Genomic DNA, 57,671 nt, shown 5'->3' with positions numbered 1-57,671 from the left:
AAATGCGGCGCTGCCGAACTCCCGCGCACCCACGATGGCAATCAATGCCGTACTGCACCAAATCACATCACCGAGCAAGTGCCCGCACAAAAAACCGGCGCCCGCGCGACGCCCACGCGCCGCACCAATCCCAAAAACGGCCAACACCCCGGGCCCCGGTGTGATGCCATAAATAAAGCCTGAGGCCAGTACCGCCAACAACAACGAAAGTGTCATGCAAAAACGCTCCAGAAATCGTACTCACGCTCTCCAATTGGCCGTCGAGCGCCTCGATTCTGCACGTTCTTGAACACTCTGTAACCGCCTGTTGAATTAAAACCGCTTATCGCCGCCTCAAACAATCCGGGCACGCGTTAGCGACGCCCCACTATGTTGACCACCAAGCGGTCAACCCAGCCCCAGATGCGCTGTTTGACCCGCCGCCAAAGAGGACGCGATTGCCAGGCGTCCAAGCTGACCGGCTGGCTCTGTTTGAAGTCACTGACAAAGCTTGTAGCCACCGCTTGAGTCAAGGCCGGGTCCAGCGCTTCGAGATTGGCCTCAAGGTTGAAGTGCAAGTTCCAGTGATCGAAGTTGCACGAACCAATACTCACCCAGTCATCGATCAGCACCATTTTGAGGTGCAAAAAACACGGCTGATACTCAAAAATTTGCACCCCTGCCTTAAGCAAGCGCGGGTAGTAGCGATGACCGGCGTATCGCACAGAGGGATGATCGGTACGAGGACCGGTGAGCAGCAAGCGCACATCTACCCCACGGCTCGCCGCGCGACGCAACGAGCGGCGCACTTGCCAGGTCGGCAGAAAATAAGGCGTGGCCAACCAGATTCGCTGTTTGGCGCTGTTAATTGCCCTGACCAGCGACTGCAAAATATCGCGGTGTTGATGCGCATCGGCATACGCCACCCGCCCCATCCCCGGCCCTTGCTCGGGCACCCTGGGCAAATGGGACAACCCGAAGTGCGTGGCGGGTTTCCAGGCTTTGCGGCTGATATTGGCGCGCCATTGCCGGTCAAACAGCATCTGCCAGTCCTGCACCAACGGCCCTTGAATCTCGACCATCACTTCATGCCAGTCGCAGGTATTGGTACCCGGCTGCCAAAATTCATCGGTCACGCCCGTGCCACCGACCACAGCCAATTGCTGATCCACCAACAACAACTTGCGGTGATCGCGGTACAGATTATTCAACCCCTTGCGCCAACTGATGCGGTTGTAAAAGCGCAGCTCCACGCCAGCGTCGATCAAGCGGCGACGCAAACTCAAGGAAAACGCCAAACTGCCGTAACCGTCAAACAGGCAGCGCACCCGCACCTCGCGCTCGGCGGCATGCTCCAGGGCCTGCACGATCGCGTCTGCACAGGCCCCGCTTTCGACCAAATACAGCTCCAGATCGATATGGCCCTGTGCCTGGGCAATGGCGGCGAGCATACGCGGGAAAAACTGCGGACCGTCGATCAACAATTCGAAGCGATTGACACTGCGCCACGGGAACACGGCCCCTGCCATCTCAGCGCGCCGTGAAAATCAGCACCGCACCCACCGGCACTGAAAAGCTGATCGCCGACAAACCGGCCAATTTACGCAAGGTTTGCAGCTCGGGTTGCAACCCGAAATCCTCGGCCTGTACCACCAGCGGTTCCAGGGTCACCACTTGAAAGCGATGCTCATCCAGGCGCGTGGCCAGTAACTCGGCATCATAGGTGTGTTGCTTACCGCGCAGGCTGACCGTGACCGGTAAACGCAACTCAAATTGGGCGCCAGGCGCCAGATCATTGAGGGGCTGAAGGTCGATTTGCGCCGTGATTTGCGCTTCGGGGTAGTGCTTGAAATCGAACAACACGTCACGCATGCGTTCGTCGCGCAACGGCACCGCGCTGTTGACCGAATCCATCTCGATACGCACTTGCGCTTGCCCCTTGCGATCCACTTTGCCGTGCAACACCAAAAATCGATGCACAGCTGCAACGTTGGCGTTTTGTGTGGTGATAAACGACAAACGCGACGATTCACCATCCAGATACCAATTGGCCTGCGCGGGCAGGCTCACGCCGAGCGTCAGTAACACCGCGCCAACAGAAGATAAACACGCTTTAAACATAAGGACTCTTTAGCCAGTAGACGTGGGCGAACATTACCCCTAGTCCGGGTACATGCAAGCCGTGCGTTAGGTTTTTTTCGCGCATCGTGTAGGACGTTAACTTACCCCGACAGTTCATCTGGCCTCAAACGCCCGCAGCGTCTGTCATGCAAGCATCATCCAACTGTCATGGCGATGACATTGCGCCTGCCTAGCCTGAGGTTGCACTCCTCAGTCGATTGGCAGCAACCCTAAGCGGGCAAAGGCCTGCATGGAGATTGGCAATGTCTCAGATCGCCCGCATTCGCGACACTGTTCACGCACGACGCCTGCTGGCAGAGCGTCTGGTCGACCCCCAAGGGTTGCGCGAGGCGCAAGCGCTGCGCTTTCGTGTGTTCAGCGATGAACTCAAAGCAACGCTCAAAGGCGGCGAAAGTGGGCTGGACCAAGACGCATTCGACACGCACTGCGCGCACATCGGTGTACGCGACTTAAACAGCGGCCAACTGGTCGCTACCACCCGTCTGCTGGATCACGCCGCCGCACGCAGCATTGGCCACTTTTACAGCGAAGAAGAATTCAACTTGCACGGGCTGGCGCATCTGCAAGGACCGATCCTGGAGATTGGCCGCACCTGTGTAGACCCGGCCTACCGCAATGGCGGCACGATTGCGGTGTTGTGGGCGGAATTGGCCGAGGTGCTCAACCAGGGCAACTATCGCTACCTGATGGGCTGCGCCAGCATCCCGATGCAGGATGGTGGCGTGCAAGCACAGGCGATCATGCAGCGCCTGCGTGAACGATATTTATGTACCGAGCACTTACGCGCCGAACCGAAAAAACCGTTACCGCCGCACGACGTGCCCCTCAACCTCATCGCGCAAATGCCCCCCCTGCTCAAAGCCTACATGCGCCTGGGTGCCAAGGTGTGCGGCGAGCCGTGCTGGGACGAAGACTTTCAGGTCGCCGATGTGTTTATCCTGCTCAAGCGTGACGAACTCTGCCCGCGCTATGCACGCCACTTCAAGGCGGCCATGTAATGCGCCGGTTGCGTCGTTATGGCCGAGTGACCCGCGTGCTGCTGGTGGTCGCGCTGGGGCTGGGCATGGCCAGTGTGTTTGGGCTGATGGAGCGTCTAAAACTCAACAGCACCATGAACCGGCGCCAGCGTTGGTCACAATTTTTCATGAGCCGTTTGAGCAATGCCCTACCCTATCGCATCAAAGTGTTCGGGCAACTGCCTCAAACCCCCATGCTATGGGTCAGCAATCATGTGTCATGGACTGATATTGCACTGCTGGGGCAATTGACCCCTTTATCGTTTTTGTCCAAAGCCGAGGTTCGCGGCTGGCCCGTGGCGGGTTGGCTGGCCGCCAAGGCTGGCAGTCTGTTCATTCGCCGTGGCGCGGGCGACAGTCAGCGGGTTCGCGAGCACATGACCCGGCACTTGCAGCAGCCGCTGCCGCTCTTGATGTTTCCCGAGGGCACGACCACTGATGGGCGCTCGGTGCGTACCTTTCACGGGCGCCTGTTGTCGGCGGCCATCGACAGTCATGTGCCTGTGCAACCGGTTGCCATCCGCTATGTCCGTGATGGCGAGCCAGACACCATCGCGCCGTTTATCGGGAATGACGATTTGGTGTCGCACTTGATGCGCTTGTTCAGCCACGCCCAGGCCGACGTCGAAATTCACGTGTTGGAACCGATTGCCAGCGATCAGCAAGAGCGCGCAGTGCTGGCATTCAGAGCGCAGGAGGCTATCAGTCGTGTGTTGATGGGTACACCCGTTGCGACGCCCGAGACTGACTGTGAGACCGCTGTGCTATCACACTGACGGGGGCTGGTCGTGCGCGCGACGCAATTGCAGTGCCGCGTAAGCCTGTAACTGCGGGTAAAAGTTGTAAAAGTCTTCACTCAGTGGCTTGTACAGAGCGTTGAGGTCTTGCATGGCGCCCGCCAGCTCTTGCGGGCGAGACAAACGCCGGGAGATACCGAAAAACACCTGCTCAAGCGATTCGAAATGCCGATAGGAACCCAGCCAATCGTGGGCCGCCATGTGGGGGGCAATGCGCGCAAGGCGACTCGGTAAATGCGCCTGGGCCTTCAGCACCCGATAAAAGTCAGCTGTAAAGCGCTCCAGCGGCTGCTCGGCGTAGTGGGTCCAGTCCCGGGCAAGGCAATGATCGAAAAACACATCGAGCACAATCCCCGCATAGCGACGACGGGTATGGCTAAAACGCGCCAGCGCCTGATCAACCAGCGGATGATGGTCGGTGAACACATCAATGCTGCGGTGCAGTTGTATACCCGACTCGATATCCGGCCGAAATTGCCCTTGCAGGCGTCCTTTCACGAAGTCGCCGTACAGGCTGCCGAGTAATTCTTCAGGGCGCTGGCCGCCCAGGTGCAGATGTGCGAGATAATTCATGCCGCGCAGTTTAGCACTGCTCTCCCAATATCGTTATAACCCGATATACCAATTCGAACTGATCTCAGATCGAAATCATATTTGTATATCGCGATATAACGATTTAAAGTTCGCCTCATCGCGATATAACGTTGTACCTCATTGAGCACTGCCACCATGACGATCGACCTCGACGAAATAATAAAAGCGCTGGCACACCCAGTACGCCGAGAAATCCTCAATCTGCTGAAAGATCCGCAGACCTCGTTCCCCGACCAGCTGCACTCCACCGAGCACGGCGTTTGCGCCGGGCAGTTTGACCAGCACTGCGGCCTGTCGCAGTCCACGGTGTCGGCCCATCTGGCGACGCTGCAACGCGCTGGGCTGATTACCAGCCAAAAGCACGGTCAATGGCACTTTTTCAAACGCAACGAAGACACCATTCAAGCCTTCCTCGCCAAACTTAACCAAGCGCTTTAACAAGGATTTACATGCCCCTCTCGCTCCTCATTCTGGCGCTCAGCGCCTTCGCCATCGGCACCACCGAGTTCGTGATCATGGGCTTGCTGCCAGATGTCGCGACCGACCTTGGCGTGTCCATACCCGGCGCTGGCTGGCTGGTGACGGGCTATGCACTGGGCGTGGCCATTGGTGCACCGTTCATGGCACTGGCCACGGCAAAATTACCGCGCAAGGCTGCGCTGGTAGCGTTGATGGGCATTTTTATCGTTGGCAATTTGCTGTGTGCATTGGCCAGCGATTACAACGTATTGATGTTTGCCCGCGTGGTGACAGCCCTGTGCCACGGCGCCTTCTTCGGGATTGGCTCGGTGGTCGCCGCAGGCCTGGTGCCCGCCAACAAGCGTGCTTCTGCCGTAGCATTGATGTTTACCGGGCTGACCTTGGCTAACGTGTTGGGCGTGCCGCTGGGCACCGCACTGGGGCAGGCCGCTGGCTGGCGCTCGACATTTTTTGCCGTCACCGTTATTGGCGTAGTGGCATTGATTGGCCTGATTCGCTTCTTGCCAGCCAAGCGCGACGAAGAAAAACTCGACATGCGCGCTGAACTGGCTGCCCTCAAAGGTGCAGGCATCTGGCTTTCACTGATCATGACGGCACTGTTTGCAGCGTCCATGTTCACCCTGTTCACCTATGTGGCGCCCCTGTTGGGCGATGTCACAGGCGTTTCGCCGCGTGGCGTGACCTGGACCCTGCTACTGATCGGCCTGGGCCTGACCGTGGGTAACATCATCGGCGGCAAACTGGCAGACAAGCGCCTGGCCGCAACCCTGATCGGCGTGTTCATTGCCATGGCGGTGATTTCCACCGTACTGACCTGGACCAGCGTGGCGATCATCCCGACCGAGATCACCCTGTTCCTCTGGGCAACCGCGTCGTTCGCCGCCGTACCGGCACTGCAAGTCAACGTCGTCACATTCGGCAAAGCGGCCCCCAATCTGGTGTCGACCCTGAACATTGGCGCTTTCAACCTGGGCAACGCACTTGGGGCCTGGGTGGGTGGCAGCGTAATTGCCCACGGTTTCGGCCTTACCAGCGTGCCACTGGCGGCAGCCGCCCTGGCGGTACTGGCTTTGCTGGTGACCCTGATTACATTTCGCCAGGGCGGTAACACCGAACTGGCCACTGCCACACACTGATCTTTGAGAGGGCTACAGACATGACCACGATTTTCGATCCAATCACACTGGGCGACCTCCAACTGCCCAACCGCATCATCATGGCGCCGCTGACCCGCTGTCGCGCCGATGAGGGACGAGTTCCTAACGCGTTAATGGCTGAATACTACGTACAGCGGGCATCGGCCGGCCTGATCCTTAGCGAAGCAACCTCGGTCACCCCGCTTGGCGTGGGCTACCCCGACACTCCGGGGATCTGGTCCGACGATCAAGTTCGCGGCTGGACCAATGTCACCAAAGCGCTGCACGCAGCCGGAGGTCGGATCTTCTTGCAACTGTGGCACGTGGGTCGCATTTCCCATCCGATTTACCTCAATGGCGAAGCGCCTGTCGCTCCAAGCGCCATTGCGGCTCAAGGCCATGTGAGCCTGGTGCGTCCAAAGGTTGATTTCCCCACCCCGCGTGCACTGGAAACGGCCGAAATCGCCGACATCGTTGAGGCCTATCGCACCGGCGCAGAGAACGCCAAAGCTGCAGGTTTTGACGGTGTAGAGATTCACGGCGCCAATGGCTATCTGCTTGACCAGTTCCTGCAAAGCAGCACCAATCAGCGTACCGATCAATACGGTGGCAGCATCGAAAACCGCGCTCGCTTGCTGCTGGAAGTCACTGACGCTGCAATCGACGTCTGGGGCGCAGGCCGCGTAGGCGTGCACCTGTCGCCACGGGCTGACCTGCACGACATGGGCGATAAAAACCTGGCTGAAACCTTTGGCTACGTGGCCCGTGAACTGGGTAAGCGCGGCATCGCATTTATTTGCTCACGCGAAGCAGAAGGCCCGGACAGCATCGGCCCGCAGTTGAAAGAAGCCTTCGGCGGCCCTTACATCGTTAATGAGGGTTTCACCAAGGACAGCGCCAACGCATGGCTGGCGGCGGGTAAAGCGGATGCGGTGGCCTTTGGTGTGCCCTTTATCGCCAACCCAGACCTGCCTGCACGCCAGAAAGTTGATGCACCACTCAATGAAGCGCATCCAGAAACGTTTTACTCGAAGGGCGCTGTCGGCTACATCGACTACCCTGCCCTGTAAACGCCACACGCTCTGAATGCCTGTGACACAAAACAAAACGCCCAAGGTCATCGACCTTGGGCGTTTTGCTGTTAAGAGGGGGGTCACGCGCTGCCGAAAAAAACATCATGCAGACTTCGGACAGTCCCTGGCAGTTATCTGAAAAAAAGGGGCGGTTTGACCCGCCCACATTTATTCCTTAATCCCTTTTTTCCCTTTCATCATCCTGATGAATCGCATCCTGCGATGTCCTTCAACGTCCATCCTTGAACGCTGTATCGATCCGTCGATACAGTTGTGATATTAAAGATTTCCAAAGCAGCTGCAACCACACCAGTTATAGATTTTTATTACACCACAGAACCTCAACTAATATTAAAAGCCATATTAATCAATAGGTTATGAAATAAGCAATGTAAGAAAAAGCCATAAATAAAACACTTCACCACCATTGGCTTACAACAAGAGTAAGTAATGACTTACAAAACGATGAAGCAAAAGTTCAATTGTGTTCGTGACATTCCATTTCAACAGCGGCTTTGAAGGGGGTCGAGGTCGAAATATCGCGTTTAGCTGATGTAAAAAACCCGGCACATGGCCGGGTTTTTTAAAGGGTCAAATTGCTTACTGGAACAACGACTCACTCGAAAGGCCGTTCTTTTCCAAGATCTCACGCAAGCGCTTCAGACCCTCAACCTGGATCTGGCGGACACGCTCACGCGTCAGACCAATTTCCAGCCCTACATCTTCCAGCGTGCTGCTTTCATGACCGCGTAACCCAAAGCGGCGAATCACCACCTCACGTTGCTTGTCCGTCAGCTCCGATAACCACTGATCAATACTCTGCGACAAATCATCGTCTTGCAGCAGCTCACAAGGATCTGTTGGACGATCATCCGTCAGGGTATCGAGCAGGGTCTTATCGGAATCAGGGCCTAAAGAAACATCGACCGAGGACACCCGCTCGTTGAGACCCAGCATGCGCTTGACCTCAGCCACTGGTTTTTCGAGCAGATTGGCGATTTCTTCAGGGGAGGGTTCGTGATCGAGCTTTTGGGTCAGTTCACGTGCAGCGCGCAAGTAAACGTTAAGCTCTTTTACAACGTGGATCGGTAAACGAATGGTACGGGTCTGATTCATGATCGCCCGTTCAATCGTTTGGCGGATCCACCAGGTGGCATATGTCGAGAAGCGGAACCCGCGTTCAGGGTCAAATTTCTCAACCGCCCGGATGAGGCCCAAGTTGCCCTCTTCAATCAGGTCCAACAGCGAAAGCCCGCGATTGACGTAGCGTCGGGCGATTTTAACCACCAATCGCAAGTTGCTTTCAATCATGCGCTTACGCCCGGCCGGATCTCCTTTTTGCGACAAGCGCGCAAAATGGACTTCCTCTTCGGGAGAGAGTAACGGGGAAAAGCCAATTTCGTTGAGGTACAACTGAGTCGCATCAAGCGCTCGGGTGTAGTCAATGTACTTGTGCTGTTTTAAAGCAGATGAGTTTTTAGATTTGGTACGAACTGCAGGGGATGAAGCATCATCTTCTGACATCGAGTCCGCGACGGTGTAAGCGTCCATAAGGAGCACCTCATCGTCGATGTCAAACCCCGGCGCTTCTTTGTTGAGAGCCATTTTATAGTCCTTTGTTGAGTTCGACCTCAAGCTCTAGCGTCACCGATCCTTGGCAATGCTGGAGCCCATTCCTTTGCTACATCAGGAACAGGCTGGTAACTGATCAACGGCGTGGAAGGAATTGCAGTGGATCTACAGGCTTACCTTGACGGCGAATTTCAAAGTGAAGTTTCACCCGGTCTGTACCAGTTGACCCCATTTCGGCAATTGTCTGACCAACCTTGACCTGCTGCCCCTCCCGAACCAATAACCTACGGTTATGACCGTAGGCACTGACATAGGTATCGCTGTGCTTAATGATGACTAACTCGCCGTAGCCCCTCAATCCACTCCCGGCATAAACAACTGAGCCATCAGACGCAGCTAAAACAGGCTGTCCCAAATCCCCGGCGATATCAATACCTTTATTCAAACTACCGTTTGAAGAGAATTTACCGATCAAAATACCATTTGCAGGCCAGCCCCAGCCCTTGGGCGCGGGGCCTGCGGGTAGAGGCGCAGTGACCACAGGCGTCTTGGTCGTGGTCGCCGGGCGCTTGATCACAGTGGTCTTGCTCCCCGAAGAAGGCGAGGTAACGGTGGTGGCAACTGCCGCCGGTCGAGTGCCCGCACGGCCATCAAAACGGATGGTCTGACCCGGAACAATGGTGAACGGCGCACCAATATTGTTGCGTGCGGCCAATGCCTTCCAATCCCAACCGTAGCGAAACGCAATCGAGAATAGCGTATCGCCACGTCGCACAACGTACTGCCCGGTGGTCACCGCGGGACGTTGTGCCACACCGTTGCGATCAACGACCCGCACACCGTTTTTAGGCGTGCTGGAGCAGGCCGCCAACAAGGCGAGTGTGGCACTCAGGAATAGACCGACCACCAGTCTTTGATAGCTTTTGGTATTCATACGCTGCGCAATGACTGTGAGACTCACCCGCCGCTCCCTTTGATGGTGGCTAAATATTAGAAGGCCAGTGGCGGCCAAAAGTGGCGCAGTATAACTGGCAACATCGCTTTTACAGACAGTAAAGCTGAACTGTAAACGCGCCGTTTAAAACATAAACATCGCTGAGCAGAGCCTTGCCTCTGGGCTGTATGACCCTTACCCGGTCCTATAATTCAGCGCCTGCGAGCAAAGCCTCAGGCCAACGGCCCGTTGAGCAGCGGCACAAAACGCACATTGCCGATGACCCGACGCGCAAAGCCGTGTTCCTCACGCACGATCAGCATCAACTGCTGAACCTCGCCCGCACCCACAGGGATGACCAAACGCCCACCGGGAGCCAATTGATCGAGCAACGCCTGGGGCACATCAGTGGCGACCGCCGTTACGATAATACCGTTGTAAGGCGCCAAGGCCGGCCACCCTTCCCAGCCATCGCCCCAACGAAACACGACGTTGCGCAAGTTCAGTGCCAGTAAACGCTCTTTGGCCCGATCCTGAAGCACCTTGATGCGCTCAACCGAAAAAATCCGTTCAACCAACTGCGAAAGGACCGCTGTTTGATAACCAGAACCGGTGCCGATTTCCATGACCTTGTCCAGCGGGCCGTCTTCAAGCAACAACTCGCTCATGCGCGCAACCATGTAAGGCTGGGAGATGGTCTGGTTATTGCCAATCGGCAGCGCGGTGTCCTCGTAAGCACGGTGTGCCAGGGCTTCATCTACAAACAGATGGCGCGGTGTACGCCGGATGACCTCAAGCACATTGTGATTAACGATGCCCTCTTCACGCAGACGCTGAATCAACCGCTCCCGTGTCCGCTCCGAGGTCATGCCAATACCGCGATGCATCAGGCCATCCTGCTCACGCCCCATCAGTCCAGGCCCTCAAGCCAACCACTAAGGCCCTTGAAGCCGTCCGCGAATGTGCGGTCCAGTTGCAGTGGCGTGATCGACACATAACCTTGCATGAGCGCATGAAAATCAGTGCCCGGCCCTCCGTCCTCAACATCACCCGCGGCGGCAATCCAGTAACCGGCTTTGCCGCGCGGGTCGACCACATGGACCGGAGCCGCCGCCCGCGCCCGATGACCGAGGCGCGTGAGCTGAATGCCGCGGATTTTGTCCAAAGGCAAATTGGGAATATTCACGTTAAGTACGGTGCGCGGCGGCAGGTCCAGTTGCTCATGGGCCTGCACCAGCTTGCGTGCAAAATAGGCGGCCGTGGGCAGGTTGTCGACTTGGCGCGAGGCCAACGAAAACGCAAAGGAAGGTCGCTGCAAAAAACGCCCCTCCAAAGCCGCCGCCACCGTGCCGGAATACAGCACATCATCCCCCAGGTTGGCACCCAGATTAATCCCCGAAACCACCATGTCGGGTTGCGGGTCGAGCAAGCCGTGGATACCCAGATGCACACAATCGGTCGGCGTGCCGTTGATACTGACAAAGCCATTGGCGAGCGTGTGCGGATGCAACGGTCGATCCAGCGTCAGCGAACTGCTGGCGCCACTTTTATCCTGCTCGGGCGCAATCACCACGCACTCGGCATAATCGGCCAGCGCAGCGTGAAGCGCTGCAAGGCCCGGAGCGCTTACCCCATCATCGTTTGAAATCAGAATACGCATAGGCTGTCCGTTTGACCCAGCGGCACCAGATCAACAAGCTCGCGCACCAGAACAGTGGCAAAGCATCCGGCCGGCAGTACAAATTCCAGTTGCAGAATGTCAGACTCCGGATAATGCCACGTCAACCGGCCAATGGGCAGCCGCAGAATGCGTCGTTCATGGCTCATGCCTGCCCGAACCAGCCAATCACGCAGGGCGGCTTCGCGCTCGGCAATGGATTGTTCCAGGAGATGGGTTGCGCCTTGCGTGGGCGAGTCACCCTCCCCCCATAGCGGCCCCGTCGGGTGCAGGTCCAGAATCGCCAGGCGCGGATCACTGCATTCAGCCTCCCCGGCCGGGAAAAAACTGCGGCTGTCGGTGAACGCCAGCAGGTCGCCTACTTGGGCCTGCTGCCATGTACCATCGGCGACGCGTGCCGCCAGCACTTGGTTGAACAGGTAGCTGCGAGCTGTCGACAATAACCGCGAGCGCACATTGCGTTGTTCCGGCAATGCCTTGCGCGCGGCATAGTCGCGCGCTTCGCCCAGATTGCCGCCCTGCCAGCCAAACCGCTGCGTGCCAAAGTAATTGGGGATCCCCTGCTTGGCGATCCGTTCTAGACGCTGTTGCAGCGCGTCCTTGTCACCGGCCAATTGCGTCAAACGCAAGGTAAAACCGTTTGCCGCGTGCGCACCGCGCTGCAACTTACGTTTATGGCGCGAAGTCTTGAGAATTTTCAGCGTGTCATTTTCAGCACTCGACAGGTCCGGATCAGCTTTGCCCGGCAACTGCACGCTGAACCACTGACGGGTCAGCGCCTGACGATCCTTCAAGCCGGCGTAACTCACCGTACGCAGGGGCACCCCCGCCGCCTTGGCGATGCGGCGGGCAGCTTCTTCGGTATTCAGGCCACGTTTCTCAACCCACAACCATAAGTGCTCGCCATCACCGGACAACGGGATGTCCAGCACTTCGTCGACCTGAAAGTCTTCAGCCACGGCTTTGAGTACAGCGCGCCCCAAAGCGTCGCCATAAGCCCGTGGGCCGAGCAGATCAAAATCGTTCATGCGCGAACCAACAACGCAATGGCATGCACCGCGATACCTTCTTCACGACCGACAAACCCGAGCTTTTCGGTGGTAGTGGCTTTAACGTTCACTTGGTCCAAATCAACCTCAAGATCCGCAGCAATCAGCGCGCGCATCGTTTCAATATGCGGCGCCATTTTTGGCGCCTGAGCAATGATGGTGTTGTCGACATTGCCGACCTTCCAGCCTTTGGCGTGGATCAGGCCCACCACATGACGCAACAGCACGCGACTGTCCGCACCTTTGAAGGTCGGGTCGGTGTCCGGGAAATGCTTGCCGATATCGCCCAGCGCCGCGGCGCCGAGCAGCGCATCACTGAGCGCATGCAGCAGCACGTCGCCATCAGAATGGGCCAGCAAACCAAATTTATGTGGGATTCGCACACCGCCCAAGGTAATAAAATCGCCCTCAGCAAAACAGTGCACATCATAGCCGTGGCCAATACGCATAAAAAACGCCCCGATTAAGTCAGGGCGTGATTCTACCTACTTTGTCCCGCATTGGGCGCTATTAGGCGCATAGCACGTCGGCGTGATGACGCAAATGGTCGTCGATGAAACTGGCGATGAAGAAATAGCTATGGTCGTAACCCGGTTGCAGACGCAAGGTGAGCGGGTAATCGGCCAACTGCGCTGCTTTTTGCAACACCTCCGGCTTGAGTTGCACCGTCAAAAAGTCATCCCGATCACCTTGATCGATCAACAGCGGCAATCGTTCGCGCGCCTCACCCAGCAGCACGCTGGCGTCCCACTCACGCCAGCGCGAACGTTCCTCGCCCAAATAGTGAGTGAACGCTTTTTGTCCCCACGGGCAGTCCATCGGGTTGCTGATGGGGGCAAACGCCGAAACCGACTGATAGCGCCCCGGATTGCGCAATGCGCATACCAGCGCTCCGTGCCCACCCATTGAATGGCCACTGATGCCACGCTTTTGAGAGGCCGGAAAATGCGCTTCAACCAATGCAGGTAATTCCTGCACCACATAATCGTGCATCTGATAATGCTGCGCCCAGGGCTGCTGCGTGGCGTTCAGGTAAAAGCCGGCACCCAGCCCGAAGTCCCAAGCCCCGTTCGGGTCATCCGGCACGCCCTCGCCACGCGGGCTGGTATCGGGCGCCACAATGATCAGCCCCAACTCGGCGGCCATTTTCATTGCGCCCGCTTTGTGCATGAAGTTTTCATCAGTGCAGGTCAAACCCGACAGCCAATACAGCACAGGCAATTTGGCGCCGTGTTCAGCCTGAGGCGGCAAATACACGGCAAATACCATGTCGCAACCGAGCACATCAGAACGGTGCTTGTAACGTTTGTGCCAACCGCCAAAGCTTTTCTGGCAGGAAATATTTTCCAGTGTCATGGGAAAACTCCCGGTGGCCAGCCCCAAATACTTGAGGCTGACCCCTGTCGATTAGAAATGGATGACGGTGCGGATGCTTTTGCCTTCATGCATCAGGTCGAAAGCCTTATTGATATCTTCCAGGCCCATCGTGTGGGTGATGAACGTATCCAGCGGGATTTCGCCAGACTGCGCCATGTCGACATAGCTCGGCAGTTCGGTGCGACCGCGTACACCACCGAATGCCGAACCGCGCCAGACGCGACCAGTCACCAACTGGAATGGACGTGTCGAGATCTCTTGACCGGCACCGGCCACGCCGATGATCACAGACTCGCCCCAACCCTTGTGGCAGCTTTCCAACGCCGACCGCATCAATTGCACATTACCGATGCACTCGAAGGAGAAATCCACGCCGCCGTCCGTCATGTCGACAATCACGTCCTGAATCGGGCGATCGAAGTCTTTGGGGTTGACGCAATCAGTCGCACCCAATTGCTTGGCGATTTCAAACTTGGCCGGGTTAATGTCGATGGCAATGATGCGTGCAGCCTTGGCTTTCACCGCACCGATGACGGCTGACAAGCCAATGCCGCCCAGACCGAAGATGGCCACGGTGTCGCCGGGTTTGACCTTGGCCGTATTAAGCACCGCGCCGATCCCGGTGGTCACGCCACAGCCCAGCAGGCAGACTTTTTCCAGTGGCGCGTCTTTAGCAATCTTGGCCACCGAGATTTCTGGCAACACGGTGTACTCGGAGAACGTCGATGTCCCCATGTAGTGGAAAATTGGCTGCCCTTTGTAGGAGAAACGCGTAGTGCCATCAGGCATCAGACCTTTGCCCTGGGTCGAGCGAATCGCCTGACACAGATTGGTTTTCCCCGACAGGCAGAATTTGCACTGACGGCACTCCGGGGTGTACAGCGGGATGACGTGATCGCCGACAGCAACCGATGTCACGCCTTCGCCGATAGCTTCGACAATAGCGCCACCTTCGTGGCCCAAAATCGACGGAAAAATGCCTTCCGGGTCGGCGCCGGACAAGGTGTAGGCATCGGTATGACAAACGCCAGAAGCCACAACGCGCAGCAACACTTCGCCTGCTTTGGGCATGGCAACGTCCACTTCAACGATTTCCAGCGGTTTTTTGGCCTCAAAGGCTACGGCAGCACGTGACTTGATCATCAATCGTCTCCAGCAAAGTAAAAACAAGACATGCAGTGTAAATCAGCGCTGGCTGATTAATAATCCAGCCAAAAGCAAAACATTATTGCCAGACAGGGACAATCACTCATGACCGAGAACCGCTGGGAAGGTATAGACGAATTTGTCGCGGTCGCTGAGTGCGGTCAATTCACCGCTGCCGCTGAGCGACTCGGTGTGTCGTCGTCACACATCAGCCGTCAGGTCGCCCGGCTGGAAGAGCGCCTGCAAACACGTTTGTTTTATCGCAGTACGCGGCGCGTGACCCTGACAGAGGCCGGACAAACCTTTCTGCAACATTGCCAGCGCCTGCAAGACGGACGCGAAGAAGCGCTGCGCGCGATCGGCGATCTGGCCAGCGAACCCAAAGGGTTACTGCGCATGACCTGCGCCGTGGCCTACGGGGAGCGTTTTATCGTGCCGCTGGTGACGCGATACATGGCGCTTTATCCCCAACTGCGGGTGGACATCGAACTGAGCAACCGAGCTTTGGACCTGGTGCACGAAAGTCTCGATCTGGCCATTCGCCTGGGTCGCCTCCAGGATTCACGACTGGTTGCCACGCGACTGGCCCCACGACGCATGTATCTGTGTGGCTCGCCGTCCTATCTGGAACGTTATGGTCGCCCCCACAGCGTGTCTGAATTGAGTCGCCACAACTGCTTGATTGGCAGTTCAGATATGTGGCAATTGCAGCAAGACGGACGTGAATTTTCGCAACGCGTGCAAGGCAACTGGCGCTGCAACAGTGGACAGGCGGTATTGGATGCAGCGCTATTTGGCACGGGATTATGCCAACTGCCGGACTACTACGTGCTGGAACACCTGAAAACGGGGGCGCTGGTGTCACTGCTTGAAGCGCATCAACCGCCCAATACCGCCGTCTGGGCGCTGTATCCGCAACAACGGCACTTATCGCCCAAAGTCAGAAAATTGGTGGACTACTTGAAGGAAGGGTTGGCGCAGCGCGAGGAGTATTTGAGCTAGGCACTGCGCAAGGTTTCTGTAGTCGCTGTCGAGGTACGAAGACTGCGATAGATTGCGCAGCGATCGTACCTCGCCAGCCACTACGGGTGCGTGCGACCCCAACGCAAACGCAGCCATTCAAGGTCTTCAGGGCGAGTGACTTTGATGTTGTCCGAGCGCCCTTCGATCAAGCGCGGCGCAAGTCCGGCCCACTCCATCGCTGACGACTCATCGGTCACTGTGGCATCCGCCACCAGGCTATCGGCCAAGGCACGGTGCAACATGCCCAGGCGAAACATCTGCGGCGTGTACGCCTGCCAAATCAGGCTTCGATCAACCGTTTCCACCACGCGGCCGTTCTTATTGACACGCTTGAGCGTGTCCCGAGCGGGCACCGCCAGCAAACCGCCGACGGGATCATCAGCCAGTTCACTCAGCAATTTATCCAGGTCTTCGCGGGACAGGTTGGGCCGCGCAGCGTCGTGCACCAGCACCCAGTCATCGTCAGACGCGCCTTGTGCATGCAAGTGCAGCAGCGCATTGAGCACCGAGTCGGCACGTTCACGTCCGCCGTCAACCCGAACAATACGCGGGTCAGCCACGCACTGTAGGGACGGCCAGAAAGGATCATCACACGCCACACTGACCACCAGCCCCTTAAGGCCCGGATGGTCAAGGAAACAGCCAAGGCTGTGTTCGAGAATACTGCGCCCGCCCAACTGCAAATACTGTTTGGGACGGTCCGCGGCCATACGGGCTCCGACGCCCGCGGCAGGAATCACGGCCCAGAAGGCCGTAGTTGAAACACTCATTGAGCCAACTGGTAGAGGGTTTCGCCCTCTTTAACCATGCCCAATTCATGGCGAGCACGTTCTTCAACGGTCTCCATGCCTTTTTTCAGCTCAAGCACTTCCGCATCCAGTACGCGATTACGCTCCAGCAATATTTCGTTTTCAGCACGCTGATCGGCGATTTGCTGAGTCAGGTCGGTAACCTGCGCCAAACTGCCATTCCCCACCCACAGGCGATACTGTAGGCCAGCCAGCAGCAAGAGCAAGAGCAAGATAAGGAACAACCAATTGGGACTGCGCATCGAATATCAGGTATCCAGTGAAAAGACAGCCATGCCGACAAACATAAACAACGAATAGTACAAAGCCTGGACGAACCAGGCTTGTATACAGAAGCATCAGATTAGTGTCAAAAAACTCACAGTGGCGAATTTTCCGACACAACCTGCTGTTTTTTTACGCCAGACGCTTAACCGCGGAACTCGCCGCGACCGTTGTATTTGGCTTTTGCCCCCAACTGCTCTTCGATACGCAGCAATTGGTTGTACTTGGACACGCGATCCGAACGGCACAGAGAGCCGGTCTTGATCTGACCCGCCGATGTGCCCACGGCCAGGTCGGCAATGGTGGAGTCTTCGGTTTCGCCGGAACGGTGCGAGATCACAGCGGTGTAACCCGCCGCCTTGGCCATCTGGATGGCTTCCAGTGTTTCGGTCAGGGTGCCGATCTGGTTGAACTTGATCAGGATCGAGTTGGCGATCTTTTTATCGATGCCTTCTTTCAAGATTTTGGTATTGGTCACGAACAAATCGTCACCGACCAGCTGCACTTTCTCGCCGATCTTGTCGGTCAGAATTTTCCAGCCATCCCAGTCAGACTCGTCCAGGCCGTCTTCAATGGAGATGATCGGGTAGCGCTGAGTCAGGCCCTTCAGGTATTCAGCGAAGCCTTCGGAGTTGAAGACTTGACCTTCGCCCGACAGGTTGTATTTACCGTCTTCGTAGAATTCGCTGGCTGCGCAATCCAGTGCCAGGGTCACGTCGGTGCCCAAGGTATAACCGGCATTGGCGACTGCCTCGGAGATCACTTTCAGTGCATCTTCGTTAGAGGCCAGGTTGGGCGCGAAACCACCCTCGTCGCCCACTGCGGTGTTAAGGCCACGGGCCTTGAGCACAGCTTTGAGGTGATGGAAGATTTCGGTGCCCATGCGCAACGCGTCAGAGAAGGTCTTGGCGCCGACTGGCTGAACCATGAACTCTTGAATGTCGACGTTGTTATCGGCGTGCTCACCACCGTTGATGATGTTCATCATCGGAACCGGCATCGAGTAAACACCCGGTGTGCCGTTGAGGTTGGCGATGTGAGCGTACAGCGGCAGGTCCTGGTCCTGAGCAGCCGCCTTGGCAGCTGCCAACGAGACGGCCAGGATCGCGTTAGCACCTAGCGAGCCTTTGTTTTCAGTACCGTCCAGCGCGATCATCGCGTGGTCCAGTGCTTTTTGATCAACCGGGTCTTTACCCAGCAGCAAATCACGAATAGGGCCGTTAATGTTGGCAACGGCTTTCAGCACGCCTTTGCCCAAGTAACGGCTCTTGTCGCCATCACGCAACTCCAGTGCTTCACGGGAGCCGGTAGAAGCACCGGACGGCGCGCACGCGCTGCCGATGATGCCGTTGTCGAGAAGCACGTCCGCTTCCACAGTGGGATTGCCACGGGAGTCGAGAACTTCACGACCTTTGATGTCGACGATTTTTGCCATTGTTGTAAATACTCCAAAGTTGACGAAAACGACGCAGCTGAGGGAAATTTGGTCATCGCCGGCAAGGGTCGAGTAACAGGCAGCCTTGCGGACGATAAGGCTCGGACCCTGAGGCCCGAGAAATCGTGCGGTACTTTACCGGAGAATCGAGGGTTACGCGGTTTCTATTGCAGGAAAACTCTTAACCAACTCATCCAGCGACTTCAACTGGGCCAGGAACGGCTCCAGTTTGTCCAGACGCAAGGCGCAAGGGCCATCACATTTGGCGTTGTCCGGGTCCGGGTGCGCCTCAAGGAATAGGCCCGCCAGGCCCTGGCTGATACCGGCCTTGGCCAGGTCAGTGACCTGGGCACGGCGACCACCGGCTGAATCGGCACGACCACCAGGCATTTGCAGCGCGTGGGTCACGTCGAAAAAGACCGGGTATTCGAACTGTTTCATGATGCCGAAGCCCAGCATGTCGACCACAAGGTTGTTGTAGCCAAAGCTGGACCCACGTTCACAGAGAATCAACTGATCATTACCCGCTTCTTCGCACTTGCTCAGGATGTGTTTCATTTCCTGTGGAGCGAGGAACTGGGCTTTTTTGATGTTGATCACGGCGCCGGTTTTGGCCATGGCCACCACCAGATCGGTCTGGCGCGACAAGAACGCCGGCAATTGGATGATGTCGCAAACCTCGGCGACCACGGCTGCTTGCGCAGGCTCGTGGACGTCGGTAATCAGCGGCACACCAAAGGCTGCCTTGATGTCCTGGAAAATCCGCATGCCCTCTTCCAGGCCGGGGCCACGGTAAGAGCTGACAGAGGAGCGATTGGCCTTGTCGAAACTGGCCTTGAACACGTAAGGAATACCGAGTTTTTCGGTAACCCGCACGTACTCTTCGCACACCTGCATGGCCATATCACGGCTTTCCAGCACGTTCATGCCACCGAACAAGACCATTGGCTTGTCGTTTGCAATTTCGATATTGCCTACACGAATAATCTTTTGCGCCATGCTCAATTACGCCTTTTTCTCGTGTTGCATCAGTGCCGCTTTGACGAAACCGGTGAACAGTGGGTGGCCATCACGTGGCGTCGAGGTGAACTCCGGGTGGAACTGGCACGCGACGAACCAAGGATGATCCGGGGCTTCAACCACTTCTACCAGCGCGCCGTCGCCAGAACGACCGGTGACTTTCAAGCCCGCTTCCATCAACTGAGGCAGCAGGTTGTTGTTCACTTCGTAACGGTGACGGTGACGCTCAACGATTACGTCTTTGGCGTAGCAGTCGTGCACCTTGGAGCCGGCTGCAAGCTGGCAATCCTGCGCACCCAGACGCATGGTGCCGCCCAGATCCGAGGTTTCAGTACGGGTTTCAACAGCGCCCGTGGCGTCTTCCCACTCAGTGATCAAGCCGACAACCGGGTGGCCGCTGCTGCGATCGAACTCAGTGGAGTTGGCGTCTTTCCAGCCCAGCACATTACGTGCGAACTCGATAACCGCTACTTGCATGCCCAGGCAGATACCCAGGTAAGGCACCTTGTTTTCGCGTGCATATTGAACCGCCGTGATCTTGCCTTCGACGCCACGCAGACCGAAGCCGCCCGGAACCAGAATGGCATCACAGCCTTCAAGCAGTTCAGTGCCTTTGTTTTCGATGTCTTCGGAATCGATATAACGCAGGTTGACCTTGGTACGGTTGGAAATACCGGCGTGGCTCATCGCTTCAATCAGCGATTTGTACGCATCCAGCAGTTCCATGTACTTGCCGACCATTGCGATGGTCACTTCGTGCTCCGGATTAAGCTTGGCGTCGACCACTTTGTCCCATTCGGACAAGTCAGCGCTGTTGCATTCGAGGCCGAAACGCTCAATGACAAAATCATCCAGACCCTGAGCGTGCAGCATGCCCGGGATCTTGTAGATGGTGTCGGCGTCTTCCAGCGAAATCACCGCGCGTTCTTCAACGTTGGTGAACAGCGCGATCTTGCGACGCGAGGACACATCAACGTGGTGATCGGAGCGGCAGATCAGTACATCTGGCTGCAAGCCGATAGAACGCAGTTCTTTAACCGAGTGTTGCGTAGGTTTGGTTTTCGTTTCGCCAGCGGTGGCGATGTACGGAACCAGTGTCAGGTGCATCAGCATGGCGCGCTTGGCGCCTACTTCGATGCGCAGTTGACGGATAGCTTCGAGGAACGGTTGCGACTCAATGTCACCCACAGTGCCGCCAATCTCAACCATCGCTACGTCGGCATCGCCGGCGCCCTTGATGATTCGACGCTTGATTTCGTCAGTGATGTGCGGAATTACCTGGATAGTTGCCCCCAGGTAATCACCACGGCGCTCCTTGCGCAGAACGTGTTCGTAAACACGGCCCGTGGTGAAGTTGTTGTTCTGGGTCATGGTCGTGCGGATAAACCGCTCGTAGTGACCCAAGTCCAGGTCGGTCTCGGCGCCGTCGTGTGTGACGAACACTTCACCGTGCTGGAACGGGCTCATGGTGCCCGGATCAACGTTGATGTAGGGGTCCAGCTTCAGCATGGTGACCTTAAGTCCCCGCGCCTCCAGGATGGCTGCCAATGAAGCCGAGGCAATGCCTTTCCCCAATGAAGAAACAACACCGCCCGTGACGAAGATGTAGCGCGTCATGAAAAACCCTAGAAGTCTGCGTTAAAGCGGTCAGAGCCGCCGGGGAAAGCGAAGGAAGGCCGAAGCCCCCAATCACCAGCATTAGTCACAGTGCACCTTTCGAAAAACTGCTGCGTTGAAACAGACCGATGGCAACCATCGGTTCGATACAAGCCACACATTTTTTTAAAATCGCCCAGCAAAGACTGCTTGGTAATCGGCAGCTTCTGTAATTCCGGTGAATCTACAGAAGCTGTATCAAGAAGGGAGCGTAGTCTACCGGAAAGCCCCTTTCAGCTCAAACCTTGATCGCTTGAAGTTGGCAACCACTGCAATTGCCAGCGCCCACAGGGGCTGGAGTCCAGTCCACTGACGTTTGCCACGGCCAATAACTGCTCATTACAGTACACAAGCGGCAATCTGCCACGGGCGAAGAGCGGCACTCCCCGCTCGTTGAGCAAGCGTTTGAGATCACGACGGCCGCGTTGCGCCAACGTCATCACTTCGCCTCCCAAACGATAGTTCACCTGCAAGGGACCCTGCGGGGCATCTCCAATCAAACGTAACTGACCATTTCCAGGCAACGATAAAGGCGCTTCTGGATGCAGCCATTGGAGTGGCGCGCACGGGGATTGCAACCACTCGCCGGACAACCACCAGATTCGACCGCCCGCCCGATGCAGCTCGCCATCGGCCAGACGCCAGATCGGCTGGGCATCGTCACGCGCATCGCGCAAGACCTCCCAACCCGCCCAATGCTCGGTATCAGGCATACGACTCAAATGAGCCAGCCAATGACGCAAAGCATTGCGTTGGCGGGCAGGCGACAAACGGGCAATGGGCGCAAGCTCCAACGAAGGCAGGCCAAGCCATGCAAATGCGGTGGCGGTACGGGCGACACCCAAGTCCTGCCCGGCCAGTTCATCCAGCAAACCTTGCGCCTCGGCACAGTGTGCTGCGCTGCGCGCCAATGTCGCGGCAGCTTGCGGCCAGCGTCGGGTCAGGATCGGCAGCACTTCATGGCGCAAGTAATTGCGGGAAAAGTCGCTGTGCGCATTGGAAGGATCTTCAACCCAGTTCAAGCCATGGGCGTGCGCATAATTCTCAAGCGCTGTACGACTTACATCCAGCAGCGGTCGGCACATATCCCCGTCACCCAGACGGCGTTGACGCGGCATGCCCGTCAACCCACTCACACCTGCCCCGCGCAGCAAGCGAAACAGCACGGTTTCGGCCTGATCGTCACGGTGCTGGCCCGTCAGTAGCACTTCGTCAGCCTGGGTGAGCGCCGTAAACACCTGATAACGCGCCTCCCGCGCCGCGCGCTCGATACTGGGCCCTGCGCGCACCTGTACGCGAACAACCTGCAACGGCACGCCCAGCCCGTCACACAGCGCCTGGCAATGTGCTGGCCACGCGTCAGCGATTGCCTGTAAGCCATGATGAACATGGATCGCAGTCAGCGCAGGAAGTGCATGGGTTTTACGCAGTTGTACGAGAAGGTGCAGCAGAACAGTGGAGTCAAGGCCACCGGAGAGCGCGACATGCCAGGCCTTGGCCTTACGCCAGGGGTTGAGGGCATGCACAAGCAAAGCCGGGATGTCAGACATTAAAGCCCCCTCACCTTGGCCCTCTCCCCGAGGGAGAGGCCAGGGTGGGGCCGACCTTAATCAGAGATCAGAGACCGTAGCTCATCAAACGGTCATAGCGACGCTTGAGCAGCGTTTCGTGATCCAGCTTTTTCAGCATATTCAGCTGAGAAATCAGATCTGCACGAATGCTGGCAGACGCGGCCACAGGATCACGGTGAGCGCCACCCAAAGGCTCGCCAATCACCTTGTCGACAATGCCCAGGCCTTTCAAGCGCTCAGCGGTAATGCCCATTGCTTCGGCTGCATCCGGCGCTTTTTCGGCGGTTTTCCACAGAATCGACGCGCAGCCTTCTGGCGAAATCACGGCGTAAGTGGAGTACTGCAACATGTTCAACTGATCGCACACACCAATCGCCAAGGCACCGCCTGAACCGCCTTCACCGATAACAGTGGCGATGATCGGGGTTTTCAAGCGCGCCATGACACGCAGGTTCCAGGCAATGGCTTCGCTCTGGTTGCGCTCTTCAGCATCGATACCCGGATACGCACCCGGCGTGTCGATAAAGGTCAGGATCGGCATCTTGAAGCGCTCGGCCATTTCCATCAAACGGCAAGCTTTACGGTAGCCTTCAGGGCGCGGCATGCCGAAGTTACGGCGCACCTTTTCACGTACTTCGCGACCCTTCTGGTGACCGATCACCATTACCGGCTGATCGTCCAGACGCGCAATGCCGCCCACAATGGCCGCATCGTCCGAAAAGTGACGGTCGCCGTGCAGTTCATCGAACTCAGTGAAGATGTGGTCGATGTAGTCCAGTGTGTAAGGGCGGCGCGGGTGACGGGCCAGGCGGGCAATCTGCCAACTGGTCAGCTTGCCGAAAATATCTTCAGTCAGCGTTTTGCTTTTGTCTTGCAGGCGAGAGATTTCATCGCTGATGTTCAGCGAATTGTCATTACCGACCAGGCGCAACTCTTCGATTTTGGCTTGCAGGTCAGCAATCGGCTGTTCGAAATCAAGAAAATTCGGGTTCATAAGCATCCGTCTTGGGTCGGCGGCAAAGCATGCCAGAAGGTCTGAGGCCCAGCATTTGCTGGTGCATCCAAACAGACTGGGGCAGCCGGTTGATCTGTATCGCGCCTACCTTAAGGGACAGGCGCTCTCAGGTCGAGATTAAAAATTAGGGTCGAGGTCAGGGCGCGTGTCACGCCCCTGACCGTCAACGGTATTGGAGGAAGACGTTGTCTCGCCCAAACTGGTCACGCAAGGCTTGAATCAAGCTGTCTGCCGGATCGATTCTCCAGCTCTCTCCGAACTGCAACATCGTCTTGGCATCGCCCCCTGTGTATTCCATGGTAATCGGGCAAGCGCCGCGGTGCTTCTTCAGCAAATCGCCCAACTGACGTAACTGATCACCTTTGAGAGCGGCGTGATTGACTTTCAGGCGCAAGCTTTCAGCCAAACTGGTACGCGCATCTTCCATGCTCATCACCCGCTTGACCCGCAGACGCAAGCCGCCGGAGAAGTCGTCATTACTGACCTCCCCTTCGACGACCACCATCGCATCGGTCTGCAACAGCGATTGCGCAGAATGGAACGCTTCGGCAAACAAGGAGGCTTCTATGCGGCCCGAACGGTCATCAAGCGTGATGAAGCCCATCTTGTCGCCTTTTTTGTTCTTCATGACGCGCAGGGCGATGATCATGCCGGCAACCGTCTGCGTATCGCGAGCAGGCTTGAGGTCGATAATGCGCTGGCGGGCAAAACGACGGATTTCGCCTTCGTATTCATCGATCGGATGGCCGGTCAGGTAAAGGCCCAGCGTGTCTTTCTCACCCTTGAGTCGCTCTTTGAGCGTCAGCTCCTTGGCTTTGCGATGGTTGACATACACGTCGGCATCTTCTGCGACAAACACGCCACCAAACAGATCATCGTGGCCACTGTCATGGGTACGCGCGGTTTGCTCTGCCGCCTTGATCGCGCCTTCCAGAGCGGCCAGCAGAATTGCACGGTTCTGATCGATGCTGGCCTGATAAGCCTTGGGTTCGTCATGGAAGCAAGGCCCCAGACGGTCCAGCGCCCCACTGCGGATCAAGCCATCAAGGGTGCGCTTATTGATGCGCTTGAGGTCAACTCGGGCACAGAAATCGAACAGATCCTTGAAGGGTCCATCCTGTCGCGCCTCGGTAATGGCCTCGACCGGGCCTTCACCCACGCCCTTGATAGCGCCCAAACCGTAAATAATCCGACCTTCGTCGTTCACCGTGAACTTGTATTCGGAGGCATTCACGTCCGGTGCGTCGAGACGCAGCTTCATCGTGCGCACTTCTTCGATCAAGGTCACAACCTTGTCGGTGTTGTGCATGTCCGCCGAAAGTACCGCCGCCATGAACGGCGCCGGATAGTGCGTCTTCAGCCATGCGGTCTGATACGACACCAGGCCATATGCCGCCGAGTGAGACTTGTTAAAGCCATAACCGGCGAACTTCTCCACCAGGTCAAAAATGTTACCGGCAAGGTCAGCGTCGATGTTGTTGTTGGCACAACCTTCAATGAAACCACCGCGCTGCTTGGCCATTTCTTCGGGTTTTTTCTTGCCCATGGCGCGACGCAACATATCAGCCCCGCCGAGGGTATAACCGGCCATGACCTGTGCAATCTGCATCACCTGTTCTTGATACAGAATGATGCCGTAGGTCGGGGCCAATACCGGCTTGAGGCCTTCGTACTGGTAATCCGAGTGCGGATACGCCAATTCGGCGCGACCGTGTTTACGGTTGATAAAGTCGTCAACCATGCCGGATTGCAGCGGGCCCGGACGGAACAGGGCCACCAGTGCGATCAAGTCTTCCAGGCAGTCGGGCTTGAGCTTTTTGATCAGCTCTTTCATGCCGCGCGACTCAAGCTGGAACACCGCCGTGGTCTCAGCCTTTTGCAGCAATTGATACGTCGGTTTGTCGTCCAGCGGGATAAAGGCGATATCCAGCGCCGGCTCGTCGACCTTGGCGCGCTCGCGGTTAATGGTTTTGAGCGCCCAGTCGATGATCGTCAGCGTGCGCAAGCCCAGGAAGTCGAACTTCACCAGACCTGCGGCCTCGACGTCATCCTTGTCGAACTGGGTGACCAGACCACCGCCCTCTTCGTCGCAATAAATCGGCGAGAAATCGGTCAATTTAGTCGGCGCAATGACCACACCACCCGCGTGCTTGCCGACGTTACGCACAACGCCTTCAAGCTTGCGTGCCATGTCCCAGATTTCGGCGGCTTCTTCATCGACCTTGATAAAGTCGCGCAGGATTTCTTCCTGCTCATAGGCTTTTTCAAGTGTCATGCCGACTTCAAACGGAATCATCTTCGACAGACGATCTGCCAGGCCGTATGACTTGCCCTGCACCCGCGCCACGTCTCGAATCACGGCTTTGGCCGCCATCGAACCAAAGGTAATGATCTGGCTTACCGCGTTGCGGCCGTACTTCTCGGCCACGTATTCAATGACCCGGTCCCGACCATCCATGCAGAAGTCGACGTCGAAGTCGGGCATCGATACCCGTTCCGGGTTCAGGAATCGTTCGAACAGCAGGTCATATTCAAGCGGGTCAAGGTCCGTGATCTTTTGAACATAGGCCACCAGAGATCCGGCACCCGACCCACGGCCCGGCCCCACGGGCACGCCATTGCTTTTGGCCCACTGGATGAAGTCCATTACGATCAGGAAGTAACCTGGAAACCCCATCTGGATGATGATATCCAGCTCGAAATTCAGTCGATCGACGTACACCTGACGCTTGGCGTCGTAATCTTCAGTGGTATCTCTGGGCAGCAAGACGCTCAGGCGCTCTTCCAGGCCATCGAACGACACTTTGCGGAAGTATTCATCGATGGTCATGCCATCGGGAATCGGGAAGTTAGGCAAAAAGTGCTTACCCAGCTTCACTTCGATATTGCAGCGCTTGGCGATTTCGACCGTGTTTTCTAGTGCTTCGGGCAAATCGCTGAACAGCTCAGCCATTTCCTCGGCGCTTTTAAGGTATTGCTGATCGCTGTAGTTTTTTGAGCGACGCGGGTCATCAAGCGCACGCCCTTCACCAATGCACACGCGCGTTTCATGCGCCTCAAAGTCCTGTTGCTTAATGAAGCGCACATCGTTCGTGGCCACCAACGGTGCACCGATCTTGTCGGCCAGTGCCACCGCAGCATGCAGGTGCTCTTCATCATTGGGACGTTTGGTGCGTTGCACTTCCAGATAAAAACGATCCGCAAATACATCCATCCATTCGCGGGCCAGGGTCTCGGCCTCTTCAGTGTTACCACTGATCAGCGCGACACCGATCTCGCCCTCTTTGGCGGCCGACAACATGATCAGGCCTTCAGACGCCTCAGCCACCCATTCGCGCTCAATGATGACCTGACCGTTGCGCTGGCCATCAATAAAACCACGGGAAATCAGTTCAGTCAGGTTGCGATAACCCACGCCGTTCATCGCCAACAGGCTGATGCGACTCAAGGGGTTTTCCGGATCTTTGTTCGACAGCCACAAATCCGCGCCGCTGATTGGCTTGATTCCGCCGCCCATGGCCGCTTTATAGAACTTGACCAATGAACACATGTTGTTCTGATCAGTTACCGCCACAGCGGGCATGTTCATGCCCGCAAGGGTTTTGATCAGCGGCTTGATCCGCACCAGGCCATCGACCAGGGAATATTCAGTGTGCAGGCGCAGGTGAACGAATGAAGCCGGCATGGTGATCCTGTCTATAAGCTTTGAGAAACAACAAGGCCCGGATTGTACCGGGCCTTGGCAAAAACATCAGCCTTGAGGCTAAACCTCGGTCAGACCTTCGCGCGCCTCGTAGGCTCGCCGCACCGGACCAAAGGAACGTCGGTGAATGGGTGTAGGACCAAGACGTTCAAGGGCTTCAAGATGTACAGCTGTCGGGTAGCCCTTGTGGCCGCCGATGCCATAACCCGGATATTGCAGCTCAAAAGCGGCCATCTCGCGGTCACGACTGACCTTGGCCAAAATCGACGCTGCGGCAATCGCCGGTACTTTGCTATCGCCTTTTACAACGGCCTCAGCAGGCATTGTCAACGCAGGGCAACGATTGCCGTCGATCATTGCCAGTTTCGGGGTGATGCTCAACCCTTCTACGGCACGCTGCATGGCCAACATAGTGGCATGCAGAATATTCAACTCGTCAATCTCTTCAACTTCTGCGCGTGCAATGCACCAGCTCAGGGCCTTTTCGCAGATTTCGTCATAGAGCTTTTCGCGGCGCGCTTCGGTCAGTTTTTTCGAGTCATTAAGGCCCGCAATCGGGCGCGCAGGGTCGAGAATCACCGCCGCGGTCACGACCGCTCCACACAACGGGCCGCGACCGACTTCATCAACGCCGGCCACAAGATCTTCGACCAGATTGAAGTCCAATCCGATTTGCATAGTCACTTTACTCATTTGGATTGTGCAATCAGTTCCAACACGGCCTTGGCCGCCTGATTGGAGGCGTCGAGGCGCAATGTGCGATGTATGGCGTCAAACCCCTGCGTTTGCTCATCACCATTGTCCAGGAGCGGCAACAGGGTTTGCGCCAGTGCGTCAGGGGTGGCTGCGTCCTGTAATAACTCCGGCACCAACATGCGCTGGGCCAACAAATTAGGCAAAGACACGTAAGGACTTTTGACCAGACGCTTGAGAATCCAGAACGTGAGCCGCGCAAGCCGGTAAGCCACGACCATCGGCCGCTTGTACAACAACGCCTCAAGGGTCGCCGTACCAGACGCAATCAACACCGCATCACACGCTGCCAACGCCAAGTGCGATCGGCCGTCCAGCAGCGTCAGCGGCAAGTCGCGTCCAATCAGCAACTGCTCGACTTGCTCGCGTCGTGCGGCATTGGCGCACGGCAGCACAAAACGTACTTCAGGGCGGACTGCGTGGATTTTCTGCGCAGCATCGAGGAATAATCCTCCCAGCTTGCCCACCTCCCCCCCACGACTGCCGGGCATCAAAGCGACCAACGGCCCGTCTGCCAACCCTAACTCAGCGCGTGCTGCGGCTTTATCCGCGTGCAGCGGGATGGTGTCAGCCAGCGAATGCCCGACAAAACGCACCGGCACGCCGTGCTCTTCGTAGAATTTGGCTTCAAAAGGCAACAACGTGAGCATCAAGTCGCAGCCTTCGCGAATTTTAAGCACACGCTTCTGACGCCAGGCCCAGACCGACGGGCTGACGTAATGCACGGTTTTGATCCCGGCACGGCGTAATTGAAGCTCGATATTGAGGGTGAAGTCCGGAGCATCGATGCCGATGAACACGTCCGGCTTTTCGGCAATAAGTGTCTGAACCAGCTCCTTGCGACGCTTGAGCAGTTCACGCAAGCGACCCAGTACTTCAACCAGCCCCATGACAGAGAGACGTTCCATCGGGAAGTAAGAGCGCATGCCCTCGGCCTCCATCAACGGACCACCGACCCCGATAAACTCAACATCAGGGTGCTGGGCTTTGAGTGCCCGCATCAAACCCGAACCCAAAATATCGCCCGAGGCTTCCCCCGCCACCAGCGCAATACGCAATCTGGCCATGATCAGCGGGTGATGCCACGTGTGGAAGAACGGATGGAGTCGACAAACAGGGCAACTTCGGGAAATTGCGCGGCGGGATCAGCCAGCTCGACAAGCGCTTGCTCCACCGTCAGCCCCTGGCGGTAAACCACTTTGTAAGCGCGGCGCAGCGCATGGATGGCATCTTCGCTGAAACCGCGACGGCGCATGCCTTCCAAGTTCATGCTGCGCGCTTCGGCAGGGCTGCCGAACACGGTTACAAACGCAGGAACATCCTTGCCTATCGCCGTGCCCATGCCGGAAAAGCTGTGAGCGCCGATATGGCAAAACTGATGAACCAAAGTGAAACCGGACAAAATCGCCCAATCCCCCATATGCACATGGCCCGCCAATGCGGCGTTGTTGACCAGAATGCAGTGGTTACCAATCACGCTGTCATGCCCGATATGGGCATACGCCATGATCAGGTTGTGATCACCCAACGTGGTCTCGGCACGGTCCTGAACCGTACCGCGATGGATGGTGACACCTTCACGAATCACATTGTGATCACCGATCACCAGCCGTGTTTCTTCGCCCTTGTACTTCAAGTCGGGCGTGTCTTCGCCTACCGAGGAGAACTGGTAGATGCGATTGTGTTTACCGATTTTGGTTGGGCCTTTGAGAATCACATGCGGCCCAATCACTGTCCCCTCGCCGATTTCCACACCTGCGCCGATGATCGACCAAGGGCCGACCTCGACGTCGTCGGCCAAAATGGCCGTCGGATCGATGATTGCGCGAGGGTCAATCAAACTCATAGTTTGCGTTCCGCACAGATAATTTCAGCCGAGCATACCGGCTTGCCATCAACCGACGCCTGGCACTCGAACTTCCAGATTTGACGCTTGCAGCTCAAGAACTTGGCTTCAAGGATCAATTGGTCGCCCGGCGTGACTGGCTGGCGGAAACGCAGCTTGTCGGAGCCTACGAAATAGTAAAGCGTGCCGTCAGCAGGCTTCAGGTCGAGCATTTTAAAACCAAGAATGCCCGCAGCCTGAGCCATCGCTTCAATGATCAGAACACCGGGCATGATCGGATGCGCCGGGAAGTGACCATTGAAGAAAGGCTCGTTGATGCTGACATTCTTGTAGGCACGAATGCGTTTGTTCTCGACATCCAGATCCACCACTCGATCCACCAGCAGGAACGGGTAACGGTGAGGCAGATATTCGCGAATCTCGTTGATGTCCATCATTTCGTGGGGAAGCCTGTAATAAAGATTGGGCGCGCGCGACAAAGGCGGGCTCCTCTAGCAAATCAAGCGCACAAACCAGTGGTTCTGCGCACCTGATATGGAAATAGTATTAGCTTTCAGATGAAGCGATACCCTCAGGGGTCACTTCTCGACGCGCTTTTCCAGTTGTTTCAACCTTCTTGCGATGTCGTCCAGCTGGCGAATACGTGCTGCACTCTTGCGCCACTCAGCCGCTGGTTGCATCGCCGTACCGGAAGAATAGGCGCCTGGCTCGGTAATCGAATGCGTCACCATGGTCATGCCGGTGAGAAAAACGTTATCGCAGACCTCGATATGCCCCACCAGCCCCACACCGCCGGCCAACATGCAGTGTTTGCCGATTTTAGTGCTTCCCGAAATCCCGACACACGCGGCCATCGCCGTATGGTCACCGATCTGCACGTTGTGCGCGATCTGAATCTGGTTATCAAGCTTGACGCCATTGCCAATGACCGTATCTGCCAGTGCACCGCGGTCGATAGCCGTGTTGACGCCAATTTCAACGTCATCACCAATGGACACGCCGCCGATCTGGGCGATTTTTTGCCACACACCTTTCTCGTTGGCAAAACCGAAGCCTTCGCCCCCCAGCACCGCACCTGACTGAATGACCACGCGCTTGCCGATGCGAACATCGTGATAAAGCGTCACGCGGGGAGCCAGCCAGCCACCTTCGCCGATTTCGCAGCGAGCGCCGATAAAGCAATGAGGGCCAATGGTAACGCCGGCCGCAATGCGCGCACCGCTTTCAATTACCGCAAAGGCACCAATGCTTGCCGCAGGATCAATCACTGAGTCAGCCGCAATTACCGCAGTAGGATGAACCCCGGCCACGGCTTTGGGCTTGGGATCAAACAGGTGGGAAATACGGGCATACGCCAGATAAGGGTCGGGCACAATCAACGCATCACCGACATACCCTTCGGCATCGGCTGACTTGAGCAATACAGCTCCAGCCTGACAATCCACCAGGTATTTTCGGTATTGAGGGTTGGCCAGAAAGCTCAACTGAGATGGGCCAGCCTCTTGTAAAGTGGCTAGCCCAGTGATTTCTTTCTCCGCGCTGCCACGCAAGGTGGCACCGAGGAACTCGGCCAAATAGCCGAGTTTTATAGTCGCAGTCATAATTACTTCAGCTGATTCATGCGCTCAATGACTTGGCGAGTGATGTCGTACTGAGGCTTTACATCAATCACAGCACCACGCTCGAACACCAGGTCAAAGGCACCTTTCTTGATGACTTCTTCAACAGCGCTGTCCAGTTTTGGCTTCAGCTGTTTCAGCATTTCACGGTCAGCAACTGCTTTGGCTTCATTCAGCTCCTTGGACTGGAACTGGAAATCGCGGGCCTTTTGCTTGAATTCAAGCTCCAGACGCTCACGCTCGCCTTGCTGCATTTTGTCGCCGCCTTTGACCAAACGATCCTGAATGCCTTTGGCACTGCTTTCCAGGGACTTGAGCTTAGTCAGTTGCGGACCGAATTTTTTCTCGGCATCGACGGCGTAACGCTTGGCAGCGTCCGATTCGAGCAGCGCCATCTGATAGTTCAGTACGGCGATTTTCATGTCGGCGAACGCCGGACCTGCTACCAGAACCGAAGCCAGGAGAACCAATTGAGTCAACTTACGCACGATGCACTCCTACAAAATCGTTGTGTTATCTGAAGTCAGGCTTTTAGAAAGTCTGGCCGAGAGAGAATTGGAACACCTGTGTATCGGCATCATCCGGTTTCTTGATTGGCATCGCCAAGCTGAAGCTCAACGGACCAAGAGCAGTGACCCACGTTACGCCAACACCCACAGAACTGGCCAGGTTGCTAAAGCCGATATCGCAATCTTTGGTATCGCCTTTGCAGTTCGTGTCGAACACGTTACCCACATCCCAGAATACGGAGGTGCGCAGGGAGCGTTGATCTTTCACAAACGGCATTGGGAAGAGCACTTCAACACCACCCTGGATCAGCACGTTACCACCGAATGGCAGCGAATCCTGGTCCGGGTCGACCAAGGTACCGTTCTTACCTGTACTTGGCGTACTGCGAGGACCCAAGGCACTGTCTTTAAAGCCACGTACCGAGTTGAAACCACCGGCGTAGTAATTCTCGTAGAACGGAAGCCCTGAGGTTGAACCATAACCATCACCATAGCCCAGCTCAGTGTGCAGGCGCATGGTGTAGGTATCAGTCAACGGCTGGAACAGCTGTGCACGGTAATCCAGTTTGTAGAATTGCAGGTCGCTGCCCGGAATAGTGGTCTCAAGCGTCAGGCTTTGCGAGCTACCGCGGGTTGGCAACACACCTTTGTTCAGCGTCGACTCGGACCAGCCCACCGATGCCTTGAAGTTGAGGTACTTGTCACCTTCACGGTTTACGAAGTCGAAAATCTCGTCGACGGTGTAATCACCTGTGCTGATTTCATCCTGCTGCACGCTCAGGCCATAGGTCAGACGTGACGTATCGCTGATCGGGTAGCCCATGGTGATGCCTGCACCCAGGCTGTCCACCGAATAGTTTGCAACATCAACGTCGAGTTCTTTGTAGTCAGTGGTGCGATAGAACGCGTTGTAGCCCAGGCTCACGCCATCGGCAGTCCAGTAAGGATCAACGTAGCTGAAGTTGTAACGGCTCTGGTACTCACTGCGGGTCAAGCCGAGGCTGACGCGGTTACCGGTACCCAGGAAGTTGTTCTGAGTGATCGAGCCACCGAGGATCAAACCGGCGCTCTGGGCAAAGCCGACGCTGGCGGTGATCGAGCCGGAGGCTTGTTCTTCTACGGCGTAGTTAACGTCAACCATGTCGTCAGTGCCTGGCACTGCCGGGGTTTCTACGTTCACTTCCTTGAAGAAGCCCAGACGCTCAAGACGCACCTTGGACTGATCAATGAGGTAAGTCGACGCCCAGCCGCCTTCCATTTGACGCATTTCGCGGCGCAGCACCTGGTCTTCAGATTTGGTGTTGCCACGGAAGTTGATGCGGTTAACGTAAGCACGCTTGCCCGGATCAACCACAAACGTAATGGCTACGGTGTGATCTTCAGGGTTTGGCTGCGGCACGCCGTTAACGTTGGCAAAGGTATAGCCTTCGTTACCCAGACGACGGGTAATCAGCTCAGAGGTGGTGGTCATCAGCTTACGCGAGAACACCTGGCCCGGCTGAACCAGCAGCAGCGATTTGATCTGGTCTTCTGGGACCTTGAGGTCACCGCTCAGCTTGACTTCACCCACATTGAATTTTTCGCCTTCGTTCACGTTGACCGTGATGTAGACGTTTTTCTTGTCGGGCGTGATCGAGACCTGAGTCGAAGCAATATCCATATTGATATAGCCGCGATCGAGGTAGTAAGAGCGCAGACGTTCAAGGTCGCCCGAGAGTTTTTCACGCGCATACTTGTCGTCATTCTTGAAGAACGACAACCAGTTGGTGGTTTTCAGCTCGAACAGATCAACGAGGTCGTCTTCCGGGAAAACAGTATTACCCACCACGTTGATGTGCTGGATGGCTGCCACCGTGCCTTCGTTGATATTGACCTTCAAGGCAACCCGGTTGCGCGGCTCGGACACCACTTCGGTGTCCACCGTAGCCGAGTAGCGGCCTTGGGCAACGTACTGACGTTGCAGCTCGTTACGCACACCTTCAAGGGTGGCGCGCTGGAAGATTTCGCCTTCGGCAAGACCCGACTGTTTAAGACCTTTCATCAGGTCGTCAGTGGAGATCGCCTTGTTACCGTCAATGGTGATGCTGGAGACGGAAGGACGTTCGACAACCGTAATGACAAGCACATTGCCATCACGACCCAGTTGGATGTCCTGAAAGAACCCGGTTTTGAACAACGCACGAGTGGATTCCACCAAACGGCGGTCATCCGCTACCTCACCCACGTTCAGCGGCAACGCGCCAAACACGCTACCAGCGGAAACCCGCTGCAGCCCGTTGACACGAATATCAGAGATAGTGAAGGACTCGGCGTGAACTTCGGCGATCATCAGTACGGCGAGAACCGCAGTTAGCAGCAGACGTTTCATGAAGTCCTTTCTTATTCCAACTGGCAATAAACAAACTGCCGCAAAATGCGGCAGATTCGCAATTCAGCGAAGCGTTTACAGACGGCCCAGATCGTTGACCAGAGCAAGTAACATCACCCCGATCACCAAACTGATACCGATCTGCATTCCCCAACCCTGCACCCGATCCGACAAGGGACGACCACGCGCCCACTCGATCAGATAAAACAACAAATGTCCCCCATCCAATACTGGTATGGGCAACAAGTTCAGAACCCCAAGACTGATACTCAGATAAGCCAGGAAATTCAGGAAATCCGCAACACCCGACTGGGCAGAAGCGCCCGCCACTTTAGCAATGGTTATCGGTCCACTCAAGTTTTTTACCGAGAGCTCGCCGAACAACATTTTCTTAAGTGAGTCGAGCGTCAATACGCTCATGGTCCAAGTGCGTTTTGCGCCCTCGCCAATTGCGGCTAGCGGACCGTAACTGACCTCACGAATCATCTCGGGCGGCCAGTCCACACCCTTGACCCCTGCCCCCAGATAACCCGTGGCAGCCTTGCCTTCACCGCGCGCAGCCAAGGTGACAGGCACCTCAAGGGGCACACCATCACGCGCTACACGCAATACGATCTGCGCACCCGGGCGCTCACGAACCCAATCCACCACTTGCTGCCAGTCCTTGACCGGCTGATCGTTCATGGCCAGCAGCGTGTCCGCTGTCTTGAGCCCGGCAGCATGCGCAGGGCCCTTTGGGTCCAGCTCGGCCAAAACAGCCGGCAACTCGGGGCGCCAGGGGCGAATACCCAAAGAACTGATAGGATCCGGCTCGTTGGCGCCTTTTAGCCAATCATGCAACACCACCTGATGCGCGGACTCTGAAGTCGAACCGGCATCACGCACGGCTACTTGAATCGTCCCGCTCTCACCCAGGCGACGCACCAACTGCAAATTGACGTTGGACCAGCCGGTCGTCGGCTCGCCATCAATGGCGACGATTTCCTGACCGGCCACCAGACCGGCCTGCGCAGCCAGGCTACCGCTTTCGACCGCACCAATGACCGGGCGCACCTGCTGGCTGCCCAACATGGCCAAAATCCAGAAAAACAGCATCGCCAACATGAAGTTCGCAATCGGGCCTGCTGCAACGATCGCAATACGCTGCCCAACAGTTTTGCGGTTAAAGGACTGATCCAACTGATCGACAGGGACGTCGCCCTCCCGCTCATCAAGCATTTTTACGTAGCCACCCAACGGAATGGCTGCCACCACAAATTCAGTGCCCTGGCGATCGCGCCAACGCAGTAACGGCGTGCCGAAGCCCACAGAGAAACGCAGAACCTTGACGCCGCAACGGCGCGCCACCCAAAAGTGACCGAATTCATGAAAAGTGACCAGCACCCCCAATGCCACCAGGGTGCCAACAATCATATAAAGCGCACTCATCTACTTTCTCCGCGATCCTGTCCGGTTCCGGCAAGCAGCCCTGATCAACCCTTACGGCTCAACCATTGTTCAGCCGATACACGCGCCTTGGCATCAGCGGCAAATACTGCCTCCAATTCGTCGACGGCTACCACAGGCTCTTTATTTAGAACGTCTTCAATCAACTGAGCAATCTGCGGGTAGCGAATCCGACCACCCAAAAACGCCGCCACCGCCACTTCATTGGCCGCGTTGAGCATGGCTGGCGCACTGTTGCCAGCCGCTGCGGCCTCGCGCGCCAGGCGCAAGCATGGAAAACGCTGCTCATCCGGGCGTTGGAAGTCCAGCCGCGCCACCGAAAAGAGGTCCAGGGGCGCGACCCCCGAATCAATACGCTCTGGCCAGGCCAATGCATTGGCAATCGGGGTTCGCATGTCCGGGTTACCCAACTGCGCCAACACCGAGCCATCTATATAGTCCACCAGCGAGTGAATCACGCTTTGCGGATGAATCACCACTTCAACCTGACTTGGCTTGGCGTCGAACAGCCAGCACGCCTCAATCAACTCAAGCCCTTTGTTCATCATGCTGGCTGAATCGACTGAAATTTTGCGCCCCATCGACCAATTGGGATGAGCGCACGCCTGATCAGGGGTCACCCGCTCCAGGTCAGCCAATGGCGTTTCACGGAAAGGACCGCCTGAGGCCGTCAGCAAAATACGCCGAACACCCACACGACCCAAGCCGCGCGCAAAATCCTGCGGCAAGCACTGAAAGATCGCGTTGTGCTCACTGTCAATGGGCAACAACACTGAGCCACTGCGGCGCACCGCCTGCATGAACAAAGCGCCTGTCATTACCAACGCTTCTTTGTTCGCCAGCAGTATTTTCTTGCCCGCATTGACCGCCGCCAGCGTAGGACGCAGCCCTGCTGCACCGACAATCGCCGCCATCACGGCATCGACTTGCGGCGCCGACGAAATATCACACAAGCCTTGCTCGCCGACCAACACTTCGGTACTCAGGCCCGCAGCGCACAAACCGGCTTGCAACTCAAGCGCGGCCTGCGCATGTGGCACCACCGCGACCTGTGGCCTGTGCTGCACGCACAAGGCCAGCAGTTCATTGAGGCGACTATAGCCGCTCAAGCCAAACACCTGATAACGATCTGGGTGACGCGCAATCACATCCAGGGTACTCAGGCCAATAGAACCTGTTGCACCCAGCACCGTGATGAATTGAGGACGACTCATGATGCCGCCATCCACAGCAACACCGCGAACACAGGGATCGCCGCCGTCAGGCTGTCAATGCGATCCAGCACACCGCCATGGCCCGGCAATAGATTGCTGCTGTCTTTGATGCCCGCCTGACGCTTGAACATGCTTTCTGTGAGGTCGCCCACCACCGAAATCAATACTACAACCGCCGCACCCGCCAACGCAGCAACCATCTCGCCGGCGCTCCAGCCGCGCACAATGCCAACCACAAGCGTGATCAGCAGGCTCAGGACCAAGCCACCGAAGACGCCTTCCCAGCTTTTACCGGGGCTGACTTTAGGGGCGAGTTTGCGCTTGCCAAATTTACGCCCTGAAAAATAGGCGCCGATGTCTGCCCCCCACACCAACACCATCACCGCCATGATCAGCCAATTGCCCAGCGCCATGGCCTTGATCATGACCAACCCCTGCCAGGCAGGCAGCAGGATCAGCAGGCCAATCACCAGCTTTGCCGCCGTGCTCGACCAGCGCGAAGCCGACTCGGGGAACGTCAGCACCAAAAAGGTGGCCGCCGCCCACCACACCACCGCAGCCGCCAGCACCCAGGGCGCGAGGTCAGGCAATAAGTGCAGGCAAAACAGCAGGAGCGCAACGATGACGGCGAAGCCAACACGGGCAGCTTGAGCGGTAAAACCGGCCAACCGCGCCCATTCCCATGCGCCCAGCGTCACAACCAGCCCTATAAAGAGCGCAAAGTTGGACCCTTCAAGCAGGAAAAAACCGCACAAGGCGATTGGCAGCAAGATAAGTGCAGTGATGATGCGTTGTTTAAGCATTAAACCCGGGCTCCAGCCTCAACCTGCTCGCTCGTTTTACCGAAGCGACGCTGGCGAGAAGCGAAATCAGCCAATGCATGACGCATGGCTTCGTGTTTGAAGTCCGGCCAGAACAGGTCGGAGAAGTAGAGTTCGGAATAGGCCAACTGCCACAGCAAGAAATTACTGATGCGATGTTCGCCACCGGTGCGGATGCACAAATCAGGCAACGGCAGATCGCCAGTTACCAGACAGGTTTGCAGCAAATCGGGCGTGATGTCTTCAGGTTGCAAATGACCCGCCTGAACCTCACGCGCCAAGCGCTGAGCGGCCTGAGCAATGTCCCACTGACCGCCGTAATTAGCGGCAATTTGCAGTACAAAGCGTCCAGGCCCGGCAGTGATCGTCTCCGCTTCACGCATCGCCGCTTGCAGCTCGGGATGGAAACGTGAGCGATCACCGATAATGCGCAGACTGATGTTGTTTTCGTTGAGGCGCTTGGCCTCACGACGCAACGCCTTGAAGAATAAATCCATCAAGGCGCTGACTTCAGCCGCAGGTCGCTGCCAGTTTTCACTGGAAAAAGCGAACAAAGTGAGCACCTCGACCTTAGCCTCGGCGCACACCTCAATCACTGCACGGACAGCATCCACGCCCGCTTTATGCCCGGCAACCCCCGGCATAAAGCGCTTTTTCGCCCAGCGATTATTGCCATCCATGATGATCGCGACATGTCGCGGCACCGATGGCGACACAGCCTGCTTGGTCTTTTCCATAAAACGCCCAGACCCTTATACGGCCATCAGGTCCGCTTCTTTCTGCTTGGTCGCCGTTTCAATATCAGCAACAGCCTTGTCGGTCAGCTTCTGGATATCATCAGCAGCACGGCGCTCTTCGTCTTCGCTGATTTCTTTTTCTTTGACCAGGTCTTTCAACTGGCTCAAGGCATCACGACGGATGTTACGCACAGCAATACGCGCATCTTCTGCGGCGTCACGCGCTTGCTTGGCAAAAACCTTTCGGGTTTCTTCCGTCAGGGCCGGCATGGAGATGAGCAGCAACTCGCCCAGATTGGTCGGATTGAGGTTCAGGCCAGCGCTCTGGATTGCCTTGTCGACTGCACCGAGCATGTTGCGCTCGAACGCCACCACTTGCAGGGTGCGAGAGTCTTTAACGGTAATGTTGGCGACTTGGCTAATCGGAGTATCCGAGCCGTAGTAAGGCACCATCACGCTGCCCAGAATGCTTGGGTGAGCCTTGCCGGTACGGATCTGGCCAAATGCATGGCTCAGCGACTCCAGCGACTTTTGCATGCGCGTTTGTGCGTCTTTTTTGATTTCGTTAATCATTGTTGACCTTCCTCGATCAGAGTGCCTTCAGCACCGCCGTGAACAATGTTAAGCAGGGCGCCTGGCTTGTTCATGTTAAATACGCGCAATGGCATTTTGTGGTCGCGGCACAGACAGATAGCCGTCAGGTCCATAACGCCCAGCTTGCGATCCAGCACTTCATCGTAAGTCAGATGATCGAACTTCTCGGCATGCGGGTCTTTGAATGGATCTGCGGTGTATACGCCGTCAACCTTGGTGGCTTTAAGCACCACATCAGCGTCGATTTCAATGGCTCGCAAGCAGGCGGCAGAATCCGTTGTGAAGAATGGATTGCCCGTACCCGCAGCGAAAATCACCACTTCTTTCGCGTTCAAGTGGCGCATCGCCTTGCGACGGTCATAGTGATCCGTCACGCCGACCATGGAAATGGCCGACATTACGATGGCGGAGATATTCGCACGTTCCAGCGCATCGCGCATGGCCAAGGCGTTCATCACGGTTGCCAGCATGCCCATGTGGTCGCCGGTGACACGATCCATGCCGGCAGCACTCAACGCAGCGCCACGGAACAGGTTGCCACCACCAATCACCAAACCTACCTGAACGCCGATGCCAACCAATTGGCCAACTTCCAGCGCCATGCGGTCGAGGACCTTGGGGTCGATCCCGAAATCTTCAGAGCCCATCAGGGCCTCGCCGCTTAGCTTGAGTAGAATGCGTTTATAGCGAGCTTGATAACCACTGCCCTGCTGAGCCATTGCGAATCTCTCCTGCCGCGTTTTATAAAAAATCTGTGCGAGGCTGGTTTCAGCCTGCGCTTACTCTAGCTTGGCGCTGCACAACAGCACCATCGGATCACGATTTTGCAAACCGGTTCCGCCGGGAAAGGTAAAACCCTCACCCATTTGAAAAGAGGCTGCGCGCGTGAGCGGGCAGCCTCTTAGGGTCGACAGTTGGAAACCGTCTTATTGCTTGCTTGCAGCCACTTGAGCAGCTACTTCAGCAGCGAAGTCGTCAACCGGCTTCTCGATACCATCACCTACTTTGTAGTAAGTGAAGGAAACGATTTCAGCACCGGCTTTCTTGGCCAGCTCACCGACCTTGATTTCAGGGTTCTTAACGAACGCCTGCTCAACCAGGCTGGCTTCAGCCAGGAACTTGCTGATACGACCGGCAACCATTTTTTCAACGATTTCTGCTGGCTTGCCTTTGATCTTGTCTTCGTTGAGGCTCATGAACACGGTTTTTTCGCGTTCGATTGCGTCAGCGGAAACCTGCGATGGCAGCAGGAATTCTGGGTTGCTGGCAGCAACGTGCATTGCGATGTCGCGAGCCAGTTCAGCGTTACCGCCTTTAAGAGCAACAACAACACCGATTTTGTTGCCGTGCAGGTAAGCATCAACAACATCACCTTCAACGCGGGTCAGACGACGAATGTTAACGTTTTCGCCTACTTTGCCTACCAGAACCAGACGATCAGCTTCTTGAGCAGCGATCAGCGGAGCGGCTTCGGTCAGCTTGTCTGCGAACGCTTTTTCAACGCTGTCAGCTACGAATTTCTTGAAGTCATCTTGCAGAGCCAGGAAGTCGGTTTGCGAGTTAACTTCCAGAATTACGGCCGACTTGTTGTCATCCGCAACTTTAACTGCGATAGCGCCTTCAGCAGCAACGTTGCCTGCTTTTTTGGCGGCCTTGATGGCGCCCGAAGCACGCATATCGTCGATGGCTTTTTCGATGTCGCCGCCAGCCTTGGTCAAGGCTTTCTTGCAATCCATCATGCCTTCGCCAGTACGCTCACGAAGCTCTTTAACCAACGCTGCAGTAATCTCTGCCATTTCAAAATTCCTCTTGGATAGGTTTTCAACCATTCCACCCGACCAAACGGGCGTTCAATTCGTGTGAAGCCTGCCTCGATGCAACCCTGCCAGCCGCAATTTGATACAGCAACGACAGAGGCGTGTCCAACAAATGGATTTCGAGGTGGCAAAAAGGGGGCCAAGCCCCCTTTTTGCGTACTGAGTAAACGCTAGGCGTTAATTACTCAGCCTTCAACCGCTGCAGCTGGAGCGTCTTCGACGAATACGTCGGTGCCGCCAGCAACGTGGTTACGGCCACGGATTACAGCATCAGCCATCGCGCCCATGTACAGCTGGATAGCGCGGATTGCGTCATCGTTACCCGGGATGATGTAGTCAACACCTTCTGGGCTGCTGTTGGTATCGACAACGCCGATAACCGGGATACCCAACTTGTTAGCTTCGGTGATCGCGATACGCTCGTGGTCAACGTCGATAACGAACAGAGCGTCTGGCAGACCGCCCATGTCCTTGATACCACCCAGGCTACGATCCAGCTTTTCCAGATCGCGAGTGCGCATCAGCGCCTCTTTCTTGGTCAGCTTGGCGAACGTACCGTCTTCGGCCTGGATTTCAAGGTCACGCAGACGCTTGATGGAAGCACGGATGGTTTTGAAGTTGGTGAGCATGCCGCCCAACCAGCGGTGATCCACGTACGGCGAACCGCAACGTGCTGCTTCTTCAGCAACGATCTTGCCAGCGGAACGCTTGGTGCCGACGAACAGAATCTTGTTTTTGCCCTGGGCCAGACGCTCTACGAAAGTCAGAGCTTCGTTGAACATTGGCAGGGTTTTTTCAAGGTTGATGATGTGAATCTTGTTACGCGCGCCAAAGATGTATTTACCCATCTTCGGGTTCCAGTAACGGGTTTGGTGACCGAAGTGCACACCGGCCTTCAGCATATCGCGCATGTTGACTTGGGACATGATAGTTCCTTAATAAGTCGGGTTAGGCCTCCACGTATCCCAATGACCAACCAGCAGCTTCGAGCTGAAGGCACCCAGGTCATCGTGTCGACACGTGTGTGGGTTTGTGCTCAGCGGGCTATACCCGCAAAGCGGCGCATTTTATAACACAAGACGGCCAAAAAACGAAACACGGATTCTGACTTTCTTCCATGCGCTTTTGCGCAAGGCGCGCAATAGAGCCAGAATGCCCCATTCCATTAAGAGAAACGATGGCAAGCGGCCCATGATTAACGCCGGTCGTCTGTTAGAATCGCGTTTTTACGTCAGGGTGTTGCCGAACACGCACCCGCAAACCCGTTGATGAGCGCCAACGCGCGAAGAGAGCCTGTATGACCGTCACCCTCAAAACCCCCGAGGACATCGCAAAAATGCGTGTCGCCGGCAAACTGGCCGCCGAAGTCCTGGAAATGATCGCCGAGTACGTCAAGCCCGGCGTGACCACCGAAGAGCTGGACCGCATCTGCCACGATTACATCGTCAATGTGCAAAAGGCCATTCCAGCCCCGCTCAACTACAAAGGCTTCCCTAAGTCGATCTGCACCTCGATCAACCACGTCGTCTGCCACGGCATTCCGGGCGACAAGGCGTTGAAGGAAGGCGACACCCTGAACATCGACGTTACGGTGATCAAGGACGGCTACCACGGCGATACCAGCCGCATGTTCCATGTTGGCAAAGTGCCAGTCTGGGCTGAGCGCCTGTCGCAAGTGACACAAGAGTGCATGTACAAAGCCATTGAAATCGTCAAACCGGGCTGCCGCCTGGGCGATATCGGTGAAGTGATCCAGAAGCACGCTGAAAAGAACGGCTTTTCGGTGGTGCGCGAGTTCTGTGGTCACGGCATCGGCAAAGTGTTCCACGAAGAACCGCAAATCCTGCACTACGGCCGCGCGGGCACCGGCATGGAACTCAAAGCCGGCATGACCTTCACCATCGAGCCGATGATCAACCAGGGCAAAGCCGACACCAAAGTGCTGGGCGATGGCTGGACCGCGATCACCAAGGACCGCAAGTTGTCAGCGCAGTGGGAACACACGCTGCTGGTCACCGACACCGGCTACGAGATCTTTACCCTGCGCAGCGATGACACCATCGCGCGCGTTTCGGCCTGATGTTTGCAGTCGCTTCTCTATAGATAGCCACAACCCAGCCACAGGAAAGCCAATCAATGCCGCAGGTGGATCCCGAACTTTTTGACCGTGGCCAGTTCCAGGCCGAACTGGCATTAAAGGCAAGCCCCATTGCCGCCTTCAAAAAGGCGATCCGCCAGGCACGTGAGGTGCTCGACGACCGCTTTCGCACAGGGCGCGACATTCGACGTTTGATCGAGGATCGCGCCTGGTTCGTTGACTGCATCCTGAATCAGGCTTGGGACCAGTTCAGTTGGAGCGCCGAAGCCGATATCGCGCTGGTGGCGGTAGGCGGCTACGGCCGCGGCGAACTGCACCCCTACTCCGACATTGACCTGCTGATCTTGCTGGACAACGCCGATCACGAAATTTTTCGCGACTCAATTGAGCGCTTTCTGACGTTACTTTGGGACATTGGCCTGGAAGTCGGTCAGAGCGTGCGCTCAGTGGAGGAGTGCGCCGAACAAGCCCGCGCCGACCTGACCATCATCACCAACCTGATGGAAAGCCGCACCGTGGCCGGCCCCGAACATTTACGCCAGCGCATGCTGGACGTCACCAGCACCGCGCACATGTGGCCCAGCAAAGACTTCTTTCTGGCCAAGCACGCCGAACAAAAAGCCCGACACCACAAGTACAACGACACGGAATACAACCTGGAACCCAACGTCAAAGGTTCTCCGGGCGGCCTGCGCGACATCCAGACCATCTTGTGGGTTGCCCGTCGTCAATACGGCACCCTCAACCTGCGCGCGTTGGCAGGCGAAGGTTTTCTGGTCGAGAGCGAACACGCCCTGCTCGCCTCCTCCCAAGAATTTTTATGGAAGGTGCGGTACGCGCTGCATATGCTGGCCGGGCGCGCTGAAGACCGCCTGTTGTTCGATCACCAGCGCAGCATCGCCGAGCTGCTGGGCTTTGCGGGCGAAGACACCAAACAGACCATCGAAAACTTCATGCAACAGTACTATCGGGTGGTCATGAGCATCGCTCAGCTCAGCGACCTGATCATTCAGCACTTCGAAGAGGTCATTCTGGCCCCCGAAGACGAAGCACCGCCTACGCCCATCAACTCGCGCTTTCAGCTGCACGACGGCTATATAGAAGCCACCAGTGACCAGGTGTTCAAGCGCACGCCGTTTGCCATGCTGGAAATTTTCCTGCTGATGGCCCAACACCCGGAAATCAAAGGCGTACGCGCCGACACCATTCGCTTGTTGCGTGAGCACCGTTACCTGATCGACGACGATTTCCGTAATGACATTCGCAATACCAGCCTGTTTATTGAGCTGTTCAAGTGCAAGAACGGTATTCATCGCAACCTGCGACGGATGAACCGCTACGGCATTTTGGGACGTTACCTGCCCGAATTCGGGTTTATCGTCGGCCAGATGCAGCACGACCTGTTCCACATTTATACGGTCGATGCGCACACGCTGAACTTGATCAAGCACCTGCGCAAATTGCAGTACACCCAGGTGTCCGAGAAATTTCCGTTGGCCAGCAAACTGATGGCCAAACTGCCCAAACCGGAATTGATCTATCTGGCAGGCCTGTACCACGACATCGGCAAGGGCCGTCACGGCGACCATTCCGAAATCGGCGCCGTGGATGCCGAAGCCTTCTGCATTCGCCATCAGTTGCCGCAGTGGGACACCCGGCTGATCGTGTGGCTGGTGCAAAACCATCTCGTGATGTCGACCACCGCCCAGCGCAAGGACTTGTCCGACCCGCAAGTGATCCATGACTTCGCACAGGCGGTGGGCGATGAGACCCACCTCGACTACCTTTATGTACTGACCGTCGCCGACATCAACGCCACCAACCCGACGCTCTGGAACTCCTGGCGCGCCAGCCTGTTGCGCCAGCTCTATACCGAGACCAAGCGGGCCTTGCGGCGCGGCCTGGAAAACCCGGTAGACCGTGAAGAGCAGATCCGTCAGACCCAAAGCGCGGCGCTGGACACGTTGGTACGCAACGGCAACGACCAGGACGATGTCGAGCAACTGTGGTCGCAACTGGGGGACGACTACTTCTTGCGTCACACCTCGGCCGATGTCGCCCTGCACACCGAAGCCATCTTGCAACAGCCTGCCGACGGCGGCCCGCTGGTGTTGATCAAAGAGACCACCCAGCGCGACTTTGAAGGCGGCACCCAGATCTTCATCTACGCCCCCGACCAACACGACTTCTTCGCAGTGACCGTAGCGGCCATGGACCAACTCAACCTCAACATCCATGACGCGCGCATCATCACCTCCAGCAGCCAGTTCACCCTCGACACCTACATCGTGCTCGACAACGACGGCGACTCGATTGGCAACAACCCCGAGCGCATCGAAAAAATCCGCAAAGGCCTGACCGAAGCCCTGCGCAATCCGGATGACTACCCGACCATCATCCAGCGCCGCGTGCCGCGCCAGCTCAAACACTTTGCCTTCGCGCCGCAGGTCACGATCCATAACGATGCACAGCGCCCTGTAACGGTGCTCGAGCTCAGCGCTCCCGACCGCCCCGGCTTACTGGCCCGCATCGGAATGATCTTTCTGGAATTCGATCTGTCGCTGCAAAACGCCAAGATCGCCACCTTGGGCGAGCGCGTAGAAGACGTCTTTTTCATCACCGATGAAAACAACCAACCCTTGTCTGACCCGCAACTGTGCATGCGCCTGCAGGAAGCAATCGTCGAGCAATTAACGGTCAATAAAGATGCCACCCCAGAACCGTGGCGCCTGAGCATTTAAGCGCCGCCGAGTGAGACCCGCACCCGATGAACAACGCTCTGAACCAGTTGCAGCCTTACCCGTTCGAAAAACTGCGCGCCCTGCTTGGCAGCGTGCAGCCCAACGCAAACAAACGCCCGATTGCACTGTCGATTGGCGAGCCGAAACACCGCTCGCCCGATTTCGTGGCCAAGGCGCTGGCCGATAACCTCGACCAGATGGCGGTCTACCCGACCACGCTGGGCATCCCCCTCTTGCGCGAAACCATTGGCCACTGGGCCGAGCGCCGCTTCAACGTGCCGGCTGGCTGGCTCGACCCGGCGCGCAACATCCTGCCGGTCAACGGCACGCGTGAAGCGCTGTTTGCCTTCACCCAGACCGTGGTCAACCGTGGCGACGACGCGCTGGTGATCAGCCCCAACCCGTTCTATCAAATCTATGAAGGCGCAGCCTTTCTGGCCGGTGCCACACCGCATTACCTGCCGTGCCTGGCCGAACATGGCTTCAACCCCGATTTTGATGCCGTGAGCCCCGACACCTGGAAGCGCTGCCAAATTCTGTTCCTGTGCTCACCGGGCAACCCGACCGGCGCACTGATCCCGCTTCAAACCCTGAAAAAGCTGATTGCCTTGGCAGACGAGTACGACTTCGTGATTGCCGCGGACGAGTGCTACAGCGAACTGTATTTCGACGAGCACACCCCACCGGTCGGCCTGCTCAGCGCCTGCGTTGCCTTGGGCCGTGAAGACTTCAAACGTTGCGTGGTGTTTCACAGCCTGTCCAAGCGTTCAAACCTGCCGGGGCTGCGTTCCGGTTTCGTGGCGGGCGATGCACAGATCCTCAAGGCATTCTTGCTCTATCGCACCTACCACGGCTGTGCCATGCCGGTGCAAACGCAACTGGCGAGCATTGCGGCATGGAACGACGAAGCCCACGTGCGCACCAACCGCGACCTGTACCGCGAGAAATTCGACGCGGTACTGGAGATTTTGAGCCCGGTGCTGGATGTGCAACGCCCTGATGGCGGTTTTTACCTGTGGCCCCAGGTGGAAGGTGACGACGCTGCATTCTGCCGCGACCTGTTCGCCGAAGAACACGTCACCGTCGTACCGGGTTCCTACCTGTCGCGCGAAGTCGAGGGTTTCAATCCTGGCGCAGGCCGGGTGCGCATGGCACTGGTGGCCCCACTGGCCGAATGCGTAGAGGCCGCCGAGCGAATCCGCGACTTCATCCAGCGCCGCCGCTAACCCGCCCTCATAGGCGCTGTCGCTGGCTGCGATCTTTCATCCGCAAAGATCGCAGCCGGCGGATCGAGGTACGGGGGACTACTTGACCTGACCCAGATTCGCCTCGCTCATGTCCAGATCCTTGAGGATCTCGCTCAGTACGTCATCTCCAATCTCGTGATGACGACGCATGCTGTACAGCTCCAGTCGCTGCGCCCTGAGCGCCTTGATCCGCAGGCGACTCTCCAGCAGGTCCATTTGCGACGCCAGCGCCTGCGCTTCCGCCGAATCGTTGTAGACCTCCAACTGATGCCGATACTCGGACATGATCCGCGCCTTCAATTCAGCTGCCAGAGCAGCCTGAGCCGCATCCTGCTGGGTTTGCGGCTCCACCCGTTCTTCAGTCTCCAGCGCGTGAATCGCCGCTTCAGCCGTGCGCCGCCACGCCTCGCGCACTTCTTTGCGCATGGCGTCGTCAGGGCTTTTTTCGATCCCGCGCAGCAGGAACGGCAAGGCAATACACGCCGCAATCAAGGACAGCAGAATCACCCCGGCCGCGATGAAAATCAGCAAATCACGCTCAGGGAAGTCAACGCCTTTACTGATGAACAGCGGCACCGACATCACACCTGCCAGCGTTACCGCCCCGCGTACACCGCCGACCGTGAGCAACCAGCACGAACGCGCCGTCGGCACCATCGTCAGTTCGCCCTTGCCGCGCCAGCGTCGCAGCAGACCCGACAATCGCCAAATGCTCTGCACCCAGATAAAACGCAACGCCAGCAACACCAAAAACACCGCCACCACATCCAGGCAGCGGTACATCAGTGTCGGCCACAAAGTGGTTTCGTGACTGACCACCGCCTTGATGATGTCCGGCAGTTGCAGGCCCAGCAGCAGGAAGATCAGGCCGTTGAACGCAAACTCCAGCAGCCCCCACACACTGCGGTTAAGCATGCGTGTGCTGGTCTGGCGCGGCAACAGGTCCAGCCAGCTCTGCATCATGCCCGCCGCCACGGCGGACAAAATACCCGAGGCACCCAGGCGCTCGGCCAGCACATAGGCTGCAAACGGCAGCAACAACATAAACACCACGTGGGTCGCCGGGTCGTCCCAACCGCGCGCAATCATCCAGGCACGCATGCGCCCCACCAGCCAGCTCAATGCCACACCGATGGCCAAGCCGCCACACGCCACCAACAGGAACGTGACACTGGCATTGGTCAACGAAAACACGCCCGTAATGGCCGCCACCAGCGCGAACTTGAAGGTCACCAGGCCCGTTGCATCATTCATCAACGCCTCGCCCTGCAACATATGCATCAAGGGCGCCGGCAAGCGATTCTGCGCAATGGCCGACACGGCCACCGCATCGGTCGGCGACAGCACCGCGGCCAGCGCAAAGGCGACGGGTAACGGAATGGTCGGCAAGATCCAGTGGATGAAGTACCCCGCCCCCACCACCGTGAACAGCACCAGGCCCACGGCCAAGGTCAGAATCGGCCCACGCAAACGCCAGAACTCACGCTTGGGCATGCGCCAACCATCGGAGAACAGCAGCGGCGGCAAAAACAGAAACAGAAACAACTCAGGGTCCAGCGCCACATGCAGGCCCAGTGTTGGCCAGGCCAGCAAAGCACCAGCGGCAATTTGCACCAAGGGTAATGGCAACGGGATCAAACGCCCCAATAGACGCGAGACACCCACCAGCATCAGCAGGATGAGGACGGTATAGGCGGTTTGCATATCAGCAGGGTTCCCGAGCGGGCCGCTTCAAACTGAACGGCTTTTAACTAAACATAAGTGGCAACACTTTTCCATCCCGAGCCATAGTAGCCTTTAATGGCAAACGCTGACCGCTCAACAAAAGTCGCAGTGGCGTGATGATATGTCACAACACCGTGCCAACCTCCACGCCTGGCGCACCCAGCGCGCCGCTCGTGGCATAATCCGCGACTGCTCATTTTAAGCATCTCCAAAGGAGGGGCAATTTCCGTGACCGATTCGAGCAAGACCTTGCACCTTTATGGCATCAAAGCCTGCGACACCATGAAAAAGGCGCGCACCTGGCTGGATGAAAATGGGCTGCACTACGATTTTCACGACTACAAAAGCACGGGCATCGACCGCGAACACCTCAACCAGTGGTGCACTGAGCACGGCTGGCAAGTGGTGCTCAATCGCGCCGGTACAACCTTTCGCAAGCTCGACGACGAACAAAAAGCCGATCTCGACCAAGCCAAAGCCGTTGAACTGATGCTCGCTCAACCCTCGATGATCAAGCGCCCGGTGCTCGATCTCGGTGACAAAACCCTGATTGGCTTCAAGCCAGATCTTTATGCGGCAGCCCTTCTTTAAGCCCAAGTGCTTATTGTGCGCCCATTTATTTTTGTAAGAGGTAATTGCATGTCTACTACCCTGTTCAGCGCAGCCTTCGGCGTCGGCACTCAAAACCGTCAAGGCGCATGGCTGGAAGTGTTCTACGCACAACCCCTGCTCAACCCGTCGGCCGAGCTGATTGCAGCCATCGCCCCGATCCTGGGTTACACCGGTGGCAATCAGGCAATCACCTTCACCACCGCGCAAGCGGCGCAAATGGCTGAAGCGGCCAAACCACTGGACGCCGCGCAAGCCGCGTTGCTGACCCGCCTGGCTGAAAGCCACAAGCCTCTGGTTGCCACCTTGCTGGCCGAAGACGCAGCCCTGACGTCCACGCCCGAGGCTTACCTCAAGCTGCACCTGCTGTCCCATCGCCTGGTCAAACCGCACGGCCTGAACCTGGCGGGCGTGTTCCCGCTGCTGCCAAACGTGGCCTGGACCAGCCAGGGCGCCATCGACCTCGGCGAATTGGCTGAACGTCAACTCGAAGCCCGTCTGCGTGGCGATCTGCTGGAAGTGTTCTCGGTCGACAAGTTCCCGAAAATGACTGACTACGTAGTACCGGCGGGCGTGCGTATCGCTGACGCGGCACGTCTGCGTCTGGGCGCTTACATCGGCGAAGGCACCACTGTGATGCACGAAGGCTTCGTCAACTTCAACGCGGGCACCGAAGGCCCTGGCATGATCGAAGGCCGCGTATCGGCGGGCGTATTCGTCGGCAAGGGGTCGGATTTGGGTGGCGGTTGCTCCACCATGGGCACCCTGTCGGGCGGCGGCAACATCGTGATCAAAGTCGGCGAAGGCTGCCTGATCGGCGCCAATGCCGGTATCGGCATCCCGCTGGGCGACCGCAACACCGTCGAGTCTGGCCTGTACGTCACGGCGGGTACCAAAGTGGCACTGCTCGATGAAAACAACCAACTGGTCAACGTGGTGAAAGCCCGTGAACTGGCGGGCCAGTCCGACCTGCTGTTCCGTCGCAACTCGCAAACCGGCGCGGTGGAATGCAAAACCCACAAGTCGGCCATCGAGCTGAACGAAGCCCTGCACGCGCACAACTAAGCGTCTGTCTGCCACTGATGGGGCCAGTTTCTGGCCTCGTCAACAGAGCCACAACACCATGCTTTTGCCTTCTCCCTGGCGCGCTGACTTCCCAGCCATCGCCGCCTTGCAACGTCAAGACCAGACCTATCTGGACAACGCTGCCACCACGCAAAAACCCCAGGCCCTGCTCGACGCACTGTCGCACTACTACGCCAGTGGCGCCGCCAACGTGCACCGGGCCCAACACTTGCCGGGCGCCCACGCGACCCAGGCCTTTGAGAACAGCCGCGCCAAAGTCGCCCACTGGCTCAATGCCGGCGACCGCGCAACCATCGTTTTCACCCACGGTGCCACCTCGGCGCTGAACTTGCTGGCCTACGGGCTGGAACACCAATTTGAGGCCGGTGACGAAATCGTCATCAGCGCCCTGGAACACCATGCCAACCTGCTGCCCTGGCAACAGTTGGCCCAGCGCAAGCACCTCAAACTGGTGGTGTTGCCGCTCGACAGCGATGGCGTGATTGACCTTGTCACCGCTGCCCAACTGATCACCCCGCGTACCCGCCTGTTGGCGGTGAGCCAATTATCCAACGTGCTGGGCGTGTGGCAACCCCTGCCCGCCCTGTTGGCGCTGGCCAAAGCGCACAACGCGCTGACCGTGGTCGACGGCGCTCAAGGCGTCGTGCATGGCCGTCATGACGTACACGCGTTGGGGTGCGACTTCTACGTATTTTCCAGCCACAAACTGTACGGCCCTGACGGGCTGGGCGTGCTGTGCGGGCGTAACGAAGCCCTCGCTCGCTTGCAGCATTGGCAGTTTGGCGGGGAGATGGTGCAAGACGCCGACTACCAGCACGCGACCTTTCGCCCGGCGCCCCTGGGTTTTGAGGCTGGCACCCCGCCGATTGCCAGCGTGATCGGCCTGGGCGCCACCCTGAGTTATTTGGCGAGCCTCGATCAACACGCCGTCGAGGCCCACGAAGCCGCCCTGCATGCGCTGCTGGTCAAAGGCTTGCAGCAACGTCCCGGCATTCGCCTGCTGGGCACTGCGCAACTGGCACTGGTGAGTTTTGTCGTCGACGACGTGCACAACGCTGACCTTGCACACCTGCTGACGGAGCAAGGCATTGCGGTGCGTGCCGGTCACCACTGCGCCATGCCATTGCTGAAAAGCCTGGGGCTGGCGGGCGCTATACGCGTGTCATTGGCGCTGTACAACGATTCGCAAGATCTTGAGCGATTCTTCACGGCACTTGATCAGGCGTTGGAGTTATTGCGATGAGCTTGCCCGCTGAAGCGCACGTTGCCCTCGACAGTTTTAAGCAGTGTGTGGGCTGGGAGTCGCGCGCGCGCTTGCTGATGCAGTGGGGCCAACGCTTACCCGCACTGCCCGAGACCGAAAAAACCGACACCAACCTCGTGCAGGGCTGTGAAAGCCTGGTGTGGTTGGTGGGCGAATTGAAAGACGGGCATTGGCAGTTTGCGGCCAGCAGTGATGCGCGCTTGATTCGCGGGCTGGTGGCGCTGCTGCTGGCGCGAGTGAACGGTTTAAGCGCTGAGCAATTGTTGCAAGTGGATTTGCCGGGGTGGTTCGAACAGTTGGGCTTGAGCCGCCAATTGTCGCCGTCCCGCAGCAATGGCTTGAATGCCGTTTTAGTGCGGATGCGGGAATTGGCGCTCGGCTAAAATCCCCTTACCCTGATCCTCTCCCAAAGGGAGCGGGGACTGATGGGTGAGTTCTTGAGAAATACTGCCCGCCCGCAATCGTGGCGTAACTTCAGGCTGCCGATGTGGCCGACTCCACGCGTTCAATCTCCTCTCCCTTGGGGAGAGGGCTAGGGTGAGGGCTTTGTTTTTGCTTGAGTTTTTCTGAAGGCCGACGCACACCCGCCACGATTTTGTCGACCGCCTTGGTCGCCGCCACCATGCCAAAGGTCGCCGTGACCATCATCACCGCGCCAAAACCACCCGCGCAGTCAAGCTTGACCCCATCTCCCACAAAACTTTTCTGCAAGCAAATGCTGCCATCGGGCTTGGGGTAGCGCAGCTGTTCGGTCGAGAACACACACGGCACGCTGTAATGACGCGTCACGGTCCGAGAAAAACCATAATCACGACGCAACGTGGAGCGCACTTTCGAGGCCAGCGGGTCATTAAAGGTACGGTTCAAATCACACACTTGAATCAGCGTCGGGTCAATTTGCCCGCCCGCGCCACCGGTGGTGATGATTTGGATCTTGCGGCGCTTGCACCAGGCAATCAGCGCCGCCTTGGCATTCACGCTGTCGATGCAATCGATCACGCAGTCGATGTCGGGGGTGATGTACTCGGCCATGGTTTCGCGGGTTACGAAGTCCGCCACCGCGTGCACAGTGCAATCCGGGTTGATCTGACGCAGGCGCTCAGCCATCACTTCAACCTTGTCCCGACCAACGTTCGAACTTAATGCATGCAGCTGGCGGTTGGTGTTGCTGACGCAGACATCATCCAAATCAAATAGCGAAATTTCACCCACGCCACAACGCGCAATCGCTTCGGCGGCCCATGACCCCACGCCACCTACACCAATGATCGCCACATGCGCCGCACGCAGACGGTCCATGCCTTCCAGACCATATAACCGGGCGACACCGGCAAACCGCGGATCTTCTGTACTCATAACCAACACCCCAAAAACCGGCGCGCATTATAGGGCGGTCTTACCGATGTTGAGTACATTTCCTACTGGTCATCCGACCAAGCCTGCTTTAATAGCCGACCTAGTAGCAAGATAAGAGCTACAAGTAATAAAGAAAGAACTTAAGCTGGCGATCGCTGCCAAACACCAAGCCGTTTTCCATGCGCTGTACGTTAAGTTAAATCCCAGTGTAGGATGCGCGCCGTTTGGCACCTGCCGAGCGATCTTCGTTCCACTCCTTTTGGAACCCGAAATAGTTATGTCATCGCGTAAATTTGGACTCAATCTGGTGGTGGTGTTGGCCATCGCCGCTCTCTTCACCGGTTTCTGGGCGCTGATCAATCGCCCGGTCTCGGCGCCCAACTGGCCAGAGCAAATCTCCGGTTTTTCGTATTCGCCGTTTCAACAAGGCCAATACCCGCAGAAAGACCAATATCCGTCCGACGATGAAATGCGTCGTGACCTGGAGATCATGAGCAAGCTGACCGACAACATTCGTACCTACTCAGTCGATGGCACCTTGGGCGACATTCCCAAGTTGGCCGAAGAGTTCGGTTTGCGCGTGACCATCGGGATCTGGATCAGCCCTGACCTGGAGCGCAACGAGAGGGAAATCCAGAAAGCCATTGAGCTGGCCAATAACTCGCGCAGCATCGTGCGGGTCGTGGTGGGTAACGAAGCGCTGTTCCGCGAAGAAATCACACCCGAAGAGCTGATCGTACTGCTGGACCGGGTGCGCGCTGCGGTCAAGGTGCCCGTCACCACGTCCGAGCAATGGCATATCTGGGAGAAATACCCGCAACTGGCCAAGCACGTTGACCTGATTGCCGCGCACATTTTGCCCTACTGGGAATTTATCCCGGTGGACAAGGCTGGCGAATTTGTACTGGACCGTGCCCGGGATCTGAAAAAGATGTTCCCGAAAAAGCCTTTGCTGCTGTCGGAGGTTGGCTGGCCGAGTAACGGCCGCATGCGCGGTGGTGCTGACGCGACCCCGGCTGACCAGGCTATTTACCTGCGTAACCTGGTCAATACCCTGAACCGCCGGGGTTACAACTACTTCGTGATCGAAGCGTTCGATCAGCCCTGGAAGGCCAGCGACGAAGGCTCGGTGGGGGCGTACTGGGGCGTGTACAACGCCGCACGCCAGCAGAAATTCAACTTCGAAGGCCCAGTGGTCGCGATCCCGCAGTGGCGCGTACTGGCCATCGGCTCGGTGGTGATGGGCCTGCTGTCGCTGGCGTTGCTGCTCATTGATGGCTCCGCACTGCGTCAGCGCGGCCGAACGTTCCTCACGTTCACCGCCTTTTTATGCGGTTCGGTACTGGTGTGGATCGCTTACGACTATAGCCAGCAATACAGCACCTGGTTCAGCCTCACGGTGGGGTTCTTACTGGGTTTGGGCGCCCTCGGGGTGTTTATCGTGTTGCTGACCGAAGCCCACGAACTGGCCGAAGCGGTATGGGTTCGCAAGCGCCGCCGGGAATTTTTACCGGTCGAAGCCGACGACGCCTACCGCCCGAAAGTTTCGATCCATGTGCCCTGCTACAACGAGCCACCCGCGATGGTGAAACAGACCCTCGACGCGCTGGCCAATCTGGATTACCCGGATTTCGAAGTGTTGATCATCGACAACAACACCAAAGATCCGGCGGTCTGGGAGCCGGTGCGCGATTACTGCGCCACCCTCGGCCCGCGTTTCAAGTTTTTCCACGTTGCCCCGCTGGCCGGTTTCAAGGGGGGCGCACTCAATTACCTGATCCCACACACCGCGCCGGATGCCGAAGTCATCGCGGTCATCGACTCTGACTACTGCGTAGACCGCAACTGGCTCAAGCACATGGTGCCGCACTTTGCCGACCCTAAAATCGCCATCGTGCAATCGCCCCAGGACTACCGCGACCAGAACGAAAGCACCTTTAAAAAGCTCTGCTACTCCGAGTACAAGGGCTTCTTCCACATCGGCATGGTCACCCGTAACGACCGCGATGCGATCATTCAGCACGGCACCATGACCATGACCCGCCGTTCGGTACTCGAAGAGCTGGGCTGGGCCGACTGGTGTATTTGTGAGGATGCCGAGTTGGGCCTGCGGATCTTTGAGAAAGGCTATTCCGCAGCCTATTCCCACAACAGCTACGGCAAAGGGCTGATGCCCGATACCTTCATCGACTTCAAGAAACAGCGATTCCGCTGGGCCTACGGAGCGATTCAGATTATCAAGCGTCATGCCTCAAGCCTGCTGCGTGGCAAGGACTCGCAACTGACCCGTGGCCAGCGTTATCACTTCCTGGCGGGCTGGTTGCCGTGGGTCGCTGACGGCATGAACATCTTCTTCACCGTGGGCGCGCTGCTGTGGTCGGCCGCGATGATTATTGTGCCGACGCGGGTCGATCCACCGCTGCTGATCTTTGCGATCCCGCCGCTGGCGTTGTTTGTATTCAAGGTGGGCAAAATCATCTTCCTGTACCGCCGTACCGTGGGGGTCAACCTCAAGGATGCATTTGCCGCGGCCCTGGCCGGGCTGGCGTTGTCGCACACCATTGCCAAGGCCGTGTTGTATGGCTTTTTCACCACCAGCATTCCCTTCTTTCGTACGCCTAAAAACGCCGACAACCACGGTTTTTGGGTCGCGCTCTCCGAAGCACGGGAAGAAGTCTTCATCATGCTGTTGCTCTGGGGCGCAGCCTTGGGGATCTGCTTCGTACAAGGGTTACCGAGCAACGACATGCGCTTTTGGGTGGTGATGCTGTTGGTGCAATCGCTGCCATATCTGGCAGCGCTGGTGATGGCCTTTATGTCCTCTCTGCCTAAACCGGTGGACGCACCGAAAGAGCAGCCTGCGGCATAAATTGACCGCAACCACTAAACGGCGGCCTCTGGCCGCCGTTTTGCTTTAAGATAACCGCCCTTTTGCGCCCAGCCTTACAGGCGCGAGCGTTCAAAGTTTGCTTCCCTACACGCCCAGCTTCGGAGTCCACCACCATGACGGCCCACGCCGACCTCTCGCCGACCCTGCAACTTGCCTGCGATCTGATCCGTCGCCCTTCCGTGACGCCAATCGACGCCGATTGCCAGAAGCTGATGATGCAGCGTTTGGGTGATGCAGGCTTTGCACTGGAGCCTATGCGCATCGAAGACGTGGACAACTTCTGGGCCACCCACGGCAAACACGACGGCCCTGTGCTGTGCTTCGCCGGTCATACCGACGTGGTGCCAACCGGCCCGGTACAAGCGTGGCAGAACGACCCGTTCGATGCGCTGATCGACGAACACGGCATGCTCTGCGGGCGTGGCGCTGCCGACATGAAAGGCAGCCTGGCCGCGATGCTGGTGGCCGCCGAACGCTTTGTCGCCGACTACCCGGACCACAAAGGTTCGGTCGCGTTTCTGATCACCAGCGACGAAGAAGGCCCGGCGCATCACGGCACCAAAGCGGTGGTTGAGCGTTTCGCCGCCCGCAAAGAGCGTCTGGACTGGTGCATCGTGGGTGAACCATCGAGCACCACGCTGGTGGGTGACGTGGTGAAAAACGGCCGCCGCGGCTCCCTCGGCGCCAAGCTCACGGTGCGCGGGGTTCAAGGTCACGTGGCGTACCCGCACCTGGCAAAAAATCCGATTCACCTGGCGGCTCCGGCGCTGGCTGAACTGGCCGCCGAACATTGGGACAACGGTAACGACTTCTTCCCGCCTACCAGCTTCCAGATTTCCAACCTCAACTCGGGCACCGGCGCCACCAACGTCATTCCCGGTGATCTGGTGGCGGTGTTCAACTTCCGCTTCTCGACCGAATCTACGGTCGAAGGATTGCAACAGCGCGTGGCGGATATCCTCGACAAGCATGATCTGGACTGGCACATCGAGTGGGCACTGTCGGGCCTGCCGTTTTTGACCGAGCCGGGCGCATTGCTCGATGCCGTCGCCTCAAGCATCAAACAAGTGACCGGTCGCGAAACCAAGGCTTCCACCAGCGGTGGCACCTCTGACGGGCGCTTTATCGCCACTTTGGGTACCCAGGTGGTTGAGCTGGGGCCGGTCAACGCGACCATTCACCAGGTCAACGAACGCGTACTGGCCAGCGATCTCGATGTGCTGACCGAGATCTACTACCAAACCCTGATCAAGTTGCTCGCCTGATGCTCGCCTGCCCTATTTGCTCTGAGCCGCTGAGTGCGGTCGATAATGGCGTGGTCTGCCCGGCAGGCCACCGTTTTGACCGTGCGCGTCAGGGGTACCTGAACCTGTTGCCCGTGCAGCACAAAAACAGCCGTGACCCTGGCGACAATCAGGCAATGGTTGAAGCCCGTCGCGACTTTCTCAACGCCGGTCATTAC

At 57.3% G+C, this 57,671-nt stretch carries 50 protein-coding genes and 3 pseudogenes (2 of these 53 running past the window's edge); 16 read left to right on the top strand and 37 right to left on the bottom strand.

What is annotated here, in order from left to right; genetic code table 11:
- The 3 genes from TU86_RS06035 to TU86_RS06025 form a co-directional block, all read right to left on the bottom strand.
- Positions 1 to 216: the beginning of a LysE family translocator gene (locus TU86_RS06035; RefSeq protein ID WP_048363390.1), read on the bottom strand. The gene continues 420 nt to the left of window position 1, outside the view; 216 of the gene's 636 nt are visible here — the first part of the coding sequence; it begins with the start codon at positions 214 to 216; its stop codon lies beyond the left edge, outside the window.
- Between the two features lie 137 nt (positions 217 to 353).
- Positions 354 to 1,508, bottom strand: coding sequence for a phospholipase D-like domain-containing protein (locus TU86_RS06030; RefSeq protein WP_048363389.1), 1,155 nt, complete (start codon positions 1,506 to 1,508; stop codon positions 354 to 356).
- Position 1,509: 1 nt separating this feature from the next.
- Positions 1,510 to 2,100, bottom strand: a complete 591-nt coding sequence (locus TU86_RS06025; RefSeq protein WP_048363388.1) for a YceI family protein — start codon at positions 2,098 to 2,100, stop codon at positions 1,510 to 1,512.
- Between the two features lie 263 nt (positions 2,101 to 2,363).
- Between TU86_RS06025 and olsB the strand changes: the two genes are divergently transcribed.
- Together olsB and TU86_RS06015 are read left to right on the top strand one after the other, a co-directional pair.
- Positions 2,364 to 3,119 carry an L-ornithine N(alpha)-acyltransferase gene (gene olsB / locus TU86_RS06020; protein WP_048363387.1) on the top strand — a complete coding sequence of 252 codons (756 nt, stop codon included), beginning with the start codon at positions 2,364 to 2,366 and terminating at the stop codon, positions 3,117 to 3,119.
- Positions 3,119 to 3,913: a lysophospholipid acyltransferase family protein gene (locus TU86_RS06015; protein WP_048363386.1), complete on the top strand. Its 795-nt coding sequence runs from the start codon at positions 3,119 to 3,121 to the stop codon at positions 3,911 to 3,913. Before olsB ends, TU86_RS06015 begins: the two co-directional genes overlap by 1 nt.
- On the opposite strand, the gene TU86_RS06010 is transcribed toward TU86_RS06015, so the two are convergent.
- The gene (locus TU86_RS06010; RefSeq protein ID WP_048363385.1) at positions 3,905 to 4,507 is read right to left on the bottom strand and encodes an acyl carrier protein phosphodiesterase; all 603 of its coding nucleotides are present in this window, start codon (positions 4,505 to 4,507) and stop codon (positions 3,905 to 3,907) included. The two genes, TU86_RS06015 and TU86_RS06010, sit on opposite strands and share 9 nt — an antisense overlap.
- A 156-nt stretch (positions 4,508 to 4,663) precedes the next feature.
- On the opposite strand from TU86_RS06010, the gene TU86_RS06005 reads away from it, so the two are divergent.
- Genes TU86_RS06005 through TU86_RS05995 form a run of 3 tightly spaced genes read left to right on the top strand, consistent with a single transcriptional unit; the run spans position 4,664 to position 7,214 of the window.
- Positions 4,664 to 4,966, top strand: coding sequence for an ArsR/SmtB family transcription factor (locus tag TU86_RS06005; RefSeq protein ID WP_048363384.1), 303 nt, complete (start codon positions 4,664 to 4,666; stop codon positions 4,964 to 4,966).
- A gap of 11 nt (positions 4,967 to 4,977) precedes the next feature.
- Positions 4,978 to 6,144 (top strand): MFS transporter, encoded by a 1,167-nt coding sequence (locus TU86_RS06000; protein WP_048363383.1) that lies wholly within the window; start codon positions 4,978 to 4,980, stop codon positions 6,142 to 6,144.
- Positions 6,145 to 6,164: 20 nt separating this feature from the next.
- On the top strand, positions 6,165 to 7,214 hold the full coding sequence (locus tag TU86_RS05995) for an alkene reductase (protein ID WP_048363382.1): 1,050 nt from the start codon (positions 6,165 to 6,167) through the stop codon (positions 7,212 to 7,214).
- Between the two features lie 603 nt (positions 7,215 to 7,817).
- Here TU86_RS05995 and rpoS read toward each other — a convergent pair.
- From rpoS to TU86_RS05955, 8 genes are all read right to left on the bottom strand, one after another.
- A complete protein-coding gene (gene rpoS / locus TU86_RS05990) occupies positions 7,818 to 8,822 on the bottom strand; it encodes an RNA polymerase sigma factor RpoS (RefSeq protein ID WP_048363381.1) in 1,005 nt (334 codons plus the stop codon).
- A gap of 103 nt (positions 8,823 to 8,925) precedes the next feature.
- Positions 8,926 to 9,750: a peptidoglycan DD-metalloendopeptidase family protein gene (locus TU86_RS05985; protein ID WP_048363380.1), complete on the bottom strand. Its 825-nt coding sequence runs from the start codon at positions 9,748 to 9,750 to the stop codon at positions 8,926 to 8,928.
- Between the two features lie 206 nt (positions 9,751 to 9,956).
- Positions 9,957 to 10,592 carry a protein-L-isoaspartate(D-aspartate) O-methyltransferase gene (locus tag TU86_RS05980; protein ID WP_162207798.1) on the bottom strand — a complete coding sequence of 212 codons (636 nt, stop codon included), beginning with the start codon at positions 10,590 to 10,592 and terminating at the stop codon, positions 9,957 to 9,959.
- Between the two features lie 41 nt (positions 10,593 to 10,633).
- A complete protein-coding gene (gene surE, locus TU86_RS05975; protein ID WP_048363378.1) occupies positions 10,634 to 11,383 on the bottom strand; it encodes a 5'/3'-nucleotidase SurE in 750 nt (249 codons plus the stop codon).
- Positions 11,371 to 12,429: a tRNA pseudouridine(13) synthase TruD gene (truD, locus tag TU86_RS05970; RefSeq protein WP_048363377.1), complete on the bottom strand. Its 1,059-nt coding sequence runs from the start codon at positions 12,427 to 12,429 to the stop codon at positions 11,371 to 11,373. Before truD ends, surE begins: the two co-directional genes overlap by 13 nt.
- A complete protein-coding gene (ispF, locus tag TU86_RS05965) occupies positions 12,426 to 12,899 on the bottom strand; it encodes a 2-C-methyl-D-erythritol 2,4-cyclodiphosphate synthase (RefSeq protein WP_048363376.1) in 474 nt (157 codons plus the stop codon). Before ispF ends, truD begins: the two co-directional genes overlap by 4 nt.
- Positions 12,900 to 12,960: 61 nt before the next feature.
- The gene (gene fghA / locus TU86_RS05960) at positions 12,961 to 13,806 is read right to left on the bottom strand and encodes an S-formylglutathione hydrolase (protein WP_048363375.1); all 846 of its coding nucleotides are present in this window, start codon (positions 13,804 to 13,806) and stop codon (positions 12,961 to 12,963) included.
- Positions 13,807 to 13,857: 51 nt separating this feature from the next.
- Positions 13,858 to 14,970 (bottom strand): S-(hydroxymethyl)glutathione dehydrogenase/class III alcohol dehydrogenase, encoded by a 1,113-nt coding sequence (locus TU86_RS05955; protein WP_048363374.1) that lies wholly within the window; start codon positions 14,968 to 14,970, stop codon positions 13,858 to 13,860.
- A 108-nt stretch (positions 14,971 to 15,078) separates the two neighbouring features.
- On the opposite strand from TU86_RS05955, the gene TU86_RS05950 reads away from it, so the two are divergent.
- Positions 15,079 to 15,975: a LysR family transcriptional regulator gene (locus TU86_RS05950; RefSeq protein ID WP_048363373.1), complete on the top strand. Its 897-nt coding sequence runs from the start codon at positions 15,079 to 15,081 to the stop codon at positions 15,973 to 15,975.
- A gap of 80 nt (positions 15,976 to 16,055) precedes the next feature.
- Here the strand turns inward: TU86_RS05950 and ispD are convergent, their stop codons facing one another.
- The 23 genes and pseudogenes from ispD to rpsB form a co-directional block, all read right to left on the bottom strand.
- Positions 16,056 to 16,766 carry a 2-C-methyl-D-erythritol 4-phosphate cytidylyltransferase gene (gene ispD / locus TU86_RS05945; RefSeq protein WP_048363372.1) on the bottom strand — a complete coding sequence of 237 codons (711 nt, stop codon included), beginning with the start codon at positions 16,764 to 16,766 and terminating at the stop codon, positions 16,056 to 16,058.
- Entirely contained in the window at positions 16,763 to 17,047 is a 285-nt protein-coding gene (gene ftsB / locus TU86_RS05940; RefSeq protein WP_048363371.1) for a cell division protein FtsB, read from the bottom strand. The genes ispD and ftsB overlap by 4 nt, the downstream gene beginning before the upstream one ends.
- A 167-nt stretch (positions 17,048 to 17,214) precedes the next feature.
- Complete coding sequence (gene eno, locus TU86_RS05935; RefSeq protein ID WP_048363370.1) at positions 17,215 to 18,504, bottom strand: phosphopyruvate hydratase; 1,290 nt, start codon at positions 18,502 to 18,504, stop codon at positions 17,215 to 17,217.
- A gap of 153 nt (positions 18,505 to 18,657) precedes the next feature.
- Entirely contained in the window at positions 18,658 to 19,503 is an 846-nt protein-coding gene (gene kdsA / locus TU86_RS05930) for a 3-deoxy-8-phosphooctulonate synthase (RefSeq protein WP_048363369.1), read from the bottom strand.
- Between the two features lie 6 nt (positions 19,504 to 19,509).
- The gene (locus tag TU86_RS05925; protein ID WP_048363368.1) at positions 19,510 to 21,141 is read right to left on the bottom strand and encodes a CTP synthase; all 1,632 of its coding nucleotides are present in this window, start codon (positions 21,139 to 21,141) and stop codon (positions 19,510 to 19,512) included.
- 272 nt (positions 21,142 to 21,413) lie between these two features.
- Positions 21,414 to 22,730, bottom strand: a complete 1,317-nt coding sequence (gene tilS / locus TU86_RS05920; protein ID WP_048363367.1) for a tRNA lysidine(34) synthetase TilS — start codon at positions 22,728 to 22,730, stop codon at positions 21,414 to 21,416.
- Positions 22,731 to 22,797: 67 nt separating this feature from the next.
- On the bottom strand, positions 22,798 to 23,745 hold the full coding sequence (locus tag TU86_RS05915) for an acetyl-CoA carboxylase carboxyltransferase subunit alpha (protein WP_048363366.1): 948 nt from the start codon (positions 23,743 to 23,745) through the stop codon (positions 22,798 to 22,800).
- Positions 23,746 to 23,929: 184 nt separating this feature from the next.
- Positions 23,930 to 27,451, bottom strand: coding sequence for a DNA polymerase III subunit alpha (gene dnaE / locus TU86_RS05910; protein WP_048363365.1), 3,522 nt, complete (start codon positions 27,449 to 27,451; stop codon positions 23,930 to 23,932).
- Positions 27,452 to 27,529: 78 nt separating this feature from the next.
- Positions 27,530 to 28,147 carry a ribonuclease HII gene (gene rnhB / locus TU86_RS05905; RefSeq protein WP_048363364.1) on the bottom strand — a complete coding sequence of 206 codons (618 nt, stop codon included), beginning with the start codon at positions 28,145 to 28,147 and terminating at the stop codon, positions 27,530 to 27,532.
- A gap of 11 nt (positions 28,148 to 28,158) precedes the next feature.
- Positions 28,159 to 29,289, bottom strand: a complete 1,131-nt coding sequence (lpxB, locus tag TU86_RS05900; RefSeq protein ID WP_048363363.1) for a lipid-A-disaccharide synthase — start codon at positions 29,287 to 29,289, stop codon at positions 28,159 to 28,161.
- Between the two features lie 2 nt (positions 29,290 to 29,291).
- On the bottom strand, positions 29,292 to 30,068 hold the full coding sequence (gene lpxA, locus TU86_RS05895; RefSeq protein ID WP_048363362.1) for an acyl-ACP--UDP-N-acetylglucosamine O-acyltransferase: 777 nt from the start codon (positions 30,066 to 30,068) through the stop codon (positions 29,292 to 29,294).
- Entirely contained in the window at positions 30,065 to 30,505 is a 441-nt protein-coding gene (fabZ, locus tag TU86_RS05890) for a 3-hydroxyacyl-ACP dehydratase FabZ (RefSeq protein ID WP_048363361.1), read from the bottom strand. Before fabZ ends, lpxA begins: the two co-directional genes overlap by 4 nt.
- A gap of 109 nt (positions 30,506 to 30,614) precedes the next feature.
- Positions 30,615 to 31,669 (bottom strand): annotated as a pseudogene (lpxD, locus tag TU86_RS05885) (UDP-3-O-(3-hydroxymyristoyl)glucosamine N-acyltransferase).
- Positions 31,670 to 31,671: 2 nt separating this feature from the next.
- Positions 31,672 to 32,175 carry an OmpH/Skp family outer membrane protein gene (locus TU86_RS05880; RefSeq protein ID WP_003440444.1) on the bottom strand — a complete coding sequence of 168 codons (504 nt, stop codon included), beginning with the start codon at positions 32,173 to 32,175 and terminating at the stop codon, positions 31,672 to 31,674.
- A gap of 43 nt (positions 32,176 to 32,218) precedes the next feature.
- A complete protein-coding gene (gene bamA, locus TU86_RS05875) occupies positions 32,219 to 34,564 on the bottom strand; it encodes an outer membrane protein assembly factor BamA (protein ID WP_048363360.1) in 2,346 nt (781 codons plus the stop codon).
- A 75-nt stretch (positions 34,565 to 34,639) separates the two neighbouring features.
- Positions 34,640 to 35,992, bottom strand: a complete 1,353-nt coding sequence (rseP, locus tag TU86_RS05870; RefSeq protein WP_048363359.1) for an RIP metalloprotease RseP — start codon at positions 35,990 to 35,992, stop codon at positions 34,640 to 34,642.
- A gap of 44 nt (positions 35,993 to 36,036) precedes the next feature.
- Entirely contained in the window at positions 36,037 to 37,224 is a 1,188-nt protein-coding gene (gene ispC / locus TU86_RS05865; RefSeq protein WP_048363358.1) for a 1-deoxy-D-xylulose-5-phosphate reductoisomerase, read from the bottom strand.
- The gene (locus TU86_RS05860; protein ID WP_048363357.1) at positions 37,221 to 38,027 is read right to left on the bottom strand and encodes a phosphatidate cytidylyltransferase; all 807 of its coding nucleotides are present in this window, start codon (positions 38,025 to 38,027) and stop codon (positions 37,221 to 37,223) included. Before TU86_RS05860 ends, ispC begins: the two co-directional genes overlap by 4 nt.
- The gene (gene uppS, locus TU86_RS05855; RefSeq protein WP_048363356.1) at positions 38,027 to 38,782 is read right to left on the bottom strand and encodes a polyprenyl diphosphate synthase; all 756 of its coding nucleotides are present in this window, start codon (positions 38,780 to 38,782) and stop codon (positions 38,027 to 38,029) included. Before uppS ends, TU86_RS05860 begins: the two co-directional genes overlap by 1 nt.
- Positions 38,783 to 38,797: 15 nt before the next feature.
- Positions 38,798 to 39,355 carry a ribosome recycling factor gene (gene frr / locus TU86_RS05850; protein ID WP_003440428.1) on the bottom strand — a complete coding sequence of 186 codons (558 nt, stop codon included), beginning with the start codon at positions 39,353 to 39,355 and terminating at the stop codon, positions 38,798 to 38,800.
- The gene (gene pyrH, locus TU86_RS05845; protein ID WP_048363355.1) at positions 39,352 to 40,095 is read right to left on the bottom strand and encodes a UMP kinase; all 744 of its coding nucleotides are present in this window, start codon (positions 40,093 to 40,095) and stop codon (positions 39,352 to 39,354) included. Before pyrH ends, frr begins: the two co-directional genes overlap by 4 nt.
- 207 nt (positions 40,096 to 40,302) lie before the next feature.
- Positions 40,303 to 41,172, bottom strand: coding sequence for a translation elongation factor Ts (tsf, locus tag TU86_RS05840; protein ID WP_048363354.1), 870 nt, complete (start codon positions 41,170 to 41,172; stop codon positions 40,303 to 40,305).
- Between the two features lie 206 nt (positions 41,173 to 41,378).
- On the bottom strand, positions 41,379 to 42,119 hold the full coding sequence (gene rpsB, locus TU86_RS05835; protein WP_048363353.1) for a 30S ribosomal protein S2: 741 nt from the start codon (positions 42,117 to 42,119) through the stop codon (positions 41,379 to 41,381).
- Between the two features lie 338 nt (positions 42,120 to 42,457).
- On the opposite strand from rpsB, the pseudogene map reads away from it, so the two are divergent.
- The 3 genes and pseudogenes from map to dapC form a co-directional block, all read left to right on the top strand.
- A pseudogene (map, locus tag TU86_RS05830) lies at positions 42,458 to 43,273 on the top strand (type I methionyl aminopeptidase); the annotation flags it as partial.
- A 56-nt stretch (positions 43,274 to 43,329) separates the two neighbouring features.
- Positions 43,330 to 46,032 carry a [protein-PII] uridylyltransferase gene (locus tag TU86_RS05825; RefSeq protein WP_048363351.1) on the top strand — a complete coding sequence of 901 codons (2,703 nt, stop codon included), beginning with the start codon at positions 43,330 to 43,332 and terminating at the stop codon, positions 46,030 to 46,032.
- Positions 46,033 to 46,058: 26 nt separating this feature from the next.
- A complete protein-coding gene (gene dapC, locus TU86_RS05820; RefSeq protein ID WP_048363350.1) occupies positions 46,059 to 47,258 on the top strand; it encodes a succinyldiaminopimelate transaminase in 1,200 nt (399 codons plus the stop codon).
- Between the two features lie 78 nt (positions 47,259 to 47,336).
- Here the strand turns inward: dapC and TU86_RS05815 are convergent, their stop codons facing one another.
- Positions 47,337 to 48,983 (bottom strand): Na+/H+ antiporter, encoded by a 1,647-nt coding sequence (locus TU86_RS05815; RefSeq protein WP_048363349.1) that lies wholly within the window; start codon positions 48,981 to 48,983, stop codon positions 47,337 to 47,339.
- Positions 48,984 to 49,232: 249 nt separating this feature from the next.
- Here TU86_RS05815 and TU86_RS05810 point away from each other — a divergent pair, with 249 nt between their 5' ends.
- From TU86_RS05810 to TU86_RS05795, 4 genes are read left to right on the top strand one after another with little or no spacing between them, the layout of a single operon-like run.
- The gene (locus TU86_RS05810; protein ID WP_048363348.1) at positions 49,233 to 49,595 is read left to right on the top strand and encodes an ArsC family reductase; all 363 of its coding nucleotides are present in this window, start codon (positions 49,233 to 49,235) and stop codon (positions 49,593 to 49,595) included.
- Between the two features lie 48 nt (positions 49,596 to 49,643).
- The gene (gene dapD / locus TU86_RS05805; protein ID WP_048363347.1) at positions 49,644 to 50,678 is read left to right on the top strand and encodes a 2,3,4,5-tetrahydropyridine-2,6-dicarboxylate N-succinyltransferase; all 1,035 of its coding nucleotides are present in this window, start codon (positions 49,644 to 49,646) and stop codon (positions 50,676 to 50,678) included.
- Between the two features lie 58 nt (positions 50,679 to 50,736).
- Positions 50,737 to 51,942, top strand: coding sequence for an aminotransferase class V-fold PLP-dependent enzyme (locus TU86_RS05800; RefSeq protein ID WP_048363346.1), 1,206 nt, complete (start codon positions 50,737 to 50,739; stop codon positions 51,940 to 51,942).
- A complete protein-coding gene (locus TU86_RS05795; RefSeq protein ID WP_048363345.1) occupies positions 51,939 to 52,346 on the top strand; it encodes a SufE family protein in 408 nt (135 codons plus the stop codon). Before TU86_RS05800 ends, TU86_RS05795 begins: the two co-directional genes overlap by 4 nt.
- 178 nt (positions 52,347 to 52,524) lie before the next feature.
- Here TU86_RS05795 and tcdA read toward each other — a convergent pair.
- Positions 52,525 to 53,319 (bottom strand): annotated as a pseudogene (tcdA, locus tag TU86_RS05790) (tRNA cyclic N6-threonylcarbamoyladenosine(37) synthase TcdA); the annotation flags it as partial.
- A gap of 277 nt (positions 53,320 to 53,596) precedes the next feature.
- Between tcdA and TU86_RS05785 the strand changes: the two are divergent.
- From TU86_RS05785 to TU86_RS05775, 3 genes are all read left to right on the top strand, one after another.
- Positions 53,597 to 56,188, top strand: a complete 2,592-nt coding sequence (locus TU86_RS05785) for a glycosyltransferase (RefSeq protein ID WP_048363344.1) — start codon at positions 53,597 to 53,599, stop codon at positions 56,186 to 56,188.
- 134 nt (positions 56,189 to 56,322) lie between these two features.
- Positions 56,323 to 57,474: a succinyl-diaminopimelate desuccinylase gene (gene dapE / locus TU86_RS05780; RefSeq protein ID WP_048363343.1), complete on the top strand. Its 1,152-nt coding sequence runs from the start codon at positions 56,323 to 56,325 to the stop codon at positions 57,472 to 57,474.
- Positions 57,474 to 57,671, top strand: partial view of a putative RNA methyltransferase gene (locus TU86_RS05775; protein WP_048363342.1) — the 5' end (the start) only. Its footprint extends 612 nt past the window's final position; 198 of the gene's 810 nt are visible here — the first part of the coding sequence; its start codon is at positions 57,474 to 57,476; the stop codon falls past the right edge of the window. Before dapE ends, TU86_RS05775 begins: the two co-directional genes overlap by 1 nt.

Origin of the sequence: Pseudomonas weihenstephanensis (assembly GCF_001043055.1) — a bacterium.
Lineage (GTDB): Bacteria > Pseudomonadota > Gammaproteobacteria > Pseudomonadales > Pseudomonadaceae > Aquipseudomonas > Aquipseudomonas weihenstephanensis.
The sequence above is the reverse complement of the archived record's forward strand: the minus strand, read 5'-3'. Positions and strand labels throughout refer to the sequence as shown.

Excerpts from the sequence above, each read along its gene's own strand:
- TU86_RS06030 (WP_048363389.1), bottom strand. The coding sequence starts at position 1,508 with ATGGCAGGGGCCGTGTTCCCGTGGCGCAGTGTCAATCGCTTCGAATTG.
- TU86_RS06025 (WP_048363388.1), bottom strand. The coding sequence starts at position 2,100 with ATGTTTAAAGCGTGTTTATCTTCTGTTGGCGCGGTGTTACTGACGCTC.
- olsB (WP_048363387.1), top strand. The coding sequence starts at position 2,364 with ATGTCTCAGATCGCCCGCATTCGCGACACTGTTCACGCACGACGCCTG.
- TU86_RS06015 (WP_048363386.1), top strand. The coding sequence starts at position 3,119 with ATGCGCCGGTTGCGTCGTTATGGCCGAGTGACCCGCGTGCTGCTGGTG.
- TU86_RS06010 (WP_048363385.1), bottom strand. The coding sequence starts at position 4,507 with ATGAATTATCTCGCACATCTGCACCTGGGCGGCCAGCGCCCTGAAGAA.
- TU86_RS06005 (WP_048363384.1), top strand. The coding sequence starts at position 4,664 with ATGACGATCGACCTCGACGAAATAATAAAAGCGCTGGCACACCCAGTA.
- TU86_RS06000 (WP_048363383.1), top strand. The coding sequence starts at position 4,978 with ATGCCCCTCTCGCTCCTCATTCTGGCGCTCAGCGCCTTCGCCATCGGC.
- TU86_RS05995 (WP_048363382.1), top strand. The coding sequence starts at position 6,165 with ATGACCACGATTTTCGATCCAATCACACTGGGCGACCTCCAACTGCCC.
- rpoS (WP_048363381.1), bottom strand. The coding sequence starts at position 8,822 with ATGGCTCTCAACAAAGAAGCGCCGGGGTTTGACATCGACGATGAGGTG.
- TU86_RS05980 (WP_162207798.1), bottom strand. The coding sequence starts at position 10,592 with ATGACCTCGGAGCGGACACGGGAGCGGTTGATTCAGCGTCTGCGTGAA.
- surE (WP_048363378.1), bottom strand. The coding sequence starts at position 11,383 with ATGCGTATTCTGATTTCAAACGATGATGGGGTAAGCGCTCCGGGCCTT.
- truD (WP_048363377.1), bottom strand. The coding sequence starts at position 12,429 with ATGAACGATTTTGATCTGCTCGGCCCACGGGCTTATGGCGACGCTTTG.
- ispF (WP_048363376.1), bottom strand. The coding sequence starts at position 12,899 with ATGCGTATTGGCCACGGCTATGATGTGCACTGTTTTGCTGAGGGCGAT.
- fghA (WP_048363375.1), bottom strand. The coding sequence starts at position 13,806 with ATGACACTGGAAAATATTTCCTGCCAGAAAAGCTTTGGCGGTTGGCAC.
- TU86_RS05955 (WP_048363374.1), bottom strand. The coding sequence starts at position 14,970 with ATGATCAAGTCACGTGCTGCCGTAGCCTTTGAGGCCAAAAAACCGCTG.
- TU86_RS05950 (WP_048363373.1), top strand. The coding sequence starts at position 15,079 with ATGACCGAGAACCGCTGGGAAGGTATAGACGAATTTGTCGCGGTCGCT.
- ispD (WP_048363372.1), bottom strand. The coding sequence starts at position 16,766 with ATGAGTGTTTCAACTACGGCCTTCTGGGCCGTGATTCCTGCCGCGGGC.
- ftsB (WP_048363371.1), bottom strand. The coding sequence starts at position 17,047 with ATGCGCAGTCCCAATTGGTTGTTCCTTATCTTGCTCTTGCTCTTGCTG.
- eno (WP_048363370.1), bottom strand. The coding sequence starts at position 18,504 with ATGGCAAAAATCGTCGACATCAAAGGTCGTGAAGTTCTCGACTCCCGT.
- kdsA (WP_048363369.1), bottom strand. The coding sequence starts at position 19,503 with ATGGCGCAAAAGATTATTCGTGTAGGCAATATCGAAATTGCAAACGAC.
- TU86_RS05925 (WP_048363368.1), bottom strand. The coding sequence starts at position 21,141 with ATGACGCGCTACATCTTCGTCACGGGCGGTGTTGTTTCTTCATTGGGG.
- tilS (WP_048363367.1), bottom strand. The coding sequence starts at position 22,730 with ATGTCTGACATCCCGGCTTTGCTTGTGCATGCCCTCAACCCCTGGCGT.
- TU86_RS05915 (WP_048363366.1), bottom strand. The coding sequence starts at position 23,745 with ATGAACCCGAATTTTCTTGATTTCGAACAGCCGATTGCTGACCTGCAA.
- dnaE (WP_048363365.1), bottom strand. The coding sequence starts at position 27,451 with ATGCCGGCTTCATTCGTTCACCTGCGCCTGCACACTGAATATTCCCTG.
- rnhB (WP_048363364.1), bottom strand. The coding sequence starts at position 28,147 with ATGCAAATCGGATTGGACTTCAATCTGGTCGAAGATCTTGTGGCCGGC.
- lpxB (WP_048363363.1), bottom strand. The coding sequence starts at position 29,289 with ATGGCCAGATTGCGTATTGCGCTGGTGGCGGGGGAAGCCTCGGGCGAT.
- lpxA (WP_048363362.1), bottom strand. The coding sequence starts at position 30,068 with ATGAGTTTGATTGACCCTCGCGCAATCATCGATCCGACGGCCATTTTG.
- fabZ (WP_048363361.1), bottom strand. The coding sequence starts at position 30,505 with ATGATGGACATCAACGAGATTCGCGAATATCTGCCTCACCGTTACCCG.
- bamA (WP_048363360.1), bottom strand. The coding sequence starts at position 34,564 with ATGAAACGTCTGCTGCTAACTGCGGTTCTCGCCGTACTGATGATCGCC.
- rseP (WP_048363359.1), bottom strand. The coding sequence starts at position 35,992 with ATGAGTGCGCTTTATATGATTGTTGGCACCCTGGTGGCATTGGGGGTG.
- ispC (WP_048363358.1), bottom strand. The coding sequence starts at position 37,224 with ATGAGTCGTCCTCAATTCATCACGGTGCTGGGTGCAACAGGTTCTATT.
- TU86_RS05860 (WP_048363357.1), bottom strand. The coding sequence starts at position 38,027 with ATGCTTAAACAACGCATCATCACTGCACTTATCTTGCTGCCAATCGCC.
- uppS (WP_048363356.1), bottom strand. The coding sequence starts at position 38,782 with ATGGAAAAGACCAAGCAGGCTGTGTCGCCATCGGTGCCGCGACATGTC.
- frr (WP_003440428.1), bottom strand. The coding sequence starts at position 39,355 with ATGATTAACGAAATCAAAAAAGACGCACAAACGCGCATGCAAAAGTCG.
- pyrH (WP_048363355.1), bottom strand. The coding sequence starts at position 40,095 with ATGGCTCAGCAGGGCAGTGGTTATCAAGCTCGCTATAAACGCATTCTA.
- tsf (WP_048363354.1), bottom strand. The coding sequence starts at position 41,172 with ATGGCAGAGATTACTGCAGCGTTGGTTAAAGAGCTTCGTGAGCGTACT.
- rpsB (WP_048363353.1), bottom strand. The coding sequence starts at position 42,119 with ATGTCCCAAGTCAACATGCGCGATATGCTGAAGGCCGGTGTGCACTTC.
- TU86_RS05825 (WP_048363351.1), top strand. The coding sequence starts at position 43,330 with ATGCCGCAGGTGGATCCCGAACTTTTTGACCGTGGCCAGTTCCAGGCC.
- dapC (WP_048363350.1), top strand. The coding sequence starts at position 46,059 with ATGAACAACGCTCTGAACCAGTTGCAGCCTTACCCGTTCGAAAAACTG.
- TU86_RS05815 (WP_048363349.1), bottom strand. The coding sequence starts at position 48,983 with ATGCAAACCGCCTATACCGTCCTCATCCTGCTGATGCTGGTGGGTGTC.
- dapD (WP_048363347.1), top strand. The coding sequence starts at position 49,644 with ATGTCTACTACCCTGTTCAGCGCAGCCTTCGGCGTCGGCACTCAAAAC.
- TU86_RS05800 (WP_048363346.1), top strand. The coding sequence starts at position 50,737 with ATGCTTTTGCCTTCTCCCTGGCGCGCTGACTTCCCAGCCATCGCCGCC.
- TU86_RS05795 (WP_048363345.1), top strand. The coding sequence starts at position 51,939 with ATGAGCTTGCCCGCTGAAGCGCACGTTGCCCTCGACAGTTTTAAGCAG.
- TU86_RS05785 (WP_048363344.1), top strand. The coding sequence starts at position 53,597 with ATGTCATCGCGTAAATTTGGACTCAATCTGGTGGTGGTGTTGGCCATC.
- dapE (WP_048363343.1), top strand. The coding sequence starts at position 56,323 with ATGACGGCCCACGCCGACCTCTCGCCGACCCTGCAACTTGCCTGCGAT.